Source organism: Nocardia sp. NPDC003183, assembly GCF_053590715.1.
Genome location: NZ_JBSFTG010000004.1, coordinates 225,006 through 282,676, shown reverse-complemented (window position 1 = coordinate 282,676; position 57,671 = coordinate 225,006). Strand labels below are relative to the sequence as shown.

49 protein-coding genes and 1 pseudogene (2 of these 50 cut by a window edge) are annotated in these 57,671 nt (G+C 68.0%); 27 read left to right on the top strand and 23 right to left on the bottom strand.

Going from position 1 to position 57,671, the window contains the following annotated elements; genetic code table 11:
• Positions 1-1,167 carry the 3' portion of an MFS transporter gene (locus tag ACWDXS_RS17220; RefSeq protein ID WP_387446048.1) on the top strand. The gene continues 282 nt to the left of window position 1, outside the view, so only the last 1,167 of its 1,449 coding nucleotides appear in the window; the start codon falls outside the window, past its left edge; its stop codon occupies positions 1,165-1,167.
• Positions 1,168-1,230: 63 nt separating this feature from the next.
• On the opposite strand, the gene ACWDXS_RS17215 is transcribed toward ACWDXS_RS17220, so the two are convergent.
• The gene (locus tag ACWDXS_RS17215) at positions 1,231-1,899 is read right to left on the bottom strand and encodes a S1 family peptidase (RefSeq protein ID WP_378989341.1); all 669 of its coding nucleotides are present in this window, start codon (positions 1,897-1,899) and stop codon (positions 1,231-1,233) included.
• 489 nt (positions 1,900-2,388) lie between these two features.
• Between ACWDXS_RS17215 and ACWDXS_RS17210 the strand changes: the two genes are divergently transcribed.
• From ACWDXS_RS17210 to ACWDXS_RS17170, 9 genes are all read left to right on the top strand, one after another.
• A complete protein-coding gene (locus ACWDXS_RS17210) occupies positions 2,389-3,243 on the top strand; it encodes an MlaE family ABC transporter permease (protein ID WP_266294734.1) in 855 nt (284 codons plus the stop codon).
• A gap of 3 nt (positions 3,244-3,246) precedes the next feature.
• Entirely contained in the window at positions 3,247-4,110 is an 864-nt protein-coding gene (locus ACWDXS_RS17205) for an MlaE family ABC transporter permease (RefSeq protein ID WP_378989340.1), read from the top strand.
• A 7-nt stretch (positions 4,111-4,117) separates the two neighbouring features.
• A complete protein-coding gene (locus ACWDXS_RS17200) occupies positions 4,118-5,617 on the top strand; it encodes an MlaD family protein (RefSeq protein WP_378989339.1) in 1,500 nt (499 codons plus the stop codon).
• Positions 5,614-6,639, top strand: coding sequence for an MCE family protein (locus ACWDXS_RS17195; RefSeq protein ID WP_378989338.1), 1,026 nt, complete (start codon positions 5,614-5,616; stop codon positions 6,637-6,639). Before ACWDXS_RS17200 ends, ACWDXS_RS17195 begins: the two co-directional genes overlap by 4 nt.
• Positions 6,636-7,631, top strand: coding sequence for an MCE family protein (locus tag ACWDXS_RS17190; protein ID WP_378989337.1), 996 nt, complete (start codon positions 6,636-6,638; stop codon positions 7,629-7,631). The genes ACWDXS_RS17195 and ACWDXS_RS17190 overlap by 4 nt, the downstream gene beginning before the upstream one ends.
• Positions 7,628-8,731, top strand: coding sequence for an MlaD family protein (locus ACWDXS_RS17185; RefSeq protein WP_449966685.1), 1,104 nt, complete (start codon positions 7,628-7,630; stop codon positions 8,729-8,731). Before ACWDXS_RS17190 ends, ACWDXS_RS17185 begins: the two co-directional genes overlap by 4 nt.
• 8 nt (positions 8,732-8,739) lie before the next feature.
• Entirely contained in the window at positions 8,740-9,828 is a 1,089-nt protein-coding gene (locus ACWDXS_RS17180; protein ID WP_378989334.1) for an MCE family protein, read from the top strand.
• Positions 9,825-11,003, top strand: coding sequence for an MlaD family protein (locus ACWDXS_RS17175; protein ID WP_378989332.1), 1,179 nt, complete (start codon positions 9,825-9,827; stop codon positions 11,001-11,003). Before ACWDXS_RS17180 ends, ACWDXS_RS17175 begins: the two co-directional genes overlap by 4 nt.
• A 129-nt stretch (positions 11,004-11,132) precedes the next feature.
• On the top strand, positions 11,133-11,879 hold the full coding sequence (locus ACWDXS_RS17170) for a hypothetical protein (RefSeq protein WP_449966682.1): 747 nt from the start codon (positions 11,133-11,135) through the stop codon (positions 11,877-11,879).
• Positions 11,880-11,971: 92 nt separating this feature from the next.
• Here ACWDXS_RS17170 and ACWDXS_RS17165 read toward each other — a convergent pair whose 3' ends face one another.
• The 7 genes from ACWDXS_RS17165 to ACWDXS_RS17135 form a co-directional block, all read right to left on the bottom strand.
• Entirely contained in the window at positions 11,972-12,556 is a 585-nt protein-coding gene (locus ACWDXS_RS17165) for a ribonuclease H family protein (protein ID WP_378989330.1), read from the bottom strand.
• 10 nt (positions 12,557-12,566) lie between these two features.
• Positions 12,567-13,040 (bottom strand): SRPBCC family protein, encoded by a 474-nt coding sequence (locus ACWDXS_RS17160; protein ID WP_378989329.1) that lies wholly within the window; start codon positions 13,038-13,040, stop codon positions 12,567-12,569.
• Between the two features lie 71 nt (positions 13,041-13,111).
• Positions 13,112-14,329: an L-2-hydroxyglutarate oxidase gene (gene lhgO / locus ACWDXS_RS17155; protein ID WP_449966678.1), complete on the bottom strand. Its 1,218-nt coding sequence runs from the start codon at positions 14,327-14,329 to the stop codon at positions 13,112-13,114.
• Positions 14,326-15,027, bottom strand: a complete 702-nt coding sequence (locus tag ACWDXS_RS17150) for a hypothetical protein (protein ID WP_449966675.1) — start codon at positions 15,025-15,027, stop codon at positions 14,326-14,328. Before ACWDXS_RS17150 ends, lhgO begins: the two co-directional genes overlap by 4 nt.
• 335 nt (positions 15,028-15,362) lie before the next feature.
• Positions 15,363-16,154 carry a TIGR03084 family metal-binding protein gene (locus ACWDXS_RS17145; protein ID WP_449966672.1) on the bottom strand — a complete coding sequence of 264 codons (792 nt, stop codon included), beginning with the start codon at positions 16,152-16,154 and terminating at the stop codon, positions 15,363-15,365.
• A 99-nt stretch (positions 16,155-16,253) separates the two neighbouring features.
• On the bottom strand, positions 16,254-17,609 hold the full coding sequence (locus ACWDXS_RS17140) for a hypothetical protein (RefSeq protein WP_378653593.1): 1,356 nt from the start codon (positions 17,607-17,609) through the stop codon (positions 16,254-16,256).
• A gap of 108 nt (positions 17,610-17,717) precedes the next feature.
• Entirely contained in the window at positions 17,718-18,245 is a 528-nt protein-coding gene (locus ACWDXS_RS17135) for a zinc ribbon domain-containing protein (RefSeq protein ID WP_449966669.1), read from the bottom strand.
• Here ACWDXS_RS17135 and ACWDXS_RS17130 point away from each other — a divergent pair.
• Together ACWDXS_RS17130 and ACWDXS_RS17125 are read left to right on the top strand one after the other, a co-directional pair.
• The gene (locus tag ACWDXS_RS17130; protein ID WP_378989322.1) at positions 18,238-19,113 is read left to right on the top strand and encodes a 3-hydroxyacyl-CoA dehydrogenase family protein; all 876 of its coding nucleotides are present in this window, start codon (positions 18,238-18,240) and stop codon (positions 19,111-19,113) included. The two genes, ACWDXS_RS17135 and ACWDXS_RS17130, sit on opposite strands and share 8 nt — an antisense overlap.
• A gap of 44 nt (positions 19,114-19,157) precedes the next feature.
• Positions 19,158-20,015: a hypothetical protein gene (locus ACWDXS_RS17125; RefSeq protein WP_378989321.1), complete on the top strand. Its 858-nt coding sequence runs from the start codon at positions 19,158-19,160 to the stop codon at positions 20,013-20,015.
• A 106-nt stretch (positions 20,016-20,121) separates the two neighbouring features.
• Here the strand turns inward: ACWDXS_RS17125 and ACWDXS_RS17120 are convergent, their stop codons facing one another.
• Positions 20,122-20,457, bottom strand: coding sequence for a hypothetical protein (locus ACWDXS_RS17120; protein WP_378989320.1), 336 nt, complete (start codon positions 20,455-20,457; stop codon positions 20,122-20,124).
• A 122-nt stretch (positions 20,458-20,579) separates the two neighbouring features.
• On the opposite strand from ACWDXS_RS17120, the gene ACWDXS_RS17115 reads away from it, so the two are divergent.
• From ACWDXS_RS17115 to ACWDXS_RS17100, 4 genes are all read left to right on the top strand, one after another.
• Positions 20,580-23,375 (top strand): AAA family ATPase, encoded by a 2,796-nt coding sequence (locus tag ACWDXS_RS17115; RefSeq protein WP_449966664.1) that lies wholly within the window; start codon positions 20,580-20,582, stop codon positions 23,373-23,375.
• A gap of 117 nt (positions 23,376-23,492) precedes the next feature.
• Complete coding sequence (locus ACWDXS_RS17110) at positions 23,493-25,289, top strand: HSP90 family protein (protein WP_449966661.1); 1,797 nt, start codon at positions 23,493-23,495, stop codon at positions 25,287-25,289.
• Positions 25,289-28,120: a hypothetical protein gene (locus tag ACWDXS_RS17105; RefSeq protein WP_449966658.1), complete on the top strand. Its 2,832-nt coding sequence runs from the start codon at positions 25,289-25,291 to the stop codon at positions 28,118-28,120. Before ACWDXS_RS17110 ends, ACWDXS_RS17105 begins: the two co-directional genes overlap by 1 nt.
• Before the next feature lie 30 nt (positions 28,121-28,150).
• Entirely contained in the window at positions 28,151-29,872 is a 1,722-nt protein-coding gene (locus tag ACWDXS_RS17100) for a protein kinase domain-containing protein (RefSeq protein WP_449966655.1), read from the top strand.
• Positions 29,873-30,189: 317 nt separating this feature from the next.
• Here the strand turns inward: ACWDXS_RS17100 and ACWDXS_RS17095 are convergent, their stop codons facing one another.
• Positions 30,190-30,807 carry a TetR/AcrR family transcriptional regulator gene (locus tag ACWDXS_RS17095; RefSeq protein WP_378989315.1) on the bottom strand — a complete coding sequence of 206 codons (618 nt, stop codon included), beginning with the start codon at positions 30,805-30,807 and terminating at the stop codon, positions 30,190-30,192.
• Positions 30,808-30,890: 83 nt separating this feature from the next.
• On the opposite strand from ACWDXS_RS17095, the gene ACWDXS_RS17090 reads away from it, so the two are divergent.
• The 3 genes from ACWDXS_RS17090 to ACWDXS_RS17080 are packed head-to-tail and all read left to right on the top strand — an operon-like array spanning position 30,891 to position 32,941.
• Positions 30,891-31,670 carry an Rv1157c family protein gene (locus ACWDXS_RS17090; RefSeq protein ID WP_378989314.1) on the top strand — a complete coding sequence of 260 codons (780 nt, stop codon included), beginning with the start codon at positions 30,891-30,893 and terminating at the stop codon, positions 31,668-31,670.
• A 30-nt stretch (positions 31,671-31,700) separates the two neighbouring features.
• On the top strand, positions 31,701-31,871 hold the full coding sequence (locus ACWDXS_RS17085; protein WP_082844323.1) for a DUF2613 domain-containing protein: 171 nt from the start codon (positions 31,701-31,703) through the stop codon (positions 31,869-31,871).
• A complete protein-coding gene (locus ACWDXS_RS17080) occupies positions 31,868-32,941 on the top strand; it encodes a DUF3068 domain-containing protein (RefSeq protein ID WP_378989313.1) in 1,074 nt (357 codons plus the stop codon). Before ACWDXS_RS17085 ends, ACWDXS_RS17080 begins: the two co-directional genes overlap by 4 nt.
• Before the next feature lie 100 nt (positions 32,942-33,041).
• Here the strand turns inward: ACWDXS_RS17080 and ACWDXS_RS17075 are convergent, their stop codons facing one another.
• Together ACWDXS_RS17075 and ACWDXS_RS17070 are read right to left on the bottom strand one after the other, a co-directional pair.
• Positions 33,042-34,184 carry an RNA polymerase sigma factor gene (locus tag ACWDXS_RS17075; RefSeq protein WP_449966650.1) on the bottom strand — a complete coding sequence of 381 codons (1,143 nt, stop codon included), beginning with the start codon at positions 34,182-34,184 and terminating at the stop codon, positions 33,042-33,044.
• Positions 34,181-34,588 carry a YciI family protein gene (locus ACWDXS_RS17070; protein ID WP_387446064.1) on the bottom strand — a complete coding sequence of 136 codons (408 nt, stop codon included), beginning with the start codon at positions 34,586-34,588 and terminating at the stop codon, positions 34,181-34,183. Before ACWDXS_RS17070 ends, ACWDXS_RS17075 begins: the two co-directional genes overlap by 4 nt.
• 188 nt (positions 34,589-34,776) lie before the next feature.
• Between ACWDXS_RS17070 and lon the strand changes: the two genes are divergently transcribed.
• Complete coding sequence (gene lon / locus ACWDXS_RS17065; RefSeq protein ID WP_378989310.1) at positions 34,777-37,263, top strand: endopeptidase La; 2,487 nt, start codon at positions 34,777-34,779, stop codon at positions 37,261-37,263.
• A gap of 240 nt (positions 37,264-37,503) precedes the next feature.
• On the opposite strand, the pseudogene ACWDXS_RS17060 reads toward lon, so the two are convergent.
• Positions 37,504-37,911: pseudogene (locus tag ACWDXS_RS17060) on the bottom strand (PaaI family thioesterase); the annotation flags it as partial.
• A 41-nt stretch (positions 37,912-37,952) separates the two neighbouring features.
• Complete coding sequence (locus tag ACWDXS_RS17055; protein WP_387446066.1) at positions 37,953-38,516, bottom strand: TetR/AcrR family transcriptional regulator; 564 nt, start codon at positions 38,514-38,516, stop codon at positions 37,953-37,955.
• Between the two features lie 72 nt (positions 38,517-38,588).
• On the opposite strand from ACWDXS_RS17055, the gene ACWDXS_RS17050 reads away from it, so the two are divergent.
• Genes ACWDXS_RS17050 through ACWDXS_RS17040 form a run of 3 tightly spaced genes read left to right on the top strand, consistent with a single transcriptional unit; the run spans position 38,589 to position 42,192 of the window.
• Positions 38,589-39,656 (top strand): DNA polymerase IV, encoded by a 1,068-nt coding sequence (locus ACWDXS_RS17050; protein ID WP_387446067.1) that lies wholly within the window; start codon positions 38,589-38,591, stop codon positions 39,654-39,656.
• A 44-nt stretch (positions 39,657-39,700) separates the two neighbouring features.
• Positions 39,701-40,696: an acrylyl-CoA reductase family protein gene (locus ACWDXS_RS17045; protein WP_378989307.1), complete on the top strand. Its 996-nt coding sequence runs from the start codon at positions 39,701-39,703 to the stop codon at positions 40,694-40,696.
• Positions 40,697-40,749: 53 nt separating this feature from the next.
• Positions 40,750-42,192, top strand: a complete 1,443-nt coding sequence (locus ACWDXS_RS17040; protein WP_387446069.1) for an amidase — start codon at positions 40,750-40,752, stop codon at positions 42,190-42,192.
• Here the strand turns inward: ACWDXS_RS17040 and ACWDXS_RS17035 are convergent.
• From ACWDXS_RS17035 to ACWDXS_RS17005, 7 genes are read right to left on the bottom strand one after another with little or no spacing between them, the layout of a single operon-like run.
• Positions 42,146-43,717: a chlorohydrolase family protein gene (locus ACWDXS_RS17035; RefSeq protein ID WP_449966643.1), complete on the bottom strand. Its 1,572-nt coding sequence runs from the start codon at positions 43,715-43,717 to the stop codon at positions 42,146-42,148. The two genes, ACWDXS_RS17040 and ACWDXS_RS17035, sit on opposite strands and share 47 nt — an antisense overlap.
• 1 nt (position 43,718) lies before the next feature.
• Entirely contained in the window at positions 43,719-44,972 is a 1,254-nt protein-coding gene (locus ACWDXS_RS17030; protein ID WP_449966641.1) for an amidohydrolase family protein, read from the bottom strand.
• Positions 44,973-44,976: 4 nt separating this feature from the next.
• Positions 44,977-46,506, bottom strand: coding sequence for an ABC transporter substrate-binding protein (locus ACWDXS_RS17025; RefSeq protein WP_449966639.1), 1,530 nt, complete (start codon positions 46,504-46,506; stop codon positions 44,977-44,979).
• Positions 46,507-46,513: 7 nt separating this feature from the next.
• A complete protein-coding gene (locus tag ACWDXS_RS17020; RefSeq protein ID WP_449966636.1) occupies positions 46,514-47,506 on the bottom strand; it encodes an ABC transporter ATP-binding protein in 993 nt (330 codons plus the stop codon).
• Positions 47,503-48,501, bottom strand: coding sequence for an ABC transporter ATP-binding protein (locus ACWDXS_RS17015; protein WP_449966633.1), 999 nt, complete (start codon positions 48,499-48,501; stop codon positions 47,503-47,505). The genes ACWDXS_RS17020 and ACWDXS_RS17015 overlap by 4 nt, the downstream gene beginning before the upstream one ends.
• Positions 48,498-49,370, bottom strand: coding sequence for an ABC transporter permease (locus ACWDXS_RS17010; protein WP_449966630.1), 873 nt, complete (start codon positions 49,368-49,370; stop codon positions 48,498-48,500). The genes ACWDXS_RS17015 and ACWDXS_RS17010 overlap by 4 nt, the downstream gene beginning before the upstream one ends.
• Entirely contained in the window at positions 49,367-50,287 is a 921-nt protein-coding gene (locus ACWDXS_RS17005) for an ABC transporter permease (RefSeq protein WP_378989299.1), read from the bottom strand. The genes ACWDXS_RS17010 and ACWDXS_RS17005 overlap by 4 nt, the downstream gene beginning before the upstream one ends.
• Positions 50,288-50,574: 287 nt before the next feature.
• On the opposite strand from ACWDXS_RS17005, the gene ACWDXS_RS17000 reads away from it, so the two are divergent.
• Positions 50,575-51,288: a GntR family transcriptional regulator gene (locus ACWDXS_RS17000; protein WP_449966626.1), complete on the top strand. Its 714-nt coding sequence runs from the start codon at positions 50,575-50,577 to the stop codon at positions 51,286-51,288.
• A 45-nt stretch (positions 51,289-51,333) separates the two neighbouring features.
• Here the strand turns inward: ACWDXS_RS17000 and ACWDXS_RS16995 are convergent, their stop codons facing one another.
• The gene (locus ACWDXS_RS16995; protein WP_449966624.1) at positions 51,334-53,217 is read right to left on the bottom strand and encodes an ABC transporter ATP-binding protein; all 1,884 of its coding nucleotides are present in this window, start codon (positions 53,215-53,217) and stop codon (positions 51,334-51,336) included.
• 159 nt (positions 53,218-53,376) lie between these two features.
• On the opposite strand from ACWDXS_RS16995, the gene ACWDXS_RS16990 reads away from it, so the two are divergent.
• Entirely contained in the window at positions 53,377-56,190 is a 2,814-nt protein-coding gene (locus ACWDXS_RS16990; protein ID WP_449966621.1) for an FAD-binding and (Fe-S)-binding domain-containing protein, read from the top strand.
• Positions 56,191-56,217: 27 nt separating this feature from the next.
• The gene (locus ACWDXS_RS16985; protein ID WP_449966618.1) at positions 56,218-57,165 is read left to right on the top strand and encodes a DNA-3-methyladenine glycosylase family protein; all 948 of its coding nucleotides are present in this window, start codon (positions 56,218-56,220) and stop codon (positions 57,163-57,165) included.
• Here ACWDXS_RS16985 and ACWDXS_RS16980 read toward each other — a convergent pair.
• A complete protein-coding gene (locus ACWDXS_RS16980; RefSeq protein WP_101465132.1) occupies positions 57,162-57,368 on the bottom strand; it encodes a hypothetical protein in 207 nt (68 codons plus the stop codon). The genes ACWDXS_RS16985 and ACWDXS_RS16980 overlap by 4 nt on opposite strands.
• A gap of 182 nt (positions 57,369-57,550) precedes the next feature.
• On the opposite strand from ACWDXS_RS16980, the gene ACWDXS_RS16975 reads away from it, so the two are divergent.
• Positions 57,551-57,671, top strand: partial view of a helix-turn-helix domain-containing protein gene (locus ACWDXS_RS16975; RefSeq protein WP_378989294.1) — the 5' portion only. 794 nt of this gene lie beyond the right edge of the window; the window shows 121 of its 915 coding nt (coding positions 1-121); it begins with the start codon at positions 57,551-57,553; the stop codon falls past the right edge of the window.

Genomic DNA, 57,671 nt, shown 5'->3' with positions numbered 1-57,671 from the left:
CTGTGCGCGGCCGCGGTGAACATCGAGATGCTCGTGGCCGCGCGCTTGCTCCAGGGCGTGGCGGGCGCGTTGCTCACGCCGGGGAGCCTCGCGCTGATCTCGGCGTCGATCGACAAAGGCGATCAGGGCAGTGCGATCGGACTGTGGTCCGGTCTCGGCGGGGTGGCCGGTGCGTTCGGGCCACTGCTCGGTGGCGGCTTGATCGATCTGGTCGGCTGGCGGGCGATCTTCCTGCTCAATGTGCCGCTCGCGCTGGTGGTCGCCGTCGTCACGCTCAAATATGTCCCGGAGAGCCGTGATCCGGAGGCGCCCGCGCGGATCGACATACCGGGCGCGGTGATCGTCGCGCTCGCGCTCGGTGCGCTCACGCTGGGACTGATCGATTCCCGGGTGGTGCTGGTGGCGGTCGGGCTGGCCGCGCTGGCGTGTTTCGTACTGGTGGAACTGCGCAGCCCGAATCCGCTGGTACCGCCGTCGCTGTTCCGGTCGCGGGTGTTCACGGTGGCGAACCTGGTGACGTTGTTCGTGTACGCCGCGCTCGGCGGCGTCTTCTTCCTGCTGGTGCTGCAATTGCAGCTGGTGGCCGGGTACTCGCCGATGGCGTCGGGCGCCGCCGGACTGCCCGTCACCCTGCTGATGCTGGTGCTCTCGGCGCCCGCGGGCCGATGGGCGCAACAGCACGGGCCGCGGATTCCGATGACGTTCGGTCCGCTGCTGGCCGCGGGCGGGGTGTTCGCGTTGCAGCGGATCGGACCGGGCGCGGACTATCTCACCGATGTGCTGCCCGGCGTGTTCGTCTTCGGGCTCGGACTGTCGGTGCTGGTAGCGCCATTGACCGGCGCGGTGCTCGCCGCGGTGCGCGAGGGCGAGGCCGGCATCGCCTCCGGGGTGAACAACGCCGTGGCGCGAACGGCACAGCTACTCGCCGTGGCGGCGTTGCCAGGGCTGGCCGGGTTGTCCGGCGCGTTCGGCGACCCGGTCGCCTTCGCCGCCGGCTTCGACACCGCGATGCGCTGGTGCGCGGTGCTGCTGCTGCTCGGCGGGGGTGTCGCGGCGGTCCTGCTCCGCGTGCCGCGTCAGCCTCCGCAGCCCGAACGCGTCGACTGCCTGCCGCACTGCGCCGGCGCCGACGGACCCGCGCTCGCACCGAAATCGCTTGCCACATAGCAAGAGCGGGCCGCGTGGACAACCACGCGACCCGCTCGACATCCGGGGAGTACGGGCGAGGGACTAGATCGGGTGATACCCCGAACCCACGCCGCCGCGGGCGTTGATGTCGGCCATGATCGAGTTCATGTTCGTCCCGACCTCCGGCCCGAAGCAGGCCAGCGCCAGATAGGCGTTGACCATGCCCACCAGTGTCGAGCCGACGACGACCGGCGCGCCGGAATCGCCCTCGACCACGCACATCTGCGACCAGGTCTCGGTATTGGTCGCGAACACGTCGCCCCAGGTGATGCCGCAGGTATTGCCGGTGGTCCGGCCTTCCTTACAGACGATCGTCGGGAACTGCGCCGGTCCGCCGACGCCGGTGATGGTGACGTTGCCGATCCGGTTGACCGGGATGATCCGGCCCGGCGTGAACTCGATGACCGCGTAGTCGAGTTCGGAGTTGCTGTACACGAAACGGCCGATCTCGCCGTAGCCTCGATCCACCTCGGCGCTGACCGGCGCGCCCGCGTCGCCGCAGTGGCCCGCGGTCAGTCCGACCAGCCTGCCCGCGCCGTCGTGTCCCACCGTGGTGACGGTGCACTCGAACGCGTTGTCGATCACGATGCCGGAGCCGCCGCCGATCACCGGGGGGCCTGCTTGCGCGTTGGCCGCACCGGTGCTCAGCAGAGCTGCACCGAGGGCGAGGGCGAAGGCGGTGTTGGCCACCTTGGCGAGTTTGCTGAACATGTCCCTCCAGATGTCGGAAGTTCGCACAGTATCAATACGGTCTGTCTATCGTGCCTGTATTCGGTCCCGGGCGCGCCTCCGGACCGGTGCGTTTGCCGCCGTGTCGTGCTGGTCTTCCCGAGTTGGTTGTCATAGCGATTCCCTATTGCAATCGCGGCGCGGCGCGTCGTTCGTGTTTCTCGCGTGATGTGTTCGGATAATTCGACGAGGACTTCGTTATGAATGACAAAATTCCGCAATATTCCTTTACCGCGACCGCTGGTACTGGGAAACCATGCTGGAAAAGGACTTCGCGGGTAATCCCTGGAATCCCGGAATTACGGGCGGTAGGGTCCGGCATGGCCGGTCTCATAGCCGTTTCGGACAGTGACCTCTATCTATGACAGCGCTCACATGTCGGTGATGTGTTCTGCGCTACTCCGTAGTAAGGTGCGTCAAGCAAACAAGTCGCCGGGGCGTTGAGGGCCCGGCGTCGAGAGGGGTTATGCAGTGCAGTCGACCGAGAGTCCGCCCACACGTTCACGAGTCAGCGAGGCTGTCGACTGGACGAAGGGCCTTTGGGACGACCATCCGAAGAAGTCGCTGGAAACCTTCGGTCGACAGATCACGATGGGTATCGAAGCGATCACGGAGTTGATCGTCGCGATCTTCCGTCGGCGTTTTCCTTTCGACGAGTTCGTCCGGCAGTCCGCGTTCATGGCCAGTGTCGCCGCGGCGCCGACGCTGCTGGTCGCCATCCCGATCGCGGTGATCGTCTCGATCCAGGTCGGCGCGGTCGCGGGCCAGGTCGGTGCCACCTCGTTCATCGGTGCGGCCAACGGGCTCGGCATCATCCAGCAGGGCGCCCCGCTGGTCACCGCGCTGATGATCGCCGGTGCCGTCGGTTCGGCCATCTGCGCCGACCTCGGTTCCCGCACCATCCGTGAAGAGATCGACGCGATGAAGGTCATGGGTGTCGACCCGCTGCGCCGCCTGGTGGCTCCCCGCCTGGGCGCCGCGATGCTGGTCAGCTTCCTGCTCTGCGGCTTCGTCGTCTTCGTCGGCTTCCTCACCGGCTATATGTTCAACATCTTCGCCCAGGGCGGTACGCCCGGCTCCTACATGAGCACCTTCGCCTCGTTCGCGGTCACCCGCGACCTCGCGGTGGCGCTGTTGAAGTCGGTCCTGTTCGGTCTGATCGCCTCGATCATCGCCTGCGACTGCGGCCTGAACGCTCGCGGTGGTCCCGGTGGTGTCGCCAACGCGGTGAACTCCGCGGTGGTCAGCTCCACCGTCATGCTGCTCGGTGTCAACGTGGCGATCACCCAGATCTACGCCGCCGTCTTCCCCCCACAGGTGGTCTGAGCCATGTCATCCACATACGTACCTCCGCTACTGCGACCGATCCGGTCGCTGCAGAAGGCCAGCAAGGCGCCCGGCGACCTGCTCGCCCGCCTCGGCCATCAGGTCTTCTTCTTCCTGCGTTCGGTCGGGTCCATCCCGCTGGCCTTCAAGCAGTACCCGAAGGAGGTCTGGCGTCTGCTCTCCGACGTCACCTGGGGTAACGGCAACATCGTCGTCGGTGGCGGCACCATCGGCGTCATCTTGATCATCAGTGCCTTCGGCGGCATGACGGTGGCCATTCAGGGCCACACCTCGCTGAACCTGCTCGGATTGAGCCCCATCACGGGCGCGATCTCCGCCTTCGCCACCACCCGCGAGCTCGGCCCGCTGCTGGCGGCCCTGGCCTTCGCGGCCCAGGCGGGCTGTCGATTCACCGCACAGCTGGGCGCCATGCGCATCTCCGAGGAGATCGACGCGCTCGAGTCGGTGGCGATTCGCCCGCTGCCCTACCTGGTCAGCACCCGGATGATGGCCGCGGTGATGGCGATCGTGCCGCTGTACGCCCTCGGTTTGACCATGGCCTACCTGGCCTGCTCGGTCACCGTGCAATTGATCGGCGGTACGGCGTCGGGCACCTACTCGCACTACTTCTTCCAATTCCTGGTGCCGACGGACGTGCTCTACTCCCTGCTCAAGGCGATCATCTTCGTCATGATCACGACGTTCATCCAGTGCTACTACGGCTTCTTCGCCTCGGGCGGTCCCGAAGGCGTCGGTGTGGCGGCAGGCCGCGCGATCAAGATGTGCATCATCCTGGTCGTGTTCGCCGACCTCGTCATGACGTTGGCGATCTGGGGCATCAACCCCGGCATCAGGATCTCGGGGTAAGGGCGCGATGATCATCGATCCGAGTGGGCGCGGTCCCACCATGAAGCAGCTGTACGTGGCCGGCGCGGCCGGTCTGATCGTCTTCGGCGTCATCCTGGCTTTCCTCACGGCCCGCTACCAGGGCTACTTCGTTCCCAAGGTCAACGTGGTCGCGAACCTGTCGACCACCGGTGACGGCCTGCCGTCGGACGCCGACGTGAAGTTCCGCGGCGTGCTCGTGGGCGTGGTGAAGAACGTCGAGATCGGCAAGGACGCCGAGCAGAAGGTGAACATCGAGCTCAAGCCCGAGTTCGCCGACGGCATCCCCAACACCGTCACCGCCCGCGTGGTGCCCTCCAACCTGTTCGCGGTCACCTCCGTGGAGCTGGTCTACAACGGTGCGAACAGCCAGCACCTGAAGGAGGGCTCGCAGATCCCCGAGGACCGCAGCCAGGGCACCATCGCGCTGCAGGACACGCTCACCACGGTGCGCGACATCCTCGACGAGGTCGATCCGGTGCAGTTCGGTCGCGTGCTCGGCACGCTCACCCAGGCACTCGACGGCAGCGGCCGGGTCCCCGGCTCGACCATTCAGCGCCTCGACCACTGGCTGACCACGGTCGCCGACGCGGGCCCGAACCTGGGCGGCATGCTGGACAACTTCTCCGACTCCGCGCACGCGCTGAACCAGTCGGCGCCGGAACTGCTCGACGTGCTCGGCTCCTCGGTACAGACCGCGAACACCATCGCCACCAAGCGCGAACAGCTGATCGCGCTGCTGGCCGGTGCGAGCGCCACCACCGACCGGGTGAACGACCTGTTCGCGTCGAATCCCGATGTGGGCAAGGAAGTCACGGTCGGCATGAACGCCACCCTGGGTGCGCTGGCCGCCGACCCCGCGTCGATCACCAGGACCTTCCAGGTCTTCGGTCCCTCGCTGGCCCAGCTCAACACCACCTTCCACGGTGGCCCGAGCGGCAAGCAGATGGTGTGGAACGCCGGCCTGACCTTCACGCCGTACCAGCCCAACACCGTCGCCGACTGCCCGCGCTACGGCGACCTGCTCGGACCGAGCTGCTTCACCGCACCGGCCGAGGCCTCGCTGCCGGCGATCCCGGACAACCTGCGTCCGCGCAGGCTCGACACGGCAGCGGGCCTCCCGCCGCTGGTGTCGATCCCGGGCATGCCCGACATCCCGGGTCTCACCAGTCCCGGTGTCGCGCCGATGCACACAGCCAACGGCACCGAGATCAAGCCGTTCCAGGGCACCCCGCTCGAGGGCCTCGTCCCGTCGATCCAGATTCCGGGCCTGCCCGGTGTGCTGGGCGGCGCGCCCGCTCCCGCGGCCGCTCCGGCCGCGGCGCCCGCTCCGGCGAGCGTGCCCACCGCGACACCGATCTCCTACTCCGGTGACGCGGCGATGACTCAGCTGCTCGGTCGCAAGCCGAACGCGTCCGAATATCTGCTGCTCGGTCCGATTTTGAAGGGCGGAACCCTGCAAGTGTCCGAAAACGGGGGTGGCGCATGAGTATCCGTAAGCCACTGATCGGGTTCAGTATCTTCGCGCTCGTCTCACTGCTCGTCACCGTGGTCGTGTGGAACACACTGGCCCGCACGGTCGACGGTGACACCCGCAAGTACACCGCGATCTTCACCGACGTCCTCGGGCTGCGGCCCGGCGACGATGTCCGGATGGCCGGCGTGCGCGTCGGCAAGGTCGAGGCCATCGAGCTCGACGGCAAGAACGACGCCAAGGTGTCGTTCATCGTGCAGAGCGACCAGACCCTGTTCAACGACACCAAGGCGCTCGTCAGGTACCAGAACCTGATCGGTCAGCGCTACGTGGCGCTGACCCCGGGCGCGACGCCGAGCCCGGAGCCGCTCAAGAGCGGCTCCACCATTCCGCTCGACCGCACCGAGCCCTCGTTCGACATCTCGGCCCTGCTCAACGGTTTCCAGCCGCTGTTCCAGGCGCTCGAGCCCGCCGAGGTCAACGCGATGTCGGAGACCCTGATCCAGGCGCTGCAGGGCGATGGGGTCTCGCTGTCGGCGTTCATCGTTCAGGCGGCCCAGCTGGCCACCGATTTCCAGCGTCGCGACGCGATCCTGTCCGACGTGATCACCAACCTGTCCGGTGTGATGGCCGGGTTGGCGAAGCGAGGGGATGAATTGGAGACCCTGATTACCCAGACCAGGGCATTGATCGGCGGACTCTACGACCAGGGTCAGTCGCTGCAGGCGTCCACGGTCACCCTCGCCGATTCCACGACCGCGCTGGTCGGGATGATGACCAAGATCCAGCCGAAGCTGGCTGCGACCCAGAACTCGACCACCGCGGCGCTGAATCTGCTGCTGGCCAACGGTGCCAAGCTCGACCAGGTCGCGATCGACATGCCTTCGATGCTCGCCGACCTCGGCCGGATGACATCGGAAGGCACCCACGCCAACGCCTACCTGTGTGGTCTGGACATCTCGCTGTACGGGGTTCTGTTCCCGCGCGGCCTGGTCAGCCAGATCGGTGGCACCGGCCATTCCGAGGTGTGCAGATGAGCAAGATCAAGTCAGCCTTCGTCGGCAACCGCAACTTCTGGCTGGGGGTGGTCGGTGCGCTGTGCATCGTGCTGCTGCTGGTCGGTTCGAGCATCTTCCAGTTCATCGGGCTCGGAAAACAGTCCATCGACGCCGAATTCGTGCAGGCCGCGGGCATCAAGACCGGTGACAAGGTCGCTGTCTCGGGTGTGCAGGTCGGCACGGTCTCCGGCGCCAAGATCGAGGGCGATCACGTGGTGATCACCCTCGACGTGGACAGCTCGCTGAAGCTCGGTCCCGACGCGCACGCCGCGATCAAGATGGCGACCCTGCTCGGCGCGCGCTACGTCGACCTGCAGCCCGGCGACGGATCGGGTCTGAAGAACAAGACGATCCCGCGCAGCAACACCGACGTGCCGTACAACATCGCCGATGTGGTGCAGGTCGGTACGCCGAAGTTCGAGGCGCTCGACACCAAGAAGCTCGCCGCCTCGCTCAACACCATCAACTCCCAGCTCGGCGATTCGCCGGAGCTGGTCGCCCAGGCGCTCGACAGTGTCGGCGCGGTCGCGAAGGTCGTCGACCAGCGCAAGGGTGAGGTCGACAGTCTGATCAAGGACCTCAACCGGGTCACCCAGCTGCTCGCCGACAACCGCAACTCGATCCTGCTCGTGATCACCCAGGGCGAGGCCATCGCCAACCGGGTGATGGAACGGCAGAGCCTGCTGCGCCAGCTGCTGGACAACGTCGCCACGCTGACCCGTCAGCTGGAGGAGATCGGCGCCCAGAACGGCGACCAGTTCGGCGGCACCATCAGCCAGCTCAACACCATGGCCGAGGGTCTGCAGAAGAACAAGGACAATCTCGACAAGCTGCTGCAGATCGGTCAGCCCACGGCGCGCTACTTCAACAACGCGCTCGGCAACGGTAACTACGGCTCGGTCGCACTGCCGTGGTTGTTCCCGGACAACTGGCTGTGCTTCGTTCAGGTGATCCAGGGGTGCCAAGGATGAAACTGACCAACAGGCTCCGCATCGCGCGGACCATGATGATCGCCACCACCGCGCTGGCCCTCGGCAGCTGCTCGCTGATGCCGAGCCAGTTCGACGACGCGCTCGGCCGCTCGACCAAGATCACCGCCGACTTCGAGAACATCGCCGGCATGTACGAGGGCAACGAGATCATGGTCCTCGGTCTCGCGGTGGGCAAGGTCGACAAGATCGTGCCCAAGGGCACCTACGTCGAGGTCCACATGACCATCGACGCCGGCGTCAAGGTCCCGAAAGACGCGATCGCGGCGATCATTTCGCCCTCGATCGTCACCGATCGCCACATCGAGGTGAGCCCGCCGTTCACCGGCGGTGAGACACTGAAGTCCGGCGATCACCTGCCCAAGGCACGCACCAGGACCCCGGTCGAGCTGGACACGATGATCAAGACCATCGACCAGTTCGCCGCCTCGCTGAAGCCCGAACCCGGCCAGGAGGGTCTGGGCCCGCTGTCGGGCCGGGTGCTCTACCCGGTGCTCAACGGCAACGGCCAGAAGATCCGCGAGACCCTCGACGCGCTCTCGGGTGCGCTGAAGGTCGGTGTCGACAACAAGGACGCCATCGCCAACATCATCATCAAGCTCAACGAGCTCACGACGATGCTGGCCGACAACGATCAGTCCGTGCGCGACTTCAGCGACCGGGTGACCGCCATGTCGGGGCTGCTCGCCGACCAGGCGCCCGGTCTGCAGGCCACCCTCGATCAGCTCAACCAATTCCTGAACAACACCTCGACGACCTTCGCCGGGCATCAGGAAGAACTGGCCGCCTCGCTGACCGGCCTGACCACCGTGACCAACCAGTTGCGCGCCAACTCCGGTGCGATGGTCGAGATCGTTGACGTGGTGCCGCTGCTAATGCAGAACATCGACGGCGCGATCAACAAGGAAAAGGGCTTCGTCCGCCTGCAGGCGCTGATCGGTACCGCTCTCTCTGGCGAGATCGTCAGCGCGTTCTGTGAGCGGATCCAGATGCGGCCCGATGGGTGCCGCACCACCGGCAACGTCCAGGACTTCGGCCCCGACTACGGGCTCACCGCCGCACTGCTCGGACTGACGAAATGAACCGACGAATGACGATGAAGGCCCGCCGCGCGCTGCTCTCCGCGGCCGCACTGGCCACGGTCACGATCACGACCGGCTGTGGCTTCACTGTAGAGGACCTGCCGCTGCCCAAACCGGGCACCGGCGGCGACACCTACACCCTGCACGCGAAGTTCGAGAACGCGCTGAACCTGCCCGATCAGGCCAAGGTGAAGGTCGGTGGTTCCGATGTCGGCGTCGTGTCGGCGATCACGACCAAGAACTTCGAAGCTCTGATCGACATGGAGATCAACACCGATTTCAAGCTGCCGAAGGGCAGTACGGCGGAGTTGCGCCAGGCCACTCCCCTCGGTGACGTCTTCATCGCGCTGAGCAGCCCGAAGAACGCGGCGGGCGCGCCCGATATGGCCGCGGGCGACACGTTCACCCTGGAAGCCACCTCGGCCGGCGCCACGGTGGAAGAGCTGCTGGTCTCGGTGTCGATGCTGTTCAACGGCGGCGGTGTCGCCAGCCTGAGCCGGCTCGGCACCGAACTCGGCTCGATTCTCAACGGGCACGGCACCGAACTCGGCCATCTGATCTACGAGATGACCGGTGTCATCGGCGAACTGAACGCCAACAGCACCAAGGTCGACTCGGTGCTGACGGAGTTCAACACCCTCGCCAACACCATCGAGGCCAACAAGGGTCAGCTCGGCCAGGTGGCCGACACACTGCCCCAGGCCATCGGCGCGATCGCCGAGAACAACCGGGCGATCGGTGACCTGCTCAGCAAGCTCGCCACGGCCACCGCCGCCATCGGCGACTACTCCAACACCACCGGTGACCAGCTGTCCGAGCTGCTCACCAATCTCGACAACCTGATGAACGCGCTGGCCGCGACCGGCAGCGACTTCGGGTATGTGATGGATCAGTTGCACGCGATCCGACCCGGCGCCAACCAGACGTTCAAGGGCAAGAGCCTGGCGCCGTACGCGACGCTGACCAACCTCGATGTGGGCCTGTTGACCGACCCGGCGAACAGCAAGCTCTGGGACTTGAAAGATGTGAACGATTTCGTCGGCAGCTTCATCCAGGTGCTGCAGATCGTTCAGGGCCGAGTGGGAGGCCACCGATGAGCAGGCTGAAGAAGTTCGCGAGCAGCAAGATCTTGCTGGCGAACAGCGCGCTCGTAGTCGTGCTGTTGCTCGGTGGGTCGTACCTGCTGGTCAACGTGATGCGGGTCAACCCGCTGCGGTCCGAGTACGACGTCACCGTGAACCTGGATCGCTCCGGCGGTCTGCAGCCGGGCAACGACGTGACCATGCGCGGGTTCCGGATCGGCAAGGTCACCTCGATCGAGCTGATCAACGACGGCGAGGCGATCGCCGCCAAGACCCGGATCGACAAGGATTTCAAGATCCCGGTCGACACCATGATCCAGGTGGCGGCGCTCTCGGCTGCGGGCGAGCAGTACATCGACTTCCGGCCGAAGAGCGATGTCGGTCCGTTCCTCCGGGACGGCGCGGTGATCAAGTACAACCCGGAGCAGATCCAGACGCCGGTTCCGGTGTGGGCTGTGCTCGACGACACCAGCGCGCTGATCGCCCAGGTGAATCCGAAGCAGTTCGACGTGATCCTCGACGAGCTCGACATCGCGCTCGGTGCCGGTCCCGATCAGCTGCGCGGCCTGATCAACGGCGTCAGCCTGGTGGTCGCGGGTCTGGACAACCTGCTTCCGCAGACGGTGAACCTCATCGCCAACCTGCGGGTGATCGCCGAGACCACCTCGCACGCCCAGCCCGATCTGCAGACGCTCACCCAGAATTCGGGTGCGTTGCTCACGCAGTTCAACAACGCCAACGCCGAGCTGCAGAGCGTGCTCGACAACGCGCCTGCGCAGTTCGAAACGCTCGGCGCGGTGCTCGACGCGACCGCCGATCCGATCAGTTCGCTGGCGGCCAACTTCGTGGCGATCACCAAGGCCGCGCAGCTGCGTACGCCCGCGCTGCGGCTGCTGTTCCCGTCGCTGGCACTGGGGCTCGGGTCGATCAGCGCTCCGGCGCACGACGGCGAATTCCACACCATCATCGACATCTGGCCGCGCCCGACGTGTAACTACGACACCGCGTACCGGCGCAACGAAGAGGTACAGGACGGCAGCATTCCGAAGTGGAACTACTGCACCAACCCGACCTCTGACCTGCAGATCCGTGGTTCGGCCAACGCCCCGCGGCCGAACGTGCCCAACAACGGCGCGCAGATGCCGCCCGGTGTCGACCCGAACGAGCGGACACCCATTCCCGCCAAGTGAGATGGTGCCCGGCCAGGCTGTTCACAGCTTGACCGGGCATACTCGCGGGGAAGAACGTGTGGCCCGGCTCACGGACCACGATCGGAAATCGGTGCGATATGTGCGCCGGGAAAGAGCAGGATTGATTCGATGACCAGCGACGATGCCCAGAGTAAGTCCGATGCTGCCGCAGCAGACAAGCCCGATCTGGCGAAGGCCGACGACACTGTGAAGGGTGCGGCGGCGACTCCCGAGGTCGATCAGCCGACTGTGCAGGCACAGACCGTGACCGAGGCGCCGGCCCCGAGCGCGGCATCGAGCTCGAAGGGCTGGATCGCCGCAGGTGTGGCCGGTGTGGTCGCGGTCGGCGCGATCACCGCGGGCGTGGTGTTCTTCCTGCAGAACAGCAACAAGGCCGAGAAGCTCGACGCGATCGCCGAGTCCACCAAGGCCGCCTGTGATTACGGCGCCATCCTGGCCAACTACGACTACTCCAAGGATCTCGACGGCTACATCGCGTCGATGAAGGCGGGCGCCACCGGCGACTACCTCAAGGAGTTCAGCGACGCCAGCGATGCGCTCAAGGGCGCCATGGTGCAGGCCCAGGTCAAGTCGACCGGTGAAGACGTGCAGTGCGCCTACATCTCGGGCAGCACCGACGATGTCAAGGCCATGGTCACCATGACCCAGTACCGCACCAACTTCACCCAGACCCAGCCCGACCGGATGATGTTCGCGATCGAGATGAGCCTCGAGCACTCGGGCGACAAGTGGCTGGTCAGCAAGCTGGACTCGCCGTTGCTCAAGAACGGCGGCGGCGAGGCCGCCGGTGGTACGGCGCCCGGTCAGGCCGTTCCGTCTCCGGCTCCCGCGCCTGTCCCGACACCCGGGAACTGAGCGCACGGGGAAACCGAGCCAATCGAAACGCCGCGGGCAGATTCATCGCCCGCGGCGTTTCGCTGTGCGGTCCCACTCCGGTCGCACCGCACCTAGAACAGGGTCAGAGTCCCTGCTACCGGCACTTCAGCTGCGACCGACTTCCCTGTGGAGACCGAGTTCGTGGGGACAGGCGCCGCGGGTTCCCGGCGCCGAATCCTTGCCGGTTCCGGCGCGACCGGGGCCGACTCGCGGCCGAGAGCCGGGTTCTCGCGGACTGCTCGTGCCGCTTCGCCCGCCAGTTTGTCGGCTTGTTCGTTGAAGTAGTTGCCCACGTGGCCGCGCACCCAGCGGAACCGCACCGGTCCTTCGCGGCCGGTGATGGCCCGGTCGATCTGCTTGATGATCTCGACGTTCTTCACCGCGCCGCCGGTGGAGGTGCGCCAGCCGTTGCGTCGCCAGCTGGTGATCCATTCCGAGGCGCACTTGATGGCGTACTGGGAGTCGCTCTCGATGAGCATCGGTTCGGCGCCGGGGTGGGCGAGGATGGCTTCCAGTACCCCGCGCAGTTCGGCGATCTGGTTGGTGCCGCTGGCCGCGCCACCACTGTCGGCGGGCCCGGAATGATTCACCCATGCCCAGCCGATGGCACCACCGGGATTGCGCAGGCAGGACCCGTCGGTGCTCACGATGATCATGACCGCCACCCTAGGCGATGCGGCCGACAAGATCGGTACCGTGGAATGCCTCTATCTCCCTTCGCAACCGCGATTCCGTTCGGCGCAGTGCCGATTTCGCGGCCGCGTCGACGAGGCCGTGGCACAGGCGGCCGAACATGCCGCGTGGTGGTGGATAGTCGGCTTCGGAGGTCAGCACCGACCGTTCGTAGCCGAGTGGATCGAATCGCAGGGTAACGGTTCCGTATACCCGCCCACGCAGGGTATACCCGATGACGGCATTGCGCCGATATTCGGTGATCTCCACCGATGAACGCAGCGGGATCACTCCGAACAACCGGACTTTCACCGCGAACGCGGCGCCCAAGCCCTGATCCGGTTCGCCCAGCGGCGCGACGTCGGTGACGCCGACCAGCCACTGCGGCGCGTGGCGGAAATCCTCGGTGTAGGCGAAGGCGGCATCGACCGGTGCGCCGACGTCACTCGCAAACCTGATGTGGCCCATCGGCCCTCCCTGCTCCGGATGGGTTTCCTCGCCCACGCGTACAGGAGCCAAAAGTACTACAAATCTCCTCTTTATTTAGCGGAATGGAGTTGTTCGACCAGGTATTCCGCAATCGGCATCGCCGACGTGGCGGCCGGGGACGGTGCGTTGAGCACGTGGATGGAGCGCGGCGTGCGTTCGATGAGGAAGTCGTGCACCAGCGTGCCGTCACGCAGCACCGCCTGGGCCCGGATGCCCGCACGGTGCGGGAGCAGGTCGTCGGTGCTGAGTTCGGGGCAATATTTGCGGCATTCGGCGAGGTAGCCGCGCTTGAACACCGAATTGCGGAGCTCGCGGATCCCGGTGGCGAGATGGTCGCGGGCCACCCGGCGCACGCCGGCGAAACCCAGCACGTCGATGGCGTCACGTCGGTTCACGCTGCCCTTGCGATACCCCTCCCGCGACAACCCGAGCACCGCGTTGGGGCCGACGGTGAGTTCGCCGTCGATGGTGGGGCTCAGGTGCACGCCGAGGAACGGCAGCGCGGGGTCGGGCACCGGATAGATCAGCGTGCGTACCAGATCCGATCGCTCGGCGGGGAGCCGGTAGTACTCGCCACGGAACGGAACGATCCGAAAGTCCGTTTCTATCCCGGCCTTTCGTGCCATCCGGTCGGCCTGCAGGCCCGCGCACACGATCAGTGTGCCCGCGGTGACCGAACCACCCGGACCCGAAACAGTGACGGCGGAGACACTCTCGGTGATCGCCTCGACTGCGGTGCCGAGCAGAATCCTGCCGCCCATCGACTCGACCTCGGCGGCGAGCGCGGCGGTGACCAACGTGTAGTCGATGATGCCGGTGGCGGGCACGAACAGCGCGCCGACCCCAGCGATCCGTGGTTCGCGCCGCCGCAGTTCGGCCGCGTCGATCGCCTCGACCTCCACGCCGTTGGCGATCGAACGCTCGTACAGCGCCAGCATCCGCGCGTGTTCGGCGGAATCGGTGGCTACCAGCAACTTTCCGCATTCACGGAACGGAATGTCGTGGGCCGCGGCGAATTCCTTCGTCCATCGCGCACCGGCCCGGCACAGCCGTGCCTTCAAACTGTCCGGGGGGTAATAGATCCCGGAGTGGATGACGCCGCTGTTGTGCCCGGTCTGATGCGCGCCGAGCGTGTCTTCCTTCTCGATGAGCACCAGGCTCGCCTCGGGATGCTGGGTCAGCAACCGATGCGCGGTGGCCACGCCGACGATGCCGCCGCCGACCACACAGAAGTCGTACGCACCGTTCGAGGTGCCGCGAGGAGTCACACGCCGACGGTAGTCGGCAGTTCCCCGGTCGCGGATCGCGGTGCCTCGGCGTCGCCCTCGTCTTCGGACGGTGTCGCGGTGGTGCCGGGGGTCTCGGCCGGTTCGGTGCCTGCGCCCTCGACCCGCAACGTGTGGCTGCCGAGGCCGGGATCCGACAGCACGAAAACCAACTCGCCACGGCGCGCGTCGAATTCGGTGTGCAGCGCGGTGACCGCGGCCGGATCCACCGCCAGGCCGAGGTATTTCGCCGCCACCGTGACGAGGTTGGTGTCGACGGTGAACGCCACGGTATCGCTGCGCGGCGGTGTCACCTGCGCGCCGACATAGGTGCCGCCGATCCCGACCCGCCCGGTCAGCGGTGAATTACCCGGTCGCGCACCGACTCCGGACTGCTGCGCGGTGATCGGCGTGCGCGTGGCGGCGGGGTCGGAGCGCTCGGTGGACAGCGTCGGCGCGCCGAAGGACATGGCCAGCTCCACACCGCCGACGCGGGGTGCGGAGTCCTCGATCGAGAAGGGGCGGTGGTGGCCGGGATTCGGCGTCGCGGCCGGTCCCGCGAATTCGGTGGGCGGCGGTGCCAGTTCCGGCATGTGATTGACGATGTAGGCGCCCGCGGCCACGGTGAGGCAGAGGCTGGCGGCGCCGGAGAAGATGATCGCGGACAGGCGCACGATCTGAGCAGGCCGATGTGCGGTCACGATGCGGTTCCCTCCTGTGGCTGTGGGTATACCCGAGTAGAGCGGGCCCGCATCGTTGAAAGCCACGTGCTGATACCTACGGTACCGAGTACCGCGCGCGGTGAGCGCCTCCCACGGCTGAGATCAGAGCCACATCCGAAACGGCGCCGTATCAGTCCTAGTCGGGGCGGGTTTTCGGCTGGGCAAGTGTTTCTCACACCCGGTATCGGGTATCTGAAGGGAGCAGGCGAGCGTCATTCACGACTGCCACGGTGGTCACCCCCGGCCAACGAAGTCCGGGGCAGTCGGCACGAATGGCGCTCTGGGAAGGCGCTCGCCTGTTCTCATGCTGACTTTCAGGCGAACTGGCCTGCGTGGCGGCCTGGTCCGGGCGGGCCGGCGAAGGCCTGGGCGATGCCGAGCCAGTGGTCGGCGTCCGGGCCCTCGGTGGTCAGGGCGGTGTCTTCACGGTGGCGGCGCTGGGTCGCCACGAGGCAGAAGTCGATGGCGGGGCCGGTGACGCGCTGGGGTGCGTCTTCGGGGCCCCAGGTCCACAGAGTGCCGTCGGGGGCGGTCAGTTCCACGCGGAATTCATCGGTGGGGCCGGATTCGCCGTTGACCAGGTAGGCGTAGTTCCTGGCGCGGACGCTGATGTGGGCCACTGTGCGCAGGCGGGCGGTGGGGACGCGGGTGACGTCGAGCGCGTCGGCGACGTCCTGGCCGTGGGCCCAGGTTTCCATGATGCGGGCCGACATCATCGACGCGGCGCTCATCGGCGGGCCGAACCACGGCAGCTTGGTGCCCGCGGGGACGGCGGCCAGCGCGGCGATCAACTGCTCGCGTCCGGTCCGCCAGCGAACCAGCAGGTCGGCGGGTGGGGTCTGGGCGATTTCCTCGGCGCCGTCGTCGACGATGGTCAGGCCGCGCGGGGCCGCTTCGGCGAGGAAGGCCGCGAAGCCCTCGGCGTCTGTGGCGGCGATCAGCGATACCTCGTCGGTCCAGGTCAGGTGGGCGATCTGGGTGGCGATGTCCCAGCGTGGCGCGGGTGTCGGCGTCTGCCACTGCTCGGGGGTCAGCGGTGCGACCAGGTTTTCCAGATCCGCGCATTCGGCGGCGTAATCGTCGAGCAGCGCTGCGAGGTCAGCCATGGAGTTCCCTTGCCGATCATGGCGCGACCCGGTGCCGGTGCGCCGTCGTCACCAAGAGTCGCAGCGACCGTCAAAAAATGCAAGCACGCGTGCTTGTTATTACCAGCCGAAGGTCAGCAGGTGGAGCGCGCCGACACCGATGCCCAGCGCCCCACCGTGCAGATACAGCAACCACGCGTCCTGTTCGACCGACGCGTAGAACATCTCCATGAACTCGCCGGGCGTCAATGTCCGCAGCTTGCGCGCCGCGAAGTCGTCGATCTTCTTCGCCTGTTCCAGCACGAACTGCTCGTCCTCGATCATCGTGCGCGCCGAAACCAGCCCGGCGCCCGCGCCCGAGACCGCCAGATTCTCGAACTGTTTCTTGCCGAGTGCGGCTCGCACCATGAACGCGGTCGCGCCGAGCTGCTTGTGGATCTCCTCCGACACCACCCGCTCGATGAGCTGACGCGTCTTGTCCCCGTTCGGCCCTTCCAAGAGCTCGACGGAGAGGTTCTCCACGGTCAGCACCTGGTACGCCAGGATGTGGGCGAGGTCGGTGGCGGCCTGGGGCTGACGCTTGGCCAGCAGCGCCTGACGCCACAGATACTTGTAGCGCGGCTGCGGATCGCCGGGTTCGAACACCATCTTGATCGCGATCACGTTCACCGTCACGCCGATCATCGCCGACGCGAACAGCACGATCACCCAGGCCGGGATCGCGCCGAAGTACGGGATCTTCGAGTGCACGTGCAGGTAGAGCGCCAGAATCAAGCCGAAGGGCGCGCCGAGCAGACCGATCCGCGCCATGAACTTGAGTTCGGGCGCGGCGATGGTGGTGGTCAGGTCCTTCAGGATGGCCGGGTTCTTCTCCAGGTACCGGATCACGAAGTTCTTCACGTCGAGCAGCTGGTCGATATTGTCGCCGAGGCTCTCGAACGCGCGCCGGCACAGCGCGGGCAGCTGCCGGTCGACCCGCTGGTAGATGGCCTGTTTCACGGGTCTGGGCAGCGAGCGCCACAGATCGGGGTTCTCCCGGTACATGATCTCGTCGACGATCGGCTGCACCTGATCGCGCGCCCGTTCGGCGAGATAATCGCCGATCCCGTCGAGATCGAGTTCATGGATGAAGTCGCGTGGGCTGCCGATCCGCAACAGCGCCGAATCGACGCAGATGCTCGCCATCTTCTCCGCGCGTGCCGGGATGAAGCCCTGGAAGCCGAGCATGCGCCCGTCACCGGAAAACGTGGGCAGCACCTGCACGCGCCTGGGTAGGTACGGGTACAGCACGTGCAGCATCGGCACCCGGAAGCCCTTGAAGTACAGCGGCCAGAACAGCATCAGCACGCCGGTCCAGTTGGTGAGCCAACCGGCGAGCGCGCTGAAGATCGGGAAACTGATCAGCTCGACGACGAATTTCGACTGCCCCGTCAGCTCTTCCCAATCGATGAAGAGTCCGGAGGCCAGTGTGGTCATCGAGGAGCCCCCTAGTGCTGACGCGCGAAATACGTGAAGAACGTGAGGATAACAGCATGTCTGGGCACCCGATGGGGCCAGACACCGCCCTTCTCGGGCGTCCTAGGTTCAGGCCACGAATGCGGCGTGAACGTCGGTTTCCGCTTCTCCCGGGTCGGTTACACCGACACCCGAAGGGTATCGGTCAGCGCCTTCCCGTCGGCGGACTTCGGTAACCCGGCCTCTTGCTCGGGGGTCCGGGGATCGTGGAGCGTCTTGGTGAATCGTGGGCCAGCAAGCAAGGTTGATCGCCGCGTTGTGGTCACGGTCGGCACGAAACCCACACCCGCAGATAAACACTCGATCGGCCAACTTCAGGGCGGGATTGATTGTCGCGCAGGCCGAGCACCGCTTACTCGACGGGTACCAACGATCCGCGGTGGCCGTGCCGCTACGCCATGCCTGTTTGTAGATCAAAAGTCGGGCGAAGTCGGCCCACCCGACATCGCTGATGCGGCCCGGGTCGCGAGGGGAGTCAACGCGAGGCGTGCGTGGGACAACCGCGCTGTCGCACGTCGGAGCTAGGCTGGCATGGCTGTTGTCTGCGTCACTGAGTTCTTCCCCCGTCGCCTGTGCAGAGGGAGTCGCTGTGAGCAATGTTCCGAAGAATCATTTCGAGCGTCCGGTCGCGGTGATCGGTGGTGGCACCTTGGGTAGAAGGATCGCCCTGATGTTCGCCACCAGGGGCGGTGAGGTCCGCATCATCGATCCCGATGGCGAGGTCGGCAACGCGGCCGTGGCTTTCGTGGAGAAACAGCTGCCCGAGGTGGCCGATACGGTGCCCGACGGCAAGCCGGGCACCGCGGAGTATGTGCCCGATCAGGCGATCGGTGTGAAGGGCGCGTGGCTGGTGGTCGAGGCGGTGCCGGAGATCCTCGACCTGAAGAAGAAGGTCTTCGCCCAGCTCGACGCCGATGCCGATGCCGACGCGATCGTCGCCTCGAACTCGTCGTCGTACGCGAGCCGGTTGTTCACCGAGGGTTTGACGACCAACGACCGGATGCTCAACACCCACTTCTATATGCCGCCGCAGTCGACGGTGCTCGACGTGATGTCGGACGGTCAGACCTCGCAGGACGTCCTCGACTTCGTCCTGAAGACCTTTCCGGAGTACGGCCTGCACCCGTACCTGGTGCGCAAGGAGTCGACCGGCTTCATCTTCAACCGCATCTGGGCCGCCATCAAGCGCGAGTCGCTCGAGGTGGTGCACGAGGGTGTGTCGATTCCCCATGATGTCGACGAGATGTTCATGCGGAATTTCGGTACCAAGGCGGGCCCGTTCCGGATGATGGACCAGGTGGGTCTGGATGTGGTGCTCGATATCGAGGAGCACTACGAGCAGGAGAACCCGAACCTGCCGAAGGGCCCGGTCGAGCTGCTCAAGAAATATGTCGACGCGGGCAAACTCGGGGTGAAGACGGGTGCGGGTTTCTACGACGACTACCCGAAGCCGAAGCAGGGCTGAGCCCCATGACCGAGATAGTCGCCCTAGATCTCGAAGCAGCTGCGATGCATGCTATTTCGCTCGACGGCAAACACGTGCGCACCGTGGTCGACGGCCTCGATCGTTTTCCCGACGGTGTCGTCGTCGACAAATTGCGTGGCCATATCTATTGGACCAACATGGGCACCCCCGACGCGCGTCCGGAGCCGGGCGTCGAACCGGAGTTCTTCTCCCGCAACGGTTCCATCGAACGGGTCGACCTCGACGGCGGCAACCGCACCACGATCGTCCCGATCGGCGCCTTCACCACCGGCAAACAGCTCGCCGCCGATGTCGAAGGGGGCAGGCTGTATTGGTGTGATCGCGAGGGCATGCAGGTTCTCACCTGTGATCTGAACGGTGACGACCTGCACGCCCTCGTGGTGACCGGCGAGGGCGATGCCGATGCCTCCCTCCCGCGCAACTGGTGCGTCGGCATCTGCCTCGACCTCGACCGCCGCCTGCTCTACTGGACGCAGAAGGGCGCGGCCAAGGGCGGCGAGGGCCGGATCTTCCGCACTCGGATGGATCTGCCCCCCGGCGCGGATCCTGCCGCCCGCACCGATATCGAGCTGCTCTGGGAGAACCTGCCCGAGCCGATCGATGTCGAACTCCACGGTCTCGGCGATCTCGTCTGGACCGACCGCGGTGCCGCCCCCCGCGGCAACGCGCTATACGAGGCCAAGGTCCAGCCGGAGGTCGGGACCCCGGCGATCATCTCCACCGGCTACCGCGAGGCGATCGGCGTCACCGGTTTCGATTCCCGCTTCTATGTGAGCGATCTCGGCGGCACGATCCGCCTGGTCGACATCGGCACCGGTACCGATACCGACCTGGTCCGCATCGGCAGCCCGCTCACCGGTATCGCCCTGGCCGACCTGTAGCGCCGCGGTTCCCGCTCGCGGGCGGGAACCGCCGACCGCAGCACGGCTTGCACGGCGAGGCCGACACACCGGCCGACCGGCATCCGGCTGCCCACCATGATCAGGTTCATGACTCGTCCGCCCTGGCGTAGATGGCGGCTCGGTCGCGGTGGGTGAGCACCGGGCAGATCTCCACCCGGTCGGGGCCGGGCAGCAGGGCGGGGTCCTCCCCCGGCAGCAGTTCGGTGGCCAGGATCGCCTCGCGCACCGCGTGCAGGGCGTCCTCGGTCTCGGCGATGCCGATCACCATGCCGGAGCCGTCGGCGCGCCGCAGTTCGTAGAAGTCGAGCAGCCCAGGCACTCCCGCGACGGCGGGCTCGATGCGGTTGGCGTTGGCGAAGTCGACGGCGGCGAGTTCGGTCGCCGTGCGTGGCTGGTCGAACCAGATGACGTGTGCGTACATGATTTCATCTCCTGAACTGGGGGAATCGGATAGCTCAAGCGTCGCGCCGAACGGCATCGCGCGGATCAGTGCCGGTACGTATTCGCAGTACTGAACTCGCGCCCGCGCGAGATACTGGGGCGGTGCAGACTCCGGCCGTCGGACGGCATGAGGAGATCGCCCGCCTGCGCGCCGCGGTGGTGGCCGCGGCCTCGGGTGCGGGCCGATTCGTGCTGGTCAGCGGCACAGCGGGGATCGGCAAATCGTGGTTGGCCGAGCAGGTCGGCTCGCTGGCCGCCGAGGCGGGATTGCGGGTTGCCCGTGGCAGTGCCCTCGACGACGCGGGGATGCCGCCGCTGTGGCCGTGGCGCCGGGCCGCGCGCGAGCTCCCCGAACTGGCCGCCGCCCTCGACACCGTCACCGAACCCGGTGGCGGGCCCGCCGCCCAGCGCTTCCGGATGTTCACCGAGGTCGCCGATGTCCTCGTCGCGGCCGCCGCGCCGTCGGGTTTGCTGCTGGTGCTCGAGGATCTGCACTGGTCCGATCCCACGTCGCTGGCGCTGCTCACCCACGTGGCGACCGAAACGCCGCGCACCAAGGTGCTCATCGTCGGCACCGCTCGCGAACCGATGGGCGAAACCCTGCTCGCCGACCAGCCCGCCTGGCTGCGCCTACCCCACTTCCAATCGCTGTCCGTACCAGGTCTTTCCGAACACGAGGTCCGCTACTGGCTCGAACAGCGCGGCCTCACTCCGGATCTCGCGCACCGCGTGCACGAACGCACCGGCGGCACTCCCCTGCTGGTCCGCCTGGTCATCGATGCCGACATGGGCGCCGGCGACGACCCGCTCCTGTCGGTCCCCGGAATCCGCCGCCTGATCCTCGCCCAGCTCGACCGTATCGACCCCACCCATATCGAGGTTCTCGGTGCCGCGAGCGTGCTCGGTGAACGCATCGATACCGAATTGCTGGCGCAGGTCTACGGATCGGTGCTGCCGTCGGAGCTCGTTCCGGTCTTCGATCCGGTGGCGAAGGCGCTCGATGCGGCAACCGCGGCCGGTATCGTCCGTCGTTTCGCCGACGACACCACGGGTTTCACGCACGCTTTGGTGCGCGATGCCGTGTACGCCGACCTCGCCCCTTCGCGGCGAGCGGCCTGTCACCGCGCGGCCGCCGAGGTGCTGAGTGGGCGAGGTGGTCCGGATTCGGCGGTGGCAGGGGCGATCGCGACCCACTGGCGGCAGGCGAGCGGCTGTGCGGACTCCCCGTCCGGTCGCCATTGGTCCCGTCGGGCCGCGCGATCGGCCCGCGCGAGTGCCGCCTACGCCGAGGCGATCCGATTCGGGCAGTGGGCCATCGATGCCGCGGGCGGCACCGCCTCCGATGCCGAGCGCGCCGAGCTGCTGATCGAGCTGGCGCGCGACGAGTTCGCCGCCGGTTGGGTGGCCACCAGCCTCGACCACTGTGTCGAGGCGGGCGCGTCGGCCGAACGAGCAGACCGCCCCGACCTGCTCGCGGAAGCAGGCTTGGTGGTGCAGGGCGTCACCACCCCGACCGTGATGACGCAACTGGATGCCCTCTGCGGCAAGGCATTACGCCTGCTCGAAACCGACAAGCATCCCGACCTCGTCGCCCGCATCCTCGCCCAGCGTGCCCTGTCGGCCGCCGACCGCGGCGCGGGCGCGCGGGCCAGGGAACTCTCCGACCGGGCCATGCGCGCCGCCGAACGGTCCACCGATCCCGACGTCGTCCTCGACGCGATCCACGCCCGCCATCTCTCGCTTGCGGCCGTGGACTTCCTGGCGGAGCGAACGGTGCTCGCGGCGAGGGCAATCGAGATCGCGGCCGACGCCGAGCAGCCGCTGGCACAACTCTGGGGATACGTGTGGACAGCTGACGCATCCCTGCAACGCGGCGACCTGCCTGCCTTCGACAACGCCCTCGACCACATCGAACTCCTCGCCGACCGCCGCCGCCTCCCGCTCGCCCGCTGGCACCTGTTGCGCCTGCGGGCCACCCGCGCGGCCCTGGTCGGCGACTTCCCCGCCGCCCTGGCATCCGACACCGCCGCCCACGAACTGGCGGTCGGCATCGGCGACAACTCCCTCGCCGGCCTGCACCATGCCTTCCGTGGCATGTATGCCGTGATCGTCGGTCACATCGACCGTGACGAGCTCACCGCGGCGCTGGCTTCGCTGGCCTTCGCCCCGAAGATCACGATCGCCCAGCTGTTCGCCCCGATGCTGCACGCGATGGCAGGCGATCTCGAGGAGGCGCAGGCCCTGTTCGCGCCGTTCCGCCTGCTGCCCGACACCCTCGAGATCGGCCCGCGCTGGTCCGGCACGGTGTATTCGGTGGGCATCGTGGCCGAATTCCTGGACGACGCCGAGACTGCCGACCGCGTCTTTCGGGCCTTGCGGGGCCGCGAACACCACTACGCCGCCGACGGCACGGGTGCGCTCATCTGTGTGGGTTCGATCGCCCGCATCCGCGCCGACAACGCCCGCGTCGCAGGCCACCTCGACGCCGCCGTCGACCTCTACCAGCAGGGCCTGACGATGGACGCCGCGATCGGGGCGCGCCCCTTCGTCGCCCTCGGCCACCTCGGCCTGGCCCGCACCCTCTTCGCCCGCGGCGACCTCCCCGCCGCCCGCGAAGCAGCCGACCGGGCCGCCGCCGCCTTCCGCCGCCTCGACATGCCACACCGTCTGCGCGCGGCCGACACCCTACTCGCCGACATCACCACGGCCACCCGCACCGCCGACCCACTGACCCGCCGCGAACGCGAAGTGCACGGCCTCGTCGCCACCGGCCTCACCAATCGGGAAATCGCGACCCACCTGGTCCTTTCCGAGCGCACGGTGGAAACCCACGTCCGCAACATCCTCGCCAAACTCGCCGTCACCAACCGCACCGAGCTCACCCGCGGTCCCCACTGACCGAACCCCGGCCGCTGCGTTCTCGGCGGAGTCGAGCGCGAAGAACTGCGCCGCCAGCCAACGGAGATCCAGTTACAGTGACCCAGCGGATGGTCAGCGTTTTGGGAGGGAACCCCGGTGGAGCAGGTATTCCAGGTCGACTTGCGGGGCATCGTCGACCTGCTCAGCCATCACCTGTACGGCAGCCCACGGGTCTACGTCCGCGAGTTGCTGCAGAACGCGGTCGACGCCATCACCGCCCGCCACGCCCTCGACCCACAGGCTCGCGCGCAGGTCAGGATCGAGACGCCCGCCCGTACCGGGGACGGCACCATCCGTGTCCATGACAGCGGTGTCGGCCTGACCGAGGCCGAGGTGCACACCTTCCTCGCCACGATCGGCCGCAGCGGCAAGCGCGACGACCTCGGCTTCGCCCGGCACGAGTTCCTCGGCCAGTTCGGTATCGGCCTGCTGTCGTGCTTCCTGGTCGCGGACGAGGCCGAGGTTCTCACCCGGTCCGCGCGCGGCGGGCCGACCGTGCGCTGGACCGGTTTCGCCGACGGCCGCTACCGCGTCGAGCCCGCCGCGCGGGAACGCGACGAACCCGGCACCACCGTGATCCTCGCGCCGCGCCGCGGCGCCGAGCAGTGGCTCACTCCGACGACTGTCGTCGAGCTGGCGCGGCTGTTCGGTAGCCTGCTGCCGTTCGAGGTCACCGTCGACGGTGAGCCGATCACCGAGCCCGAAGTCCCTTGGCGCGCAACCCACCCCACTCCTTCGGACCGCACGAACGCGCTCGCCGCGTACGCCGAGGACACCTTCGGCTTCACCCCGTTCGCCACCTTCGATCTCGCGTGCGCCGAATCCGGCGTCAGCGGTGTGGCTTTCGTGCTCCCGCAGCCGGTCAACCCGGCGGCGAAGGCCGGACACCGTGTGTATCTGAAGCGAATGCTGTTGGCGGAGAGCGTCACCGGCCTGCTGCCCGACTGGGCCTTCTTCGTCCGCTGTGTGGTCGACACCACCGAGCTGCGCCCCACCGCGAGCCGCGAAGCCCTCTACGAGGACGACCTGCTGGAGAGCACGAGGGAAGCGCTCGGCGGCCGGATCAGGGACTGGCTGGTGGAACTGTCCACCTCCGATCCGTCCGCGCTGCACCGTTTCCTGCGTATTCACGATCTCGGCGTGAAGGCCCTCGCCCTGCACGACGACGACATGTTGCGCCTGGTCGACCGCTGGTTGCCGGTGGAGACCAACGCGGGCCAGATCCCGCTCGCCGAATTCCGCCGCCGCTTCGGCGAGGTCCGCTACACCCCGTCGGTGGAGGAGTTCCGGCAGCTGGCCGCGGTGGCGAGTGCCGCGGGCATCGGCTTGGTGAACGGCGGCTACTCGTATATCACCGACATTCTCGAGCGCTTGCCCGCGATCGATCCCGAGATCCGGGTGCGCCGTTTGGATCCCGCCGAACTGGCCACCCATTTCGATCTCGTCGATCCGGCGACGGAGCTGGCGCTTCGGCCCTTCCTGACCACCGCCCAGCGCGTGCTCGATCGCCTCGAATGCGAAGTGGTACTGCGCACTTTCGATCCGCCGTCGCTGGCGGCGCTGTATCTGCTCGACCGCGATGCCCAGCATCGCGCCGAACTGCGCGCCACCCGCGAGGTCGCCGACGAACTGTGGGCCGATATTCTGGGTGCTTTCGATACCGACCAGGCGGGCGACCGTCCGCAGCTCGTGCTCAACTACCGGAATCCGCTGGTACGCCGCATCACCGGGCTCGCCGATGCCCGTTTGGTCACCACGGCGGTCGAGGCGCTCTACAGCCAGGCGCTGCTGCTGGGCCAGCATCCGATGCGGCCGGTCGACACCGCGCTGCTGAACAAATCATTCGTCGGGTTGCTCGACTGGGCGGTTCACGATCCCCGGGGAGAGCTCTGATGTCCGACGCCAATACCCCCGACGACCTGCAACGGCTGCTGTTCCAGGCCTACGACATGCCCTACGGTGACGCCAAAGACGCACTGCTGGAACAGGTGCTGCGGCACGCGGAGGCGGGCGCGCACACCGAGCTCGCGTTCCACGTTCGCATGGCGATGGTCGACGCGTACGGACACGGGATGAGCCCGGCCAAATTGTTCGTCCCGTTCGCCCGCTGCCTGGCCGAATACGATCGCGACCCCGGCGCCCACGAGTCGTGGGTGGCGCCGTCGCTGCGGTGGAAGTTCAAGACCGCGGTGGGCGCGATGACGAAATTCCCCGAGGTACCGATGGATCGGGCGCTGGCCGCCCTCGATCAGATGGAACGCCGCTATCGGGTCGAGGGTCAGAGCCTGAACGCGGTGTACGGCCGTAGGCATCGGGTGGCGGTCCACATCGGCGACCTCGACGCGGCCGCCGAGTGGTACGAAAGGTGGTGCACCACACCGCGTGACGAGAACTCCGATTGTGAAGGCTGTGACCCCACCAACCGGGTCGCCTGGCTGGCGAGCCAGGGCCGCGACATCGAAGCCGTCGAGCTGGCCGCTCCGGTCCTCGCCGGCGAACTCGGCTGTTCGGAGCAACCGCAGCTCATTCTGACCGAACTGCTGCTGCCCTACCTGCGCACCGGCCAGCTCGACGAGGCGCGCAGCGCGCACCGCCGCTCCTACCGCCTGCTGCGCACCAAGCCGCAGGACCTCGCCGCGATCGGCGACCACCTCGAGTTCTGCGCGCTGTCGGGCAATCAGGTGCGCGGCTTGGAACTGCTCGACCGCCATTTCTCCTGGCTCGATCGCGCGCCTAGCCCGAAGGACGCGCTGGCCTTCCTGACCTGCGCGGCGCTGCTCCTGCGCACCCTCGTCGATGCGGGCAACGGTGATACGTTGCTCTGCCGCCCGGCCGCCGCCGATCGTCCCGCCGCCGAATCCACCGTGCGCGCAATGCACGTGGAGCTCACCGACGAGGCACTGGCCATCGCCGCTCGCTTCGATCACCGCAACGGGACCGATCACCAGACGGCATCGGTCCACCAGAAGCTGGCGAGCCGCCCGATCGTCGACTACCTGCCGCTGTCCGCGGCCGCCGCGCACCGGGTGCCGGTCGAGCGGGTTCCGGCGGCTGCGGCGGTCGAGATCCCCGAGCTCACCACCCTCGAACTGATCGAACGCGCGGAACAGGCGACCACGCAGCACGCCCCCGCCGAAATACGGGCCCTGGCGCAGCGGTTGGCGGCCGAGCCGGAGCCGGGCGATCCGAGTCTGGCCGGGCGACGCGCCTCCGTGCTGGCCGGCGCAGCCTTGCAGATGACCGATCACGATCACGCCGAATCGCTGTTACGCCGGGCGGCAGCGTATTTCGCCGCGACCGGCGAGCAAGATCGCCGTCAATCCGACCTGGGTCGGCTCGGCCTGCTCCTCAGTAGGCACGGCGACGTGGCGGAAGCTGTCGGGCTGCTGCGGGATTCCCTGTCACACCTGGCGAGTTCGCCGGAACCGCAGACGAGAGCGGCTGCGACGCTGAGGCTTTCCGGCGGCATGTTCGCACTGTTCGATCGCGGCGAGCTGTCCGAGGAGGACGCCGCCGAGCTACCCGCGTTGCTCGACCGGGCCGCGGCCGACGCCGCCGAGGCCGGCGAGGACATCCTGCTCGGTAATGTCGCCCGGCACCGAATGTATCTGCACCAGAACAACACTGAACTCGCCGACGCGGTCGCGGCTGGACAGGAAGCCGTCGCGGCGTATCGCCGGGCCGGTCAGGCGTGGCGGGTCGCCGATGTGGCCCAGTACCTTTCCGGAATTCACCTCGACGCGGGCGATTCGGTCGCGGCGCTGGAAATGATCGATGAGGCGGTTCGGCTGGTCGACGCCGACCTCCCCGACAGCGTGCGCCTCATCGTGCACGCCCGGCGCGGTGCCCTGCTCATCCACCTGAACAGGCACGAGGAGGCAGTCAGCGAGCTGTTGACCGCCATCGCGATCGGTATCGCGGCGGGTAGTCCGCAGGTGCCGTACGTGCAATGGGATCTGGCTGTCGCCTACCGCGCCGTCGGCCAGTTGCTCGACGCCGCCGACCAGGCCGAAGAGGCGATCGCCGGGCTGGAGCGCGCCGGGGCCCTCGAGCAGGCCAGGACCTGCCGCTTCCTGCTGGTCGATCTGCATCGCCGGCTGGACGAGGACGAACCGGCACTCACCGTCCTCGACGAGATCATCGAATTCGACCGCGCCACCGGCAATCTCGGCGGCGAATCCCATGCCCTCGTCGAGACCGCCGATCTGCTCGACGTACTCGATCGCGATGCCGAGGCCACCGAGCGCTACGTGCTGGCCGCCGAGGTCGCCGAGAGATTCGGTGATCCGGTGCGCGTCGCCTACTGCCGCTACAGCGCCGCGCTGTCGCTGCACTGGACCGGCGACTACACCGCCGCGATCACGGCCATCGCGGCCTCCGACGAAGCGATCGCGAAGCTCGCCACCGCCCATCCGGACACCGAACTGCTCATCTGGCACACGGCCCGGCACAACCACAACGCCGCCCGGATCCTGCGTCGCGCGCAACGCCCCGACGACGCCCTCCCGCGCGCAGACGCCGCCGCCGCGGGTTTCCGCGCCATCGACGCAGGCGACCAGGCCACCCGTTCCGACTACGAGCGCGCCGTACTCCTGATCGAGCTGAACCGCCCCACCGAAGCCGAGAAGATCCTCACCGAGGCCGTCGCGGAATTGGCCGACGACCACGCGGCCAAGCCGATGCTGTCGGAACTGCTGGCCGACACCCGAGCCCAGCTCGCCTGACGCGCACCTGATCCGAAGGAACCACCCGCGATGCAACCGCTCGACCCGAACGATCCTCGGCGGATCGGCGACTACCGACTGCTGGGCGTGCTGGGTGCCGGGGGCATGGGCAAGGTGTATCTGGGCCGGAACCCGGGCGGGCGCACGGTCGCCGTGAAGGTGATCCGCCCGGATCTGATCGATGCGGAGTTCCGTGCGAGGTTCCGTCGTGAGGTCGCGGCGGCTCAGCGCGTCGGCGGGGCCTACACCGCGCCGGTGCTCGACGCCGATGTCGATGCGCGGGCGCCGTGGCTGGCCACCGGCTATGTCGCCGGGATCTCGTTGACCGACGCGGTCAACCGGTTCGGGCCGTTCGCCGAGCCCGCGCTGCCGGCGTTGGCACACGGGCTCGCCGAAGCGCTCGTGGCGGTGCACGCGGCAGGCATCGTGCACCGCGACCTGAAGCCGTCGAACGTGATGCTCGCGATCGACGGCCCCAAGGTGATCGATTTCGGCATTGCCAGGGTGATCGCGGATTCCGCCCTCACCACCACCGGAAAGTTTCTCGGCTCACCGGGTTTCATGTGTCCCGAGCAGGTGAGCGGCGAAACCCTCAGTCCCGCCTGCGATGTCTTCGCTCTCGGCGGCGTCCTCACCTTCGCCGCCGCGGGTCACGGCCCCTTCGGTACGGCCGAGGTGATGCAGATGCTCTGGCGCATCGTGTACGAGGAACCCCGTCTCGAGGCTCTTCCTTCCGCCCTGCGACCGCTCGTCTCGTCCTGTTTGGCCAAAGACCCCGCTGCCAGACCGACCCCGGAACAAGTCCTTTCGGAACTGGCCCACCTCGGCACTGCCGAACGAACCGATTGGCTGCCGCCACAAGTAGTCGCGCACATCAGTACCAGCGCCGTCCGGCTACTCGACCTGGATTTCGATCCTGCCGACCCATCCGGCGCATCGCCTCTCGATGCCGCCGCGATTTCCGCACCAGGCTGGTCGACAGGCACTTCGGTACCGAACCTGCCGGCCGCGAACCCCGCGCAGGTCTCTCCGACCGGCTCCTCGAGACCGCACGGACCGACCGTCATCAGCGGATCGCCGCCGACTCCCTATGGAGTGCCCGGCGAATTCACCCCGCCGCCCTTTGTGGTCGCGCACAATTCCGCCGACACGTTCACCGGTCGCCCGCCGCCCGCGCCGGCACGTGCCACCGCGTCGCGACGAACCCGGACTCTGTTGATCGCCGCGTCCGCGACGGTGGCGGTGGCGGTCGCGGGTGGCGCCTATCTGATCGGGACCCAACTGAATGCCGGGTCCACCGGCGGCACCGGATCGAGCACCTCCGCCGCCTCGACCTCCGTCGCCTCGACCTCCGTCGCTTCGAGCTCGACCGAGACCGCACCCAGCTCGACCGCCACCGGATCGGGCACGGACTCCGTCCCGGCCGAGTTCGTCGGCACCTGGAAGGGCCGTGCCGCCGACGGCCCGGTTCAGTTCGACATCGAACTCACCATCGCCGCCGGTGCGGTCGGTCAGGAACTCGCGACCTCGGCCAACACCGGCGCCCTCTCCCGCGACCGCTGCGGCCGTGCGGAAACCCTCACCGAGGCCACCGCGCAGCGCCTCACCTTCCGGGCCAGGCTCACCGCCGGTAGCGGATGCTTCGACGAGGGCGCTACCTCGACGGTCACTCTGCAACCCGACGGCACGCTGGCCTATCGAACCCCTGGTGTCCTCGGCGGCACCATCGCCGGCACCCTGCGGAAGGGCTGACAATGGGCTCCGACCGAACTGGAACAGGTTGCTACCGGATAGCCCGCGATGCCCTCGGCGCAGGTGCACCCGGTCGTTCGTCCAGTAGCAAACCTCTACGTGAAACGCGGTGTCGCGCCGCTGACGGGCAGCACCGTCAATCCATACCCGCAGGTAGCGTCGGTCTCGCAAACTCTGCCGTTGCGATCTGGGTCACTAATATGTCAAACTCTCGCCCACACTGTGAAGCCAGTCGGTCTCACAATGTCTGGAAAGGGAGTCGATTGAGCGGGCGGCAGGTGAGCAAGGTTGCCACCGTCCCGAAGGCTGCCTTGATGTCAGTCGAACGTGACCAGTGCCAGAGCGGCGCCGGTGAGCAGATCGACCAGCTCGTCGACGGGCGGACGCGACTTGCGCAGCAACCATTCGTGCGCCACGCCGGTGACCGCGCCCGTGATCAGCGCGGTGGTCAGCTCGGCATCACCGCGCAGGCGCACCCCCACCCGCTCCAGCGCGCCCTCGATCAGTGCCGACCAGGCGTGCCTGCGGGTCCGGCGATGGGTCTCCATCCGATCGCTCACCCCGACCACCTCGATCAGCGCCACCTGCGCGCGATACGGGTCGGAGCCGAGCGACTCCAGGTACGCGCCGAAGCCGGCTCGCAACGCGAGCTGCGGATCGGTCGAGCCGAGCGCGACCAGCGCGGTGCCGACCGCGGCCGCCGCGTCGTCCTGGATCCGGTCGTAGGCCGCCACCAGCACGTCTTCACGAGTTTCGAACTCCTCGTAGAACTGCCGCTTGGACAGCCCGGCCGCCGCGCACACCTCGGCGAGCGAGCACGTGGCGTAGCCACGTTCCGCGAAGATCTGCGTCGCTGCTTCCAGGAATCGCAGTCGTCGTTCGGCTTTTCGCGCGACGACCGTACGACCCCCATACCGCCTGTCCGCTGTAGTCACCTCTCCAAAGTATCTGAAACCCGGGATAACACTGACCTTTCCGGGTCGCTTCATCTATCCACCGAACAAAGGACGGCCGACCAGTGCTGAGCACCCGAGCATCGCGGACCGCATTGTCCGCCCTCGTACTAGCGGCGGGTGCGGCACTCGTGGCACCCACGCCCACGATGGCTGCCCCGCAGTCCGCCGCGACGCAGCCGAGCGTCCCCGCCATCGCCGAGAACGTCCCCTCCGGGACACTCGCGGCGCTGGCTCCGACGATCGTAGGCGCGATTTCGGCACCCGGCCCCATCGCCGACGGCGGACAGGCCGCGATCCTGGCCCAGGCTCGCGTGCTGCTGGCCACGCCCGGCATCCCGGCGCAGGTCAAGGCCACCCTCGAAAAGGTCATCACCTTCCTCGACGGCAGTGGCGGCGGCGGTCCCGAATTGCCGCCTTCGGACGGTCCGCGCATCGCGCAGTTCCTCTACCCGACCATCGGCAAGGGCTGCATCGGCCCGACGTCGGATTCCGTCGGCACCGCGCTGGCGGTCCCCGGCCCGGCGACGCTGCCGCCGCCCGGACCGGCCGCGGGCCAGACCGGCTTCGTCTTCACCGCGCTCGGCACGAAGACCGCCACTGTCGTGCAGAATCCGCCGATGACGGTGCAGTGGGTCAACCTCGACAACCGTCGCACCGGTACCCAGCCGCTCACCACCGAGGCGGGCATCAACGCCGACGGCCCGGCCACTCTCACCGCTATCGCCGACACCGGTCCCGGCCGGGTCGCGGCAGTGATCACCGGTTCGCTCACCACGGCCACCGCCGATGGTGACCGCACCTGCTCGTTCGCCCCGACCCTCGGTTTCTTCTCCGTCGGCTGAGTCTCGCACCACGCAATTGGAGTTCGATCTATGAAGTTTGTCGTCCCCGGCCTGGTCAGCGGCCTGGCCGGCGCGGTCATCGGGGTGATTGCCGTACTCGGCATCACCGCGGGCGCGCAACAGAATTCGATCCCCGCGCCCGAGGAGTCCGGTGACCCGGGCTCGTCGCTGCTCGGCAACGTGCAGTACGGCTCGCGATGAGCAACGTACGCAGGCTCATCGCCTGCATCCTCGTCGGTCTCGGCGCGCTGCTGCTCGCGGCCGCGGTCATGATTCCCACCTACACGGTCGGCAAGGTCGCCAAGACCCCGCTCGACTTGCGCATCACCACGGTCGCCAAGAGCGTGCCCGGCGAGGAAAGCCTCGTGCTGGACGCGAAGTCGCTCACCGCGACCGAGGGCGCTGCCAAGGTGAACACCAATGTGCCGCTCGTTTCCCAGCGCTTCCTGACGGTCGAGGAGCCCTCGGACGCCGACGAGATGACCGTCCAGGCCGGCCAGACCCTGCGTCGCGACGACCAGGACCCCAAGGACGGCCTGCTCACCGCCTCGGTCGACCGCGTCACCATCGACCGCGTCACCGGCGCGCCGATCGACGCCTCGCCCAACGGTTCGATCGCCGTGGCTCAGGACCCCAAGTCGGGCGCCGCGATCCCCACCGAGTCGCAGCGGCGCGGCCTGCAGTACCGCTTCCCGATCGGCACCGAGAAGAAGTCGTACCCGTACTTCGACCTCAACGCCCGCGCCACCTACGACATCGATTTCATCGACGAGTCGGAGATCAACGGCGTGCCGGTCTACCACTTCCGGCAGACCATCCCGGTGACGAACATGTGGGACGTCGTCAAGCACCCGTCCCATCAGCTCGCCCTGCCCGCCGCCAAGTGGGGCCTCGAGGGCACCGAGCCGGTCACCATGACGCGCTTCTACACCAACACCCGCGACGTGTGGGTGGAGCCGAGGACCGGCGCGGTTCTCAAGGGTGGCGAGAACCTCCACATGTACTACGGCCGTAGCGCCGGGCAGGTGGACGTCAACATCCTGAAGTCGCACCTCGTCTTCGACGAAGAGACCATCGAAGCCCAGATGGCCGTCACCCAGGAGAGCCTCGACAAGCTCGACCTGTACGGCAAGACTCTGCCGATCATCCTGGGCATCCTCGCCGCCATCTTCCTCATCGGCGGCGCGGTCCTCGGATTCCTGAGCTCGGGCTCCACCGCGGGCCGTCCGTTCGATCCCCCGACCGAGCGGATTCGTTCCTCGAACCTGTAAGCCACCTGTCCACAACTCGGCCTCCCCCGGTCCTCAACCCGGGGGAGGCCGAGCTGTTTTGCGGGCAGGTTTGCCCAGTGCGACCGCGCGGCAATCGGATTCAGGGTCGCGGTAACTGCCGAACTCGAGCCGCCTCGCGGGTGAGATGGTCGCGCTCGAGAACTGTGGTGGCCGCGCGGGCCGCTGCGGCGTACAGGGTCGCGGCCTCCTTGAGTTCGCCCGCTCGTTCGAGTAGGTAGGCCCGGGATGCGCTGTGGCGCGGTAGTTCCGGGTCGAGATCCGCGAGGGCGGCCAGCCCTGCTCGGGGGCCGTCGGCCTCACCGACCGCGACCGCGCGATTCAGGCACACCACCGGGCTGTCGGTGAGAAGCAGTAGTTCGTCGTACCACTCCACGATCTGTATCCAGTCCGTCTCAGCGGTGCTCGGGGCGTCCGCGTGCAGGGCCGCGATCGCGGCTTGGGCCTGGTATTCGCCCAGGCGGTCACGCGCCAGTGCGGCTTGCAGGATCGTCACGCCCTCGGCGATAAGGTGTGTGTCCCACCGGGATCGGTCCTGTGCGGCCAGCGGAATCAAGCGCCCGCCCTCGATACGCGACGCACGGCGGGCGTGGTGCAGCAGCATCAGCGCGAGCAGCCCCGAGACCTCGGGTTCGCCGGTCGAGGCGGCGAGCTGACGGGTGAGGCGGATGGCTTCGGCGGCCAGATCGATGTCGCCGCTGTAGCCCTCGTTGAAGACGAGGTAGAGCACCCGCAGCACCGTTGCCGGATCGCTGGGACGGTCCAGCGGTAAGCCCGTGATCCGCTTCTTGGCCCGGCTGATCCGTTGCGCCATAGTCGATTCCGGAACCAGGTAGGCCGTCGCGATCTGCCGGGTCGTCAGGCCGCCGACCGCACGCAAGGTCAGCGCGACGGCCGAGCCCGGCGACAGCGAGGGATGCGCGCACAGGAAATACAGCCACAGCGTGTCGTCCGTGGCGGGCACCGGACCGGCTTCGGGCTCGGCATCGACCGCGAATTCTCGCCCACGCCTGGATGTTTCGGCCTGTGTCGCATCGATGAACTTCCGCCAGGCGACGGCGACGAGCCAGCCCTTCGCGTCGCGCGGTGGATCGTCGGGCCAGGTTTCCAGCGCCCGGATCAGCGCCTCCTGCACCGCGTCCTCGGCCGCCGCGAACCCGGCCCCGCGGCGGACGAGGATCGCGATCACCGCGGGGACGAGTTCGCGCAGTAGCGCGTCGTTCATTCGGTCACCGTGGGCAACTCTGTGTAGAACGGCCGCAGTTCGAGCCATTCCTGCACCGGCTTTCCACCTGCGCCCGGTGCCGCCGACAGCTCCCCGGCGAGTTCGAGCGCCCGGTCATAGGTCTCGACATCGATGACCATCCACCCGGCGATCAGGTCCTTGGTCTCCGCGAACGGCCCGTCGGTGACCGGCGGGCGACCCGCGCCGTCCGAGCGGACCCACGTGCCCTGGGTGGACAGTGCCTGACCGTCGACGAACTCGCCGGTCGATCGCAATCGATCGGCGAAATCCACCATGTACTGCACATGCGCGGACACCTCGTCCGCCGTCCACTGATCCATCGGCGCGTCGTTGACCGATGCGGGCGCGCCACGGTAGTGCTTGAGCAGCAGGTACTTGGCCATGATGTTCTCCTCGGTTGGTGTTCTGTGTGGGTTGTACCCCTGGGACGGAGCCACCCACGCGTTCTCGACATCGGCGGCACAAGAATCCCGGCCGATTGTTTTCGCCGTGAGTGAACGGCGCCACCTGCAGGAACAAACCGCCGGGGGTCCATGTTGAGTCAGCAAAGCTCAACTTTGGAAGGGTCGACATGACTTCAGCTCAGAACCTGCCGGTGCTGTTCCTGACCGATCCGATCGTGCTGCCGGGCATGGTCGTGCCCATCGAACTGGACGAATCCGCGCAGGCCGCCATCGACGCCGCCCAGGCGGCCAAAACCGGTTCGGTGCTGGTCGCGCCGCGCCTCGACGAGGGCTACGCGTCCTACGGCGTCGTCGCCACCATCGAACAGGTCGGCCGGATGCGCGGCGGCGCGCCCGCGGCCGTGTTGAAGGCCGAGCGCCGCGCCCGGATCGGGCACGGTGTCACCGGGCCGGGAGCCGCGCTGTGGGTGGAGGCCGAACTCGTCGAGGCGGTCGAGCCCGACGAGCGGACCACCGAGCTCGCCGCCGAGTACAAGAAGCTGGTCGTCGCCGTGCTGCAGCGGCGTGAGGCCTGGCAGATCATCGACATCGTCAACCAGCTCGACGACGTAGAGGCCATCGCCGACACCGCGGGCTACGCGCCGTACCTGTCCGACGACCAGAAGCGCGAACTGCTCGAGACCCCCGATGTCGCGGTGCGGCTGACCAAGCAGATCGACTGGATCAAGGACCACATCGCCGAGGTGGAGGTCACCGACAAGATCTCCGAAGACGTCCGCGACGGCATGGAGAAGAGTCAGCGCGAGTTCCTGCTGCGTCAGCAGCTCAACGCCATCCGCAAGGAACTCGGCGAGGACGAACCCGACGGCGCCGACGACTACCGCACTCGCGTGGAGAACGCGGACCTGCCCGAGAACGTGCGCGCGGAGGCGCTGCGCGAGGTCGGCCGGTTGGAGCGCGCCAGCGACCAGAGCCCGGAATCCGGCTGGATCCGTACCTGGCTCGACACCGTGCTCGATCTGCCGTGGACGGTGAAAACCGAGGACAGCACCGATGTCTCGGCCGCGCGAGCGGTGCTCGACGCCGATCACCACGGCCTCGACGAGGTGAAGGACCGGATGGTCGAGTACCTGGCGGTGCGTTCGCGGCGGGCCGCGCGCGGTCTCGAGGTCGTGGGTGGACGCGGGTCCGGCGCGGTGCTCGTGCTGGTGGGTCCCCCCGGTGTCGGCAAGACCTCGCTGGGTGAATCGGTCGCCAAGGCGCTGGGCCGCAAGTTCGTTCGCGTCGCCCTCGGCGGCGTGCGCGACGAGGCCGAGATCCGTGGCCACCGCCGCACCTACGTCGGCGCGCTGCCGGGCCGGATCGTGCGTGCGGTGAAGGAGGCGGGTTCGATGAATCCCGTTGTCCTGCTGGACGAGATCGACAAGGTCGGCTCCGACTTCCGTGGTGATCCGGCGGCGGCCCTGCTCGAGGTCCTCGACCCCGCGCAGAACCACACCTTCCGCGACCACTACCTGGACCTGGACCTCGACCTGTCGAATGTCCTGTTCATCGCGACCGCCAACGTCATGGACACCATCCCCGGTCCCCTGCTGGACCGTATGGAGCTCATCACCGTCGACGGCTACACCGAGGCCGACAAGGTGGCGATCGCGCGCGACTTCCTGGTTCCCCGCCAGCTGGAGCGCAACGCGCTGACCGCGGAAGAAGTGTCGATCACCGACGCGGCCCTGCGCGAGATCGCGGCGAACTACACCCGGGAGGCGGGTGTGCGTCAAATGGAGCGCCTGGTGGCAAAAGCCTTGCGCAAGGCGGCAACTCGCCTGGTCACAGGCGACCCCGCGAGCGTCGGCGACGCTGCCGTGGACGCCCCGCTCGTCGACAAGGGCGCGCTGGGCGAGGGCGCGGTGCTCGGGTACGACCCCGAACTCGGCTACGACAACGTCATCGACATCGCGGCCGGTCCGCAGCCGGTCGGTCAGGTGACGAGCCTGGTGGTCGACCTCGACAACCTCACCGACTACCTCGGGCGTCCCCGCTTCACCCCGGACTCGATGGAGCGCACCTCCGTCCCGGGCGTGGCGACCGGCCTCGCGGTGACCGGTGCGGGCGGCGATGTCCTCTACATCGAGGCCAACGGCGCCGAGGGCGAGCGTTCGCTCACCCTCACCGGCCAGCTCGGTGACGTGATGAAGGAATCGGCTCAGATCGCCCTCACCTACGTCCGCTCGCACCTGGAGGAAATCGGTATCGAGCCGAAGGTCCTCGACCGCAACATCCACATCCACTTCCCCGCGGGTGCGGTCCCCAAGGACGGCCCTTCGGCGGGCGTCACCATGGTCACCGCCCTGGTGTCGCTGGCCCTCGGTCGCCCGGTCCGCGGCGATGTGGGGATGACCGGCGAGGTCACCCTGAACGGCAGTGTCCTGCCGATCGGCGGCGTGAAGCAGAAGCTGCTCGCCGCCCAGCGAGCCGGCCTGAAGACCGTCTTCATCCCGGCCCGCAACGAACCGGACCTGGACGAAGTCCCGGCGGAAGTACTGGCCGCCCTGAACGTCCGCCCCGTCGCCGACGTGGCAGACATCCTGGCCTACGCGATCGAGCCGATCGCCGAACCCGCCGCCGACGGCAAGACCTTCGCCGTCAGCGCCTGATCCCCGCTGTCAACGGGCCGTGCACAGCTGTGTACGGCCCGTTGACGTGTCCGGCTAGCGGCTGACGGTCGGCGGCAGCATCGGGCCCGCGACGGTGACTACGGCGAGTTGGTCGGTGTCGTAGTTGTCCTGGTCGTCGAGGTCGTCGAGGTCGTCGAGGTCGTCGTCGAGATCGTCGTCGTCGAAACCGTCCGCGTCTTCCTCGGTGGTGGGGGCGAGGTCCTTCTCGACGCGGCGAGTGGTGCCCTGGGCGACCGCGCAGAGGACAGGTTCCTCGCCCTCGGTCTCGGCGTAGACGTCGCAGTGGGTGACGGCCTGGCGGCGGGTGGCGCCAAGGACGGTGGCGTGCACGCGCAGGCGCTCGCCCTGGGCAGGGCGCAGGTAGGTGATGGTGAAGCCGCCGGTGAGGACGTTGGGGCCCAGGACGGTACCCGCGGCGAAGGTGAGGGCGTTGTCGGCGGCGTAGGCGAGCACCCCGCCGTGCACGAAGCCGAACTGCTGGCCGTGTTCTGGCTGGATGTCGATGATGAGAGTGGCTGCGCCCTCACCGAATTCGGTGAGCTCGGTGCCGACCAGACGGGCGAACGGCTGCGCGGCTAGTACCTGGCGCGCCAGGTCGAGGTCGAGGGTGGAAGCTTCGGTCGGCATCGGGTGTTCCGTTCTTCGAGTTGCGTGGCCCTGCATGGTGACTATTCGGTGCCGTCGGCCCGCAGTGTCGCCCACGCGGCGGCGGCGAGCTCGGGGGCGACATCGGTTGGCGCGGTACGGATATTGCCACCAAGCCATTGGCGGGAGTATTCCTGTGCCGCACCGAGCCACAGCGCGTAGACGAGATCGAGTTCCAGGTCACGCACCGCGCCGTATCCCGCGTGCGTGCGCCACCACCGCCGGACGGCCGTGAGGAACTCCACATTGCGCTCGCTCTCCCGGGCCCCGGGCGGCCGCGAACCCGTGAGAACCGTTGCGCGATATTGATATTCGTGCACCCAGTGCAGGTGCGCGCGCACCCCGGCCTCGACGCCGGTCCGCGCGTCGGGACTGTCGGCGACGGCATTCCAGAAGTGTTGCTGGTAGTCGGTGAGCGCGGCCATCCAGACCTGCCGATAGAGGTCGGACTTGTCCGGAAAGTGGTGGTACAGCGCGCCGACGCTGGCATCGGCGGCGGCGCGGATATCGCTCAGCGTGGCATCGAGCACGCCGTGTTCGGCGAACTGCCGCTCCGCGGCGAGCAACAACCGATCTCGCATCTCCATATACAGAATTTAGTTCTGTCCGGCTGACGTGGCAAGAGCCGATCTGTCGGTGCGATGCGGTAAGACGGAACTGTGCCCCGGTGGCTCCTGCATGTGGATCTCGACCAGTTCCAGGCGGCGGTGGAATTCCGGCGTCGCCCTGAGCTGCGCGGCCTGCCGGTGATCGTCGGCGGCGAGGGCGATCCCGCGCAGCCCCGCAAGGTCGTGACCTGCGCGTCTTATCCCGCGCGGGCCTACGGCGTGCGTGCGGGGATGGCGTTGAGAATGGCGCAGCGCAAGTGCCCGGAGGGCGTTTTCCTGCCGGTCGACATGGCCGCCTACGAGGTGGCCTCCGAAGAGATCATGGCGACGCTGGGCCGGGTGGCCGGCGCGGTCGAGGTGTGGGGGATGGACGAGGCGTTCGTCGCCACCGACGGCGATCCGTGGCAGCTGGCCGCCGAAATCCGCACCGCCATCATCGAACTCGGCCTCACGTGCGCGGTCGGCATCGGCGACAACAAGCTCACCGCGAAGCTCGCCACCGGTTTCGCCAAGTCCACCGGCAAGACCTCCGCCGAACCCGAGCACGACCCCGGCGCCGCCACCGGCATCTTCGAGCTCACCGCCGCCAACTGGACCGAACTCATGGGCCACCGCCCCACCGACGCGCTCTGGGGCGTCGGTGCCCGCATCGCCCACCGTCTGGCCGACCTCGACATCACCACGGTCGCCGATCTCATGTCCGCCGACCGCGCGCGCCTGGCCGCCGAGTTCGGCCCGAGCACCGGCCCCTACCTGTGGGTCCTCGGCCACGGCAAAGGCGACACCGAACTCTCGACCACCCCACGAATCCCCGTGGGCCGCAGCAAGTCCGAGACCTTCCCGCACGACCTCACCGATCCCGGCGAAATCCGCCGCGAGGTCGCCCGCATCGCCACCGAGGTCGCCGAGGAGATGCGCGAACACCACCGCGTCAGCACCCGGGTCTCGGTCACCGTCCGCACGAAAACCTTCTACACCCGCAGCAAACAGCAAAAACTCCCCGCCCCCACCGACGACATCACCACCATCACCGACACCGCCCTGGCGATCATCGACCGCTTCGACCTGGACCGCCCGATCCGCCTCCTCGGCGTCCGCCTGGAACTCGTCCCGCCCTGACGTGGGTCCTCCCCCGCGGTCTCGCGAACTCGTATGCTCGGGCAATGGAGTTTTCTGCGATGGTGGCCCGTGAATCCGATGGTGGGATCGTTCTCGCTCGTGAAACGGTGGGAGACGACTTCCTCGGTAGCGGCGAGGTGACGATCAAGGTTCATTACTCGAGCGCGAACTACAAAGATCTGCTGGCGATCACGCCGCGCGGTGGGGTGGTGCGCAACTATCCGATCGTGCCGGGCATCGACCTCACCGGTGAGGTGATCGCCTCGGAGATCGATGACTTCTCCCCCGGCGATCAGGTCATCGCCCATGGCTACGACCTGGGCGTTTCGCGCAACGGTGGCTTTGCCGAATACACCAAGGTGCCTGCCGAATGGGTGGTGAAGCTCGACGGCCTCGACACCCGAGACGCCGCCACCATCGGCACCGCGGGCTTCACCGCCGCCCTGAGCGTGCAGGCCCTGCTCGACCACGGCCTGACCCCCGACGACGGCGCCGTCCTGGTCACCGGCGCGACCGGCGGTGTCGGCACCGTGGCCATCGACATCCTCTCCGGCCTCGGCTTCGAGGTGATCGCTTCCACCGGCAAGACCGACGCGAACGACCTGCTGGCCGAGCTCGGCGCCAACGAGGTCATCGGCCGGCTGCCCCTCGACCCCGATGCCAAGCCGCGCCCGCTCAACAAGGCCAACTGGGCGTCGGCGGTGGACAGCGTCGGCGGCGCGTCGCTGGCCCACGTCCTCAGCGCCATCGGTTACGGCGGGGCGGTAGCGGCCAGCGGCCTCACCGGCGGCGCCGAGCTTCCCACCACCGTGCTCCCGTTCATCCTGCGCGGCGTCAGCCTGCTCGGCATCGACTCGGTCCAGCTCCCGATCGAGAAGCGCCGCGCACTGTGGACAGCACTGGGCAAACAGCTTCGCCCCCAGCATCTGTCGACGATCGAGTCCTTCGCACCGATCACCGAGGTCGGCACCGTCCTGCAGTCGATCAAGGACGGCACCCACTCCGGGCGCACCGTGATCGGCGTGGCCAACGAGTTCTGAGCCCGCCAGAAGTCCACACGACGACGTTACGGATAATGTAATACTGTAACGACATGATGCTCCGCCCAGACGGCACCACGATCACCGACGAGTCCGCGATCGCGCTGGCCGCGTCCATTCGCGCCCGTGAGGTCAGCGTCCGCGCGGTGATCGATGCCCACATCGCCGTGCTGGAACGTTTCGCGCCCGCCACGAACGCCGTGGTGGTGGACTGCTACGACACCGCGCGGGCACAGGCCGACGCCGCCGACGCCCACCTCGCGACCGGGCCGGAGCACCTGCCGCCGCTGTTCGGCGTCCCGATCACCGTCAAGGAGTCCTTGGCGGTCGCGGGCCTGCCCAACACGGCGGGCGTCGTGGCTCGGCGGCACCTGCGGCCCACCGCGAATGCCACGGTGGTGCAACGAGTTCTGGACGCGGGTGCGATCGTGCTCGGGCTGACCAACACCGCCGAGGGGTGCATGTGGCTCGAGTCGACGAACCGGGTCTACGGGCGAACCAGCAACGTGCACGACCGGACACGAACGGCGGGCGGGTCATCGGGCGGTGAGGGCGCCGCCGTCGGCAGCGGCGGCTCCCCGCTCGGCCTGGCCACCGATACCCTCGGCTCGATCCGGGTGCCCGCCTTCTGCAACGGCGTCTTCGGGCACCGCCCGTCGACCGGCCTGCTCCCGACCACCGGTGCGTGGCCACCACCGTTCGGCGTGGCCGCCCTGTGCTCCAACGGGGTCATCGCCCGCCGTGCGGCCGATCTCATGCCGCTGCTGCGGATCATGGCCGGTCCCGACGGGACCGATCCCCTGGTCCGCGCGGCCACCCTCGGCGATCCGGCGACCACCTCGATGCGAGGTGTGCCCGTCGTGCTGCTCGACGGAACCTTCGCCCCCGGCTTCGGCCGTGAGGTACTGGCCGCGCGCGACCGCGCCGCCGCCGCGCTCACCGAGGCGGGCGCCGAGGTCACCCGGGTACCGATGCGTTCGCTGCGGACGATCGGGCTCTTCGCCACGATCGTGCTGGCCGAGGAGACCGGGATCAGCTTCGCCGAGATCATGCGCGGCGAGGGCGCCGACATCCTCGCGCCGGGTCAACTCACCGCCCTGCGCGGCGACCACACCCTCGCCACCCGTCTCCTCGCGCTCGGCGAGCTGATCGCGGCCCGGCTACCCACCCGGGTGGCCCGGCGCATCACCGCCGCCGCACACCGCACTGCCGCCGAGATCACCGAGATCATCGGTGACGGATTGCTCCTGCATCCGACCCTGAGCACGGTCGCGCCCCGTCACGGCCGCACCACCGGCCGCCTGTGGCGCACGAACACGGTCGCACCGTTCAGCCTCGCCGGGCTCCCCGTCACCCAGGTGCCGCTCGGCCGCGGCACCCACGGTCTGCCACTCGGGGTACAGGTGGTCGCGGGACCCAACCGCGATCACCTCTCGATCGCCGCGGCCCTCACTCTCGAGAAGGCGTTCGGCGGCTGGGTCCGCCCGCGGGGCTGACCACTCCCCCTCCGGGTGTGCTCACGTGCTCGGGAGCAACGCCATCGCCGCGCGGTATCGACGGCTCGGCCGGAAAGGACGCCGGGAACAGTTCGCCGGCGGGACGGCGTAGGTAGTCGCGCTCGGTGTAGGCCGCACGCATCCGGTCGAACAGTGACTGCGCCCGCCGGGTCATCGCGGGCAGGTCGATGCCGGGAATTACCCCGTCGCGCAGAGTGATCCGCCCGGCGACCATGGAGAAATCCGCCGCGCGCCCGGTGCTGTTCATGCACAGGGTGCGGATCGGATCGTCGAGGACGCCGTCGCGCGGGTCGTCGAGGCGGAAGGCGACCAGGTCGGCGGTCGCCCCCACCGCGATCGTGCCCAGGTCCGGTCGGTGCAGCGCTTCGGCACCGCCGAGCGTCGCCGCCGAGACGTAGTCGCCGTAGGTGGCCGCGTCGAGCCGCGATGCCAGCACCTTGGCCAAGGTGACGCCGATGTCGATGCCGCGCACCAGATCCGGCGGAAAAGAGTCGGTGCCGAGGGCGATGCGCACGCCCGCTGCCCGGTACCGATCGAAACTGTCGAGCGCCGATCCGTGTCTGGCCGAGGTGAGCGGGCAGTGCACGATCGACGCTCCCGACGCCGCGAGCGTGCCGAGATCGTCATCGGTATCGGCATCCACGTGCGGGTTCGAGTCGATGTAGATCCCGTGAGGGATGAGCAGATTCGGCCCGAGGAGACCGGTCCGCTCGAGCACGGCCAGCGGTGACATACCGAACCGCTCGATCACGAACGCGCGTTCGTGCAGCCCTTGGAGCGCGTGCAGGCGGACCAGCGCGCCGGTCGCGGCGGCCAGCGCGGAGGTCCGGTGCAGCAGATCCTCGGACAGCGTCTCGATCCGGCACGGGAGCAGCGTCCCGTGGATCAGATCGGTGTCCTGCGCCGAGGCCCACTCCAGGAACCGCGCCGCACCCTCGAACCCGTCGAGCCCGAGTTCTTCGTTCCAGTAGATGGACCGCGAGCCGTCGTCGTCGACCACGTTGACCCCGGATCGGTACGCGGGCCCGAGGTACACCCGCAGGCCCAGACGTTGTGCGGATTCGGCCATCGCCACGGCGTCGGAGTAGGTCTCCGCCCAATCGCTGTGTACCTCCGACGCGATCGGCATCGCCGTCGTCACCCCGTGCAGCAGCAGCTGGACGAACCCGTACTCACGGATGAACGCCCGCTCCTCGGCGTCGAACACCGCGCGCCGCCGCTGCGTGGCGTACTCGCGCGACCATTGCAAACCGAGGCCGAGCTCGCGCGACTGCCACGAATCCAGGATCGTGTGGTCGATGTCGGTGAGCGCGTCGAGGTCGATGAGCCCGGGCATCAAGACCGCGTCCCCGAGCTCGATCACCTCGTCGACGGTCTCCAGACCGCGCGGACCGGCGGCGACGATGCGCGAATCCTCCACCACCACTTCGCCATCGGTGAGCAACACGTGGCCGCCGACGATCCCCGACGCGAGCACATGGCGTGCTCGAATACCGCGCCGCATCTCAGCTCCTCCCCCTGCCCCAACGACCGGGAATCTCGAATCCCTCCAGTGCCGTATCGACGGAAACGACACTGCCCCGATGGATTACAGTGCGCTCGGCCGGGCGATCCATCACGGCAGAAGTCGGGCTGGCCGCGTCGACGAGGAAGAACTCGGCCGGATCACCGACCTCGAAACCTGGATGCGGCTCGCTCCGGCCGAGCGGGCGCAGACTGCGGTCGAGCACGCTCGCACCACCCCAACTGGCGACGGCGAGAGCGTGTTCCACGTGCTCGTCGGATCCGAACCCGTTGACGAACGCGAGTTGCCAAGCGCGGTCGAGCATGTCGCCGTTGCCGTAGGGTGACCAGTAGTCCCGCTGACCGTCCATCCCGACCCCGACGCGCACACCGGCCGCGGCCAGATCGAGCAACGGCAACGCCCAACCCTGCGCGCCCGCCGCGTGGGTGAGGGCGATGTCGAGCTCCGCCAGCTGCTCGATCGCCGCAGGCACAGCGGGCAGCCCACCGGCCAGGCACCGGGCATGGGAGATGGTCGCCAGACCGGTCATCCCGAGCGCCCGCACCCGTTCGATGATCAGCGACAGGGTGAACAGCCCCAGCTCACCCGCTTCGTGCAGGTGGATGTCGACGCCGACCTGATGCTTGTCGGCCAGCCCGAACACCGCGTCGAGATGTCGCACCGGATCGCGGTCGAGTTCGCACGGATCCATCCCGCCGACCAGGTCGGCCCCGGCCGACAGTGCCGCGTCCATGAGGTCGACGACGCCGGGCTCGAGCAGGATTCCGACCTGCGGGAACGCCACGATCTCCACGTCGCACACGTCGTCGTAGCGTTCCCGCGCCGCGAGTTCGCCTTCGAGCTTGGTGAGCCCGGAATCGGCGTCCACCTGGGCGTGACTGCGAATCCTGGTGGCCCCGTTGGCCACTGCCACCGCGAGGGTGAACGAGGCACGTTCGGCCACGGAACGTTCCGCCGACCGCCAGTGCTCGCGATCGTTCATGATCCGGCCCCACCGTCCCGGCATCCCGGTCTGGGCACGGAACGGCAGCCCGAGCCTGCTCGAGTCGAGATGCAGGTGCACATCCGACAGTGCGGGCAGGATCAACCGGCCCGCGCCGTCGACGAGTTCGCCGGCGGGCACCGGCGGACCGGTGGCCGCGGATACCGCGGCCACCGTGCCGTTCTCGATCAGCAGGTCCACCGGCGGGCCGCCCCAGGGGCGAACATCGGTGATCAACAGCGAATCACCCACGCGCTCAGTCCTTGCCGAAGGTCGCGGCGTCGACGGTGATCATCCCGTCCGCCCGCGGCTTCCAGTTCAGCGCCGGGTCCACCGCGTAGCTGGCATCGGGGGTGTAGAGGCCGAGCAGCAGCGCCTTGGAATCGTTGAGGGTGAACAGATCTCGGTAGACATCGATCCTGGCCTGTCCGGCGACGGTCCGCGTCTTGGCGACCAGGGCCTGGGTTTCCGGCAGCATCGCGTAGTCGTTCCACTGCCCGCCGAACATCGAGGCGATCGGGGCGTCGCCGTCCATGGTGGACGGCGCGTAGGTGTTGAGGTAGATGCCGGTGGCGGCCTTCTTCGTGTAGATCATCTGGGAATGGCTGCTCTGGTCGGTGCCGTGCAGGGTGATGGTGATGCCGACTTCGGCAAGGTTCGCCTGGATCGACTGGGCGATCTCGGAGCTCAGCGGGATGCGTCCGTTCGTCGCGTACTGGAAGGGGATCGGCGTGCCGTTGTAACCCGCCGCGGCCAGCAGCTGCTTGGCCCTGGCCGTATCACGCACCGGCGCAAGATATTTCGGGTCGTAGCCGCCGACGTTCTTGGCGACCAGTTGGCTGTCGACCGTCGCGCGGCCCGCGAGCAGACTCTTGACGATGGCGTCCCGGTCGATCGACAGTGCGATCGCCTCGCGTACCCGCTGGTCGGCCAGCGGACCCGCCGTGGCGTTCATGCCGAGGAAGGTGACGCCGTTGGAGACCCGCGACTCGATGTGCACACTCTTCGAACCATCCACGGCGGCGACCTGATTGGGCGCGATCAAGGCCACATCGAGACTGCCGGACTGAACACCGTTGAGTCGGGCGTCGGCGTCGGCCACCGTCTTGAAGGTCACGGTCTCCAGTGCGGCCTTGTCGCCCCAGTAGTTCGGATTGCGCTTGACGACGTATTCGACGCCGCGCGTGTAGTGGTCGAACACGAACGGCCCCGAGCCGACCGGTGCGGCCGCGAATCCCGCGGAACCGAGCTTGGTGTAAACACTTTCGGGCACGATCGAGACGCCGGTGGTGATGGTCGGCCACGCGGAGAAGGGGGCGTTGAGGCTGAACACCACGGTATTGCCGGGACCGGCGGCGGCGGAGGTGAACATCTCCATATAGGTGGCCGGATCGCCGTTGGGTGTCGCCTTGATCTGGTTGTAGGTGAACGCGACATCGGAGGCATTCACCGGTTCGCCGTTGTGGAACTTCGCGTCCTCGCGAATCGTGAACGTCCACCGGGTGAAATCGGTGTTGTGCTCCCACGAGGTCGCGAGCTTCGGGCCGATCACGCCTTCCGCGTCGAATCGGGCGAGCTGGTCGAAGGTCGCGAAGTAGTAGTTGTAGCCTGCCAGCGAACCGTCGCTGATCGGGTCCGGCACGTCCGTCGGTTCGGTGACCGCGCCGACCACGAGGGTCTTCGTCGACGCGGTGTCGGTGCCCGCGGGTGCGCAGGCACTCAGGGTGACGGTGGAGAACGCGAGGATCGCGAGTCCGGTAGCCACACTGCGGGTGATCGGTCTCATGGGTTTCCTAATCTTTCGTGGAGCGGGGAAGTGGATGCAGGCACGCCGCGACATGCCCGGCGGGCCCGAGCGGCTCGAGTTCCGGTATGCGCGTGGCGCATTCGCCGGTCGCCGACGGGCAGCGGGTGCGGAAGGTGCAGCCGCTCGGTGGATTCGCGGCATCGGGGAGTTCGCCGCGGATCAGCGTCGAGGCGTCGCGGCGGCGTTGATGGGGGTCGGGAACGGGAGCCGAGGCGATCAGCGCGCGCGTGTACGGATGCCGGGGACTGGTGAACACGTCCTCGGTGGCGCCGATCTCGACGAGCTTGCCCAGATGCATCACCGCGACCCGGTCCGACAGGTGCCGCACGACCGAGAGATCGTGGGCGATGAACAGATACGACAGGCCGAGCTGTTCTTGCAGGTCTTGGAGCAGGTTGATCACCTGGGCCTGTACCGAGGCGTCGAGCGCGGACACCGGTTCGTCGAGCACCAGCACCTCCGGCCTCGGCGCGAGCGCCCTGGCGATCCCGAGCCGTTGCCGCTGTCCGCCGGAGAACTCGGCCGGGCGCCGGTCGAGCGCGTCCGGTCCGAGCCCGACCTGGTCGAGCAGTCCGAGCACGCGGGCGCGGGAGTAGCCGCCCGCGATCCGGAGCGGTTCGGCGATGATGTCGTGCGCGCTCATTCGCGGGTCGAGGGAGGAGTACGGGTCCTGGAACACCAGCTGCACCCGGTTGCGCAGCGCCCTGCGCGCGGCCGGTCGCAGGGCGGCCAGGTCGTGGCCGAGGATGCGCACCGAACCCGCGGTCGGGGTGTTGATGCCGAAGATCGTGCGGACAAGCGTGGACTTCCCGCCACCGGATTCGCCGACCAAGCCGAAGGTTTCACCGCGTACGACCCCGAAGCTCACGCCGTCGAGGGCTCGCAGTCTGCGCTTGCCGGTGAGACCGCGCCTGCTGGTGAAGCTCACCTCGAGGCCGTCGACCCGGATCACTTCCTCTGCGGTATCGATCACGGTCATGCCGAAATGTCCTCTCGGAGAGGGGCGGCGAGCGCGGGCGGGCAAGCGAGCGCGCGACGGTCGCCGGTGGCGACGAGAAATGGTGGGGCTGTGTCGCATTCGCGGCTCTTGCCCGCGAACTCGCAACGCGGGGCGAACCCGCACCCGGCCGGACGTTTCGTCGGTGACGGCGGCGAGCCGGGGATGGCATAGGCGCGGCCCGCGCCCGCCTGCCCGAGCAGACTGCCCTGCAGGCCACGGGTGTACGGGTGGGCGGCGTCGTCGAAGATCTGCCACACCGTGCCGGTCTCGACCACCCGGCCCGCGTACATGATCGCCACCCGATCGGCGTACTGGGCGACCAACCCGAGATCATGGGTGATCAACACCATCGCCGCGCCGCTGCGGGCGCGAGCCTGTGCCAGCACCTCCATGAGCTGGGCCTGGATGGTCACGTCGAGCGCGGTGGTCGGCTCGTCGGCGATGAGCACCGCCGGATCGTTGGCCATCGCCATGGCGATCACCGCGCGCTGGCGCATACCACCCGACCACTGGTGGGGATAGGCGCGCGCCCGCTCGGCCGGTTGTGGGATACCCACGGAGGCAAGGAGTTCGACTACGCGCTGCTTGCGTTTCCTCGCGTCGAGCCGCTGATGCACCGCCAGCGCGCGACCGATCTGCGTGCCGACCCGGCGCACCGGATTGAGGGTGGTCATCGGGTCCTGGAAGACCATGCCGAGTTCGGCGCCCCGCAGGCGGCGCAGGGTTTCGTCGTCGGCGCCGACGAGTTCGTCGCCGCGGAAACGCACGCTGCCCGAGAAGATCGTCAATGCCGGGGGGAGCAGGCCGAGGGCGGCGAGCATCGTCACCGACTTGCCCGATCCGGATTCGCCGACGAGACAGAGCACTTCGCCCTCCTCCAGGCGCAGGCTCACCCCGTCGACGAGCACCACACGGTCGCCCGCGGCTATCTCGTAGCCGACGGTGAGATCGGTGATCTCCAGCAATGGGTTCATGCCACAACCTCTTTCGCGAGAGCGCCCCGGCGAGCGCGTGGTGCCCGTCGAACTCGGCGCAAACCCTGGCCTTCATCGGTGAATCGCCGGCTGGCCAACAGGGTTCCGCCGATCACCAGCAGCAGTGCCACCGCCGGAACGATCGTCAGATAGGGCGCCTGGCGCAGGTACTTCTGTCCGTCGGTGATCATCAATCCCCAACTGGGAGTAGGTGGTTGCACGCCGAGGCCGAGATAGTCGAACGACGAGATCATGATCAGCACATTGCCGAGATCGGCGGTCGCCAGAATCAGCACAGGGACCGTGACGTGCCCGACGACGTGCTTGCGCATCACCCAGCCAGAGCGCGCGCCGAGCAGTTTCGGCGCGATCACGAAATCGCGACCGGACAGCCCGAGCGCGACCGAGCGCGCCACCCTGGCATAGCCGACCCAGAAGGTGACGCCGAGGATCGTCGCCATCAGCGCGGTACTCGGCCCGCGTATCGCCGACACCGCCATGATCACCAGCGTCATCGGGACCGCGAGCTGCACATCGGCGACACCCATCAGCACGCTGTCGGTGACACCGCGGAAGTAGCCCGACACGGTGCCGACCGTCATGCCGATCACCGCGTTGACCAGCACGATCACCAGGACCAACCCGAGTGTGATCCGTCCGGCCAGCGCCAGCCTGCTCGCCAGATCGCGACCGAGCGAATCGGTTCCGAGCGGGTAGTTCCCGGTGGTGAACGGCGCGGAGAACGCGGCCGCGAGGTCCTGCCCGTAGGGGTCGTAACCGGGGAAGAGGGGATACAGCAGGGAGAACAGCACGACTGCGAGGATCATGGCGACGCCCGCGATCGTGGCGTAATCGCGGGGACGGATCATCGGACTCTCGCTCTCGGATCGATGACGCCGTAGAGGACGTCGATCCCGAAGTTGACGATCACGAAGATGGTCGCGATCACCACCAGCCCGGACTGGACCACCGGAAAGTCCCGGTTGAACACCGCGTCGAGCATCAACGTGCCCAAACCGGGCCAGGCGAAGACGTTTTCGACGATCACCAGCCCACCGAGCAGCGTGCCGAGCGTGATTCCGGAGATGGTGAGCACCGGCAGCAGCGCGTTCGGCAGCACATCGCGCAGGAGCACCGAGGATCTGCGCTCGCCGCGCGCGTACGCGGTGCGCACATAGTCCTGGGAGCTCTCGGCGACCAGTGAATTGTCCAGCAGCCGTGAGTAGACGACGAACTGCGCGGTGGCGATGGTGAGGGCGGGCATGATGATCGCGAGCGGGTCGGCACCGGCGAGCGAGGGCAACCAGCCCAGCGTCACCGAGAACACCAGCACCAGCAGCAGCCCGAACAGGAAGTCCGGCACCGCCAGTCGCGCCGCGCCGACACCGAGCGCTACCCCGCGTAGCGACCAGCGGCCGCTCAGGTGGATGGCGAGCACCACGGCGAAGGCGAGTGCGAGACCGATCGCGAAGCCCGCGACACCGAGTTGGAGCGAAGCGGGCAGGCGTTGCAGGACCAGTGTCATCGACGAGGTGCCGGTCTGCTGGTACGAGTCACCGAAATCGCCGGACAGTACGCCGGTCACGTAGTCGAAGTACTGGGTCAGTGGCGGTTTGTCGAAGCCGAGTTCGGCTTCCAGCGCCGCGATGTCGGCCTCGCTCGCCGTTTCCGGCAGGAGAGAGGCCACGGGACTTCCGGTCGATCTGCCGAGCAGGAACGCCAGCGAGATGACGGCGAACACGGTGATCACCGCCTGGATGAGGCGGCGGATCAGATAGACGGCCAACACTGATCCTCTCTGTGTGCCGAGAATGTAATTCGGTATACAGAATTGGATTCCCGTGTATCCCCATTGTGTTCCGAAAGTTTCGGGTCCGTGAATGATTTCGATGCTGCCAACCGGCAGGAATGCCTTCGTCAAGGCCCATGCTCGACCCGCTGGGCAGGCTGGTTTGCAGGTGGTCTGAGGTGGACAAAGATATATTTGGTCTACCGGATTGAATTCGGTAGGTCCGCCGCTAGACTGCGCGATCGCCGGCCGTCACCATCGGCGCGGCTTCGTAGACTGTTCGGGTGGCCCGAAACCTACGTCCGCCGGTAGAAGTCGTCGACGACACTTCGCAGACGCGACGGATATACGACGATCTGCGCCGCGCGATCATCACGGGGGAGTACCGCGAAGGCGAGAAACTGCCGGAGGCGCGCCTGGCCGCCATGCTCGGCACCTCGCGCCTGCCGGTGCGAGAAGCCCTGGCATTACTCGAATTCGACGGCATCGTCAGCGCGCTGCCGCGTCGCAGCGCGGTCGTGCGGTCCTGGGATACCACCGCGGTGGAAGAACTCTTCGATGTCCGCATCGGTTTGGAACCGCTGGCGGCCCGACTCGCCGCTGCCCGGATCAGGCAGGGGCACGACAGCTCGCCCCTGCGGGCCGCGTTGCGAGAAGCGCAGGAGGCCACCGATTCTGGTGATCCGCTCCGCATCGCCGAGACGAACGCGAAGCTGCACGGCGCCATCGTGGAACTGTCCGGCAACTCGCTGCTCACTCAGCTGATGCGCACCATCCTCGCCCGGATGGCCTGGCTGTTCTTCCTCACCACCGAACGCAACACCGAGGAACAGCGCGACGAACACCAGCACCTCATCGACGCGATCTCCTCGGGCGACGAACGCCTGGCCGAATACGCCATGCTCAGCCACACCGAAGCAGGTCGCACCCCCACCCTCACGATCGTCACCGCGCTACGGCATGCCGACCATGGCCATGCTCCTGGCGACGACCGCTAGCCCAGCCCCCACGATCGGGGAGCTGGGCTGAACAGACCCTTTCGCTCAGACGGTGGCAGGGGCCACCGGGTCGTCGGCGAACTGGGTTCGGTAGAGCTCGGCGTACCGGCCGTCGGCGTTGAGGAGGGTGGCGTGGGTGCCACGCTCGACGACGCGGCCATCCTCGAGGACCAGGATCTGGTCGGCGGCGCGGATGGTGGACAGGCGGTGGGCGATGACCAGTGCGGTGCGGCCGGTCAGCGCTTCGGTGAGGGCTTCCTGAACCGCGGCCTCCGAGGTGGAGTCGAGGGACGCGGTCGCCTCGTCGAGGATGACGACTCTGGGCTGCTTGAGAAGCAGGCGGGCGATGGTGAGGCGTTGGCGTTCACCGCCGGAGAGGCGGTAACCGCGTTCGCCGACCACCGTGTCCAGACCGTCGGACAGCGAATCGACCAGGTCGCCGAGCCGGGCGCGACCGAGGGCGTCCCACAGTTCGTTTTCGGTGGCTTCCGGCCGGGCCAGCAGGAGATTCGCGCGGATGGTGTCGTGGAAGAGGTGCCCGTCCTGGGTGACCAGGCCGACGGTGCGCTGGATGGATTCGGTGGTCAGGTCGCGCACGTCGGACCCGTTGAGGCGGACCGCGCCGGAGTCGACGTCGTAGAGGCGCGAAACCAGCTGGGCGATAGTGGATTTGCCCGCGCCGGAGGAGCCGACCAGCGCGATGAGCTGTCCGGGTTCGGCGCGCAGCGACACCTCGTGCAGCACCTCGACACCGCCACGGCGGTCCAGTGTCGCGACATCTTCCAGCGAAGCGAGCGAGACCTTGTCGGCCGACGGGTAACCGAAGTTCACCGCGTCCAGTTCCACCGCGACCGGGCCGTCGGGCACCGAGGTGGCGTGCGGGGCGTCCTCGATCAGCGGCTTCAGGTCGAGCACCTCGAAGACACGCTCGAAACTCACCAGCGCGGACATGATCTCCAGGCGGGCGCTGGCCAGCGCGGTGAGCGGGGTGTAGAGGCGGGTGAGCAGCAGCGAAAGCGCGACGACCGAGCCCGCGTCGAGGCTGCCCGTCAGCGCGTACCAGCCGCCGAGGCCGTAGACCAGGGCGAGCGCGAGCGCGGAGACCAGGGTGAGCGAGGTGACGAAGGTGGTCTGCAGCATCGCGGTGCGTACGCCGATGTCGCGCACGCGGGTGGCGCGCTCCGCGAACTCCGACGATTCCTGCTTCGGCCTGCCGAACAGCTTCACCAACGTGGCGCCCGGTGCGGAGAAACGCTCGGTCATCTGGGTGCTCATGGCGGCATTGAGCTGGGCCGCCTCACGCTGCATGGCGGCGAGTTTGTTGCCGGCGCGCCGGGCGGGGATCACGAAGACGGGGAGAAGGACAAGGGCGAGCAGGGTGATCTGCCAGGAGATGCTGAGCATCACGGCGAGCGTGAGCACCAGGGTGACGAGGTTGGTGATCACGCCGGACAGAGTGTCGCTGAACGCGCGCTGCGCGCCGATCACATCGCTGTTCAGCCGGCTCACCAGCGCGCCGGTGCGGGTCCGGGTGAAGAACGCGACGGGCATCTTCTGCACGTGATCGAACACGGCGGTGCGCAGATCGAGGATCAGGCCCTCGCCGATCCTTGCCGACAGCCAGCGGATGGCGATGCCGAGGGCCGCGTCGAGGACGGCCAGGCCCGCGATGGCGAGCGCGAGCAGCACCACGGTGCGCGGCGCCGCACCGTCGACGATCCCGTTGACAACCCGCCCCGCCAGCACCGGGGTGGCCACACCGAGCACCGCCGCCACCACGCTGAGCAGCAGGAACCCGCCGATCCGGCGCCGGTGATGCTCGGCGAAGCGCAGGATCCGCCGTGCTGTCACCATGCTGAACGGGCGCTGTTCCTCCGGTGCGTTCACGCGCCGGTACATCTGGCTGTAGGCCACTGATTCGATACTCACTGCCACTCTCCTCGAGGCTCCCCGCCCATTGAACTCCTGCCCACCGACACTAAAACCTCAACAAAGGTTGACCGCAAATACTTTCCGGGCGCACCGGGTTCAGCGCACAGCGAAAACCAGCCGCCGATCACCACCAGGTGACCGGAATAGGCTGGTCGGGTGGACGACGACCGGAGCTCGGAAAAGCTGGCCGACGCACTGCGCACGCGGACCGGCTGCCCGGTCGACGCGTCGGTGCGCAGACGCGTCGAGTACTCCGCCGACGCCTCCAACTACCGCGTCCGGCCCGCCATGGTCGTGTTTCCCCGTGGCGAGGACGACGTCGCCGCCACCGTGAACTTCGCCCGCGAGAACGGGCTGTCGATCACCGCTCGCGGCGCGGGCACCTCGGTCGCGGGCAACGCCATCGGACCCGGCATCGTGCTGGATTTCAGCAGACAGATGAACGCCGTGCGCGCGGTCGACCTCGAGGCGCGAACAGCGATCGTGCAGCCGGGGCTGGTGCTGTCGGATCTGCAACGGCAGCTGCGGCCGCACGGGTTGCGGTTCGGGCCCGACCCGTCGACGCAGGACCGGTGCACCCTGGGCGGGATGATCGGCAACAACGCGTGCGGACCGCATGCGCTGGCCTGGGGTCGTACCTCCGATACGGTGCGTGAGCTGCGCGTTCTCGATGGCACGGGGGAACGGCGGACACTCGGTACCGACCTGGCGGCGGTGCCCGGCCTGGCGAAGTTCACCACCACGAACCTGGCGATATTGCGCACCGAGCTGGGACGGTTCGATCGGCAGGCATCCGGCTACGGGCTGGAACACCTGCTACCGGAACGCGGTTCGTCGGTGGCGAAGGCGTTCGCCGGTTCCGAAGGCACCTGTGGACTACTCCTGGAAGCGGAGGTCGCGCTCACGCCGGTGCCCGCCGCGACGGTGCTCACGGTGCTCGGGTATCCCGACATCGCCTCGGCCGCGGACGATATCGCCGCGGTGACCAGCTGCGCGCCGATCGCGGTCGAAGGCATCGATGCCGGACTGGTCGATGTGGTCCGCGCGCATCGGGGGGCCGTGCCGGAGTTGCCACGAGGTCGCGGCTGGCTGTTCGTCGAAACCGCGGGGGCGAGCCCGGCCGAGGCGCTGGCCGCGGCCCGGCGGCTGTGCGCGGCGAGCCACGCCGATGATCACCGGATCGTCACCGATCCGGTGGCCACAGCGGCACTCTGGCGCATTCGGGCCGATGGTGCCGGTCTGGCGGGACGAACCCCCGACGGGAAGCCCGCCTGGCCCGGGTGGGAGGACGCCGCTGTCCCGCCGGAGAATCTGGGGGCGTACCTGCGCGAATTCGCCACGCTCACCGCAGAATACGACGTGGGTGGCCTGCTGTACGGACACATCGGCGACGGTTGCATCCACGTGCGCCTCGACTTCCCGATCACCGACGCGCCCCGGCGTTTTCGCACCTTCCTCTTCGACGCCGCCGAACTCGTTGTGCGCCACGGTGGATCGCTCTCGGGCGAACACGGTGACGGCCGCGCCAGATCCGAACTGCTCGAAGTGATGTACTCACCGGCCGCTCGCGCGGCCTTCGCGGGCTTCAAGTCCCTGTTCGATCCCGGCGACCTGCTCAACCCCGGCGTCCTCGTCGCCCCGAGCCCCGTCGACGCCGACCTGCGGGTAGCCGGGATCGCGCCGGTCCCCTCGCGGGGGTTCGCCCTGTCCGCGGACTCCGGCGATTTGTCCACAGCTGTGCACAGATGTGTAGGAATCGGCAAGTGCCGCGCGGACACCGGCGGTTCCGGCGGCTTCATGTGTCCCTCGTACCTGGCCACCGCCGACGAGAAGGACACCACCCGGGCCAGGGCCAGAGTTCTCCAGGAAGTCGTTCGAGGCGAACTCGACTGGCGTGCACCGGCAGTCGAGCAATCCCTCGATCTCTGCCTCTCGTGCAAGGCCTGCGCCGCCGACTGCCCCGCGGGCGTCGACATGGCCACTTACAAATCCGAGGCGCTGTATCGGCGCTACCGCGGACGCTTACGGCCGGTGGATCACTACGTGCTCGGCCGGCTCCCGCGCTGGCTCGCCATCGCCCAGCACTTCCCACGCCTGGCCAATGCCGTCGCGGCCCGTCCGCGCCTGCGCCGGGCCGGCATGCGCCTGGCCGGAATCGACCCGAGGCGAGCAGCGCCGCGACTCGCCTCGAAGTCGTTTCGCCGATCGCTGGGCAGCGACGACCGCACAGGCCACAGCATGACCTCGGCCACCGAGGTCATGCTGTGGATCGACACCTTCACCGACACCTTCGACCCGGAGAACGCGGCAGCCGCGACCCAACTGATCGAACAACTCGGCTATCGCGTGCGCATCCCCAGTGACCGGGTGTGCTGTGGCCTGACCTGGATCAGCACCGGCCAACTGGACGGCGCCCGCGCCCGGCTGCGCGCCACCGTGGACGCACTGGCCACCCACGTAGCCGCCGGTGGCCTGATCGTCGGTCTCGAACCGTCCTGCACCGCCACCCTGCGTGCCGACCTCCCCGAACTGCTCCCCGGCGATCCACGAGCGAAACAGGTCGCCGCCGCGGTCCGCACCCTCGCCGAGTTCCTGCTGGAGCACCCCGGCTGGCAACCACCCCGTCGACCGCACGACACCGTGATCGTCCAGCCGCACTGCCACCAGCACGCGGTAGGCGGCTTCGACGCCGAACGCCGAATCCTCGCCGCGATGGGCGTCACCGTCGGGGAACTGGCGGGCTGCTGCGGTCTGGCCGGCAACTTCGGCATGCAACGCGGCCACTACGACATCTCGGTCGCGGTCGCCGAGAACGCCCTGCTCCCGGCGCTGAGGAACGCCCCGCCGCATGCCGTCTTCCTGGCCGACGGCTTCTCCTGCCGCACCCAGGCCGACCAACTCGCCCATACCCCCGGCGTGCATCTGGCCAGGTACCTGCTCGATTGCTCGAGCGCACCGGCTGCCGGTTGACGCCGATCACAGGCGCACAATGGTCGAATGCGTGACCAGACCCTGGACCCGGAGCTGGCCTCGGCCTGCCTGTCCAGGACCGTCCGGTCGAGCAGGCCCTTCGACGTCGGCATCACCGTCTCGCCCCTGCGCCGCGGCGGCGGCGATCCCTGCCACCACATCGGCCCGGACGGCAGCCACTGGCACGCTTCGCGAATGCCGACCGGCGTGGTCACCTACCGGCTGACCCAGGACGGCCGTGACGGCGCCGCCGCCCGCGCCTGGGGGCCGGGAGCCGAGGAATTCCTGGCCGGCCTCGACCGCATGCTCTGTCTCGAGGAAGACCTCGACGACTTCGCCCCCGCACACCCCAAGCTGGTCGAAGCCCACCGCACGGTGCCCGGTCTGCGCATGCTGAAGACCGGCCTGGTGATGGAGTCGCTCATCCCGGCCATCCTCGAACAGAAGGTGCACACGAAGTCGTCGTTCGCCGCCTGGCGCACCCTGGTCCGCGAGTTCGGGACCAAGGCCCCCGGCCCGGCGCCGACCGGCCTGATGGTGGCGCCGGACGCCGAGACCTGGCGATTGATCCCGTCGTGGAAGTACCACCGGGCCAATGTCGGGCCGCAGCGCGCACAGACCATCGTGCGCGCTGCCAGAGTCGCCGACGCGATCGAACGCACCGCCACGCTCGACCCGGCCGAGGCCGCGCGACGTCTGCGCAGCCTGCCCGGTATCGGGGTGTGGACGGTGGCCGAGACCGCGCAACGCGCGTTCGGTGACGCTGATGCCCTCTCGGTCGGCGACTACCACCTCGCCGCCGTCGTCGGCTGGAGTCTGCTCGGCCACCCGATCGACGACGACGCGATGATCGAATACCTGCGACCGCTACAACCCCACCGCTACCGCGCGGTGCGACTGCTGGGGCTCAGCGGGCAGGCGCGCAAACCGAAGTTCGGCCCGCGCGACCCGATCACCGACCATCGTCATCACTAGCGTGTCGCGCGTGCGTCCAGCACGCAGCGGCCCGCTTCGACGAGGGTGTTGCGCGCCCGTCGGCGCACCCGGCACTCTTCGACTGTGCAGTCGAGGTGTAGTTGCATTGCGGCGTGGGCTTGTTCGGGCTCCATCGGGCCCGGATCGATGGAGCAACTCAGCAGTGCTGTGGCGACGCGCATGTTCACTTCGCTCAATTGCATGAAAACAGCACAGCACGCAAACGCCCGGCTAACGGTGAGTACACGCGCGAAAGATGGGATTTACCGCGAATTCCCAGCACGACATCCAACGGGGAGTGCAGGATTCCCCAGACTGGACGAATCCACCGCCGCAGCGGGGCATGGCGGGGATGACGGGTATGCGACACAGAAGGAGTGGGGCTGTGGCAGCGAACGCATCGAACGGAACAGCGGGGCAGGCGGGCGTCTCCTCGACTCTGCCGCGCCGCCAACTCGGTCGCTACCTGCGTGATTGGCGCACCCAGGCCGGGCTCACCATCGCCG

Coding starts and splice junctions, on each gene's coding strand:
- ACWDXS_RS17215 (WP_378989341.1), bottom strand. CDS start 1,899: ATGTTCAGCAAACTCGCCAAGGTGGCCAACACCGCCTTCGCCCTCGCC.
- ACWDXS_RS17205 (WP_378989340.1), top strand. CDS start 3,247: ATGTCATCCACATACGTACCTCCGCTACTGCGACCGATCCGGTCGCTG.
- ACWDXS_RS17200 (WP_378989339.1), top strand. CDS start 4,118: ATGATCATCGATCCGAGTGGGCGCGGTCCCACCATGAAGCAGCTGTAC.
- ACWDXS_RS17195 (WP_378989338.1), top strand. CDS start 5,614: ATGAGTATCCGTAAGCCACTGATCGGGTTCAGTATCTTCGCGCTCGTC.
- ACWDXS_RS17190 (WP_378989337.1), top strand. CDS start 6,636: ATGAGCAAGATCAAGTCAGCCTTCGTCGGCAACCGCAACTTCTGGCTG.
- ACWDXS_RS17185 (WP_449966685.1), top strand. CDS start 7,628: ATGAAACTGACCAACAGGCTCCGCATCGCGCGGACCATGATGATCGCC.
- ACWDXS_RS17180 (WP_378989334.1), top strand. CDS start 8,740: ATGACGATGAAGGCCCGCCGCGCGCTGCTCTCCGCGGCCGCACTGGCC.
- ACWDXS_RS17175 (WP_378989332.1), top strand. CDS start 9,825: ATGAGCAGGCTGAAGAAGTTCGCGAGCAGCAAGATCTTGCTGGCGAAC.
- ACWDXS_RS17170 (WP_449966682.1), top strand. CDS start 11,133: ATGACCAGCGACGATGCCCAGAGTAAGTCCGATGCTGCCGCAGCAGAC.
- ACWDXS_RS17165 (WP_378989330.1), bottom strand. CDS start 12,556: ATGATCATCGTGAGCACCGACGGGTCCTGCCTGCGCAATCCCGGTGGT.
- ACWDXS_RS17160 (WP_378989329.1), bottom strand. CDS start 13,040: ATGGGCCACATCAGGTTTGCGAGTGACGTCGGCGCACCGGTCGATGCC.
- ACWDXS_RS17145 (WP_449966672.1), bottom strand. CDS start 16,154: ATGGCTGACCTCGCAGCGCTGCTCGACGATTACGCCGCCGAATGCGCG.
- ACWDXS_RS17140 (WP_378653593.1), bottom strand. CDS start 17,609: ATGACCACACTGGCCTCCGGACTCTTCATCGATTGGGAAGAGCTGACG.
- ACWDXS_RS17125 (WP_378989321.1), top strand. CDS start 19,158: ATGCATGCTATTTCGCTCGACGGCAAACACGTGCGCACCGTGGTCGAC.
- ACWDXS_RS17120 (WP_378989320.1), bottom strand. CDS start 20,457: ATGTACGCACACGTCATCTGGTTCGACCAGCCACGCACGGCGACCGAA.
- ACWDXS_RS17105 (WP_449966658.1), top strand. CDS start 25,289: ATGTCCGACGCCAATACCCCCGACGACCTGCAACGGCTGCTGTTCCAG.
- ACWDXS_RS17100 (WP_449966655.1), top strand. CDS start 28,151: ATGCAACCGCTCGACCCGAACGATCCTCGGCGGATCGGCGACTACCGA.
- ACWDXS_RS17085 (WP_082844323.1), top strand. CDS start 31,701: ATGAAGTTTGTCGTCCCCGGCCTGGTCAGCGGCCTGGCCGGCGCGGTC.
- ACWDXS_RS17080 (WP_378989313.1), top strand. CDS start 31,868: ATGAGCAACGTACGCAGGCTCATCGCCTGCATCCTCGTCGGTCTCGGC.
- ACWDXS_RS17075 (WP_449966650.1), bottom strand. CDS start 34,184: ATGAACGACGCGCTACTGCGCGAACTCGTCCCCGCGGTGATCGCGATC.
- ACWDXS_RS17070 (WP_387446064.1), bottom strand. CDS start 34,588: ATGGCCAAGTACCTGCTGCTCAAGCACTACCGTGGCGCGCCCGCATCG.
- lon (WP_378989310.1), top strand. CDS start 34,777: ATGACTTCAGCTCAGAACCTGCCGGTGCTGTTCCTGACCGATCCGATC.
- ACWDXS_RS17055 (WP_387446066.1), bottom strand. CDS start 38,516: ATGGAGATGCGAGATCGGTTGTTGCTCGCCGCGGAGCGGCAGTTCGCC.
- ACWDXS_RS17045 (WP_378989307.1), top strand. CDS start 39,701: ATGGAGTTTTCTGCGATGGTGGCCCGTGAATCCGATGGTGGGATCGTT.
- ACWDXS_RS17040 (WP_387446069.1), top strand. CDS start 40,750: ATGATGCTCCGCCCAGACGGCACCACGATCACCGACGAGTCCGCGATC.
- ACWDXS_RS17035 (WP_449966643.1), bottom strand. CDS start 43,717: ATGCGGCGCGGTATTCGAGCACGCCATGTGCTCGCGTCGGGGATCGTC.
- ACWDXS_RS17025 (WP_449966639.1), bottom strand. CDS start 46,506: ATGAGACCGATCACCCGCAGTGTGGCTACCGGACTCGCGATCCTCGCG.
- ACWDXS_RS17020 (WP_449966636.1), bottom strand. CDS start 47,506: ATGACCGTGATCGATACCGCAGAGGAAGTGATCCGGGTCGACGGCCTC.
- ACWDXS_RS17015 (WP_449966633.1), bottom strand. CDS start 48,501: ATGAACCCATTGCTGGAGATCACCGATCTCACCGTCGGCTACGAGATA.
- ACWDXS_RS17010 (WP_449966630.1), bottom strand. CDS start 49,370: ATGATCCGTCCCCGCGATTACGCCACGATCGCGGGCGTCGCCATGATC.
- ACWDXS_RS16985 (WP_449966618.1), top strand. CDS start 56,218: ATGCGTGACCAGACCCTGGACCCGGAGCTGGCCTCGGCCTGCCTGTCC.
- ACWDXS_RS16980 (WP_101465132.1), bottom strand. CDS start 57,368: ATGCAATTGAGCGAAGTGAACATGCGCGTCGCCACAGCACTGCTGAGT.